This is a genomic window from Escherichia marmotae, assembly GCF_002900365.1.
GTDB lineage: Bacteria > Pseudomonadota > Gammaproteobacteria > Enterobacterales > Enterobacteriaceae > Escherichia > Escherichia marmotae.
Genome location: NZ_CP025979.1, coordinates 855626 through 913296, shown reverse-complemented (window position 1 = coordinate 913296; position 57671 = coordinate 855626). Strand labels below are relative to the sequence as shown.

At 48.4% G+C, this 57671-nt stretch carries 34 protein-coding genes and 7 pseudogenes (2 of these 41 running past the window's edge); 31 read left to right on the top strand and 10 right to left on the bottom strand.

Annotation, left to right across the window (positions count from 1 at the left end; translation table 11 throughout):
* Nucleotides 1-1170, top strand: the 3' portion of a protein-coding gene (uxaB, locus tag C1192_RS04895) for a tagaturonate reductase (RefSeq protein ID WP_016248689.1). Its footprint begins 282 nt before the window's first position; 1170 of the gene's 1452 nt are visible here — the last part of the coding sequence; its start codon lies off the left edge, out of view; it ends in the stop codon at nt 1168-1170.
* A gap of 325 nt (nt 1171-1495) precedes the next feature.
* Nucleotides 1496-2410, top strand: coding sequence for a bestrophin family protein (locus C1192_RS04885; RefSeq protein WP_001516366.1), 915 nt, complete (start codon nt 1496-1498; stop codon nt 2408-2410).
* A gap of 3 nt (nt 2411-2413) precedes the next feature.
* Here the strand turns inward: C1192_RS04885 and tam are convergent, their stop codons facing one another.
* The gene (tam, locus tag C1192_RS04880; protein ID WP_016262005.1) at nt 2414-3172 is read right to left on the bottom strand and encodes a trans-aconitate 2-methyltransferase; all 759 of its coding nucleotides are present in this window, start codon (nt 3170-3172) and stop codon (nt 2414-2416) included.
* 503 nt (nt 3173-3675) lie between these two features.
* On the opposite strand from tam, the gene C1192_RS04875 reads away from it, so the two are divergent.
* From C1192_RS04875 to C1192_RS04865, 3 genes and pseudogenes are all read left to right on the top strand, one after another.
* Nucleotides 3676-4011: a hypothetical protein gene (locus C1192_RS04875; RefSeq protein ID WP_241482940.1), complete on the top strand. Its 336-nt coding sequence runs from the start codon at nt 3676-3678 to the stop codon at nt 4009-4011.
* A 298-nt stretch (nt 4012-4309) separates the two neighbouring features.
* Nucleotides 4310-5152 (top strand): annotated as a pseudogene (locus C1192_RS04870) (type II toxin-antitoxin system HipA family toxin); the annotation flags it as partial.
* A 407-nt stretch (nt 5153-5559) separates the two neighbouring features.
* Nucleotides 5560-5976 (top strand): annotated as a pseudogene (locus C1192_RS04865) (helix-turn-helix domain-containing protein); the annotation flags it as partial.
* Here the strand turns inward: C1192_RS04865 and C1192_RS04860 are convergent.
* Nucleotides 5973-9403 (bottom strand): annotated as a pseudogene (locus tag C1192_RS04860) (inverse autotransporter beta domain-containing protein); the annotation flags it as partial. The pseudogenes C1192_RS04865 and C1192_RS04860 overlap by 4 nt on opposite strands.
* A gap of 784 nt (nt 9404-10187) precedes the next feature.
* Here C1192_RS04860 and C1192_RS04850 point away from each other — a divergent pair.
* From C1192_RS04850 to dosP, 10 genes and pseudogenes are all read left to right on the top strand, one after another.
* Complete coding sequence (locus tag C1192_RS04850; protein WP_001516373.1) at nt 10188-11870, top strand: sulfatase-like hydrolase/transferase; 1683 nt, start codon at nt 10188-10190, stop codon at nt 11868-11870.
* 52 nt (nt 11871-11922) lie between these two features.
* Nucleotides 11923-13083, top strand: a complete 1161-nt coding sequence (locus C1192_RS04845) for an anaerobic sulfatase maturase (RefSeq protein ID WP_038354564.1) — start codon at nt 11923-11925, stop codon at nt 13081-13083.
* A gap of 276 nt (nt 13084-13359) precedes the next feature.
* A pseudogene (locus C1192_RS04840) lies at nt 13360-15044 on the top strand (ABC transporter ATP-binding protein/permease).
* Between the two features lie 37 nt (nt 15045-15081).
* Complete coding sequence (locus C1192_RS04835) at nt 15082-17460, top strand: TonB-dependent receptor plug domain-containing protein (RefSeq protein WP_038354563.1); 2379 nt, start codon at nt 15082-15084, stop codon at nt 17458-17460.
* A 56-nt stretch (nt 17461-17516) separates the two neighbouring features.
* Nucleotides 17517-20289, top strand: a pseudogene (locus C1192_RS04830) (M16 family metallopeptidase).
* Between the two features lie 360 nt (nt 20290-20649).
* Nucleotides 20650-22050: a glutamate decarboxylase gene (gene gad / locus C1192_RS04825; protein WP_103194778.1), complete on the top strand. Its 1401-nt coding sequence runs from the start codon at nt 20650-20652 to the stop codon at nt 22048-22050.
* 156 nt (nt 22051-22206) lie between these two features.
* On the top strand, nt 22207-23742 hold the full coding sequence (gene gadC / locus C1192_RS04820) for an acid resistance gamma-aminobutyrate antiporter GadC (protein ID WP_001516379.1): 1536 nt from the start codon (nt 22207-22209) through the stop codon (nt 23740-23742).
* 131 nt (nt 23743-23873) lie between these two features.
* Nucleotides 23874-25193, top strand: coding sequence for a family 10 glycosylhydrolase (locus C1192_RS04815; RefSeq protein ID WP_077784594.1), 1320 nt, complete (start codon nt 23874-23876; stop codon nt 25191-25193).
* Between the two features lie 352 nt (nt 25194-25545).
* Nucleotides 25546-26691 (top strand): annotated as a pseudogene (locus tag C1192_RS04810) (diguanylate cyclase); the annotation flags it as partial.
* Nucleotides 26679-28322 (top strand): annotated as a pseudogene (dosP, locus tag C1192_RS04805) (oxygen-sensing cyclic-di-GMP phosphodiesterase DosP); the annotation flags it as partial. The pseudogenes C1192_RS04810 and dosP, both read left to right, overlap by 13 nt.
* Before the next feature lie 67 nt (nt 28323-28389).
* On the opposite strand, the gene C1192_RS04800 reads toward dosP, so the two are convergent.
* Both C1192_RS04800 and osmC read right to left on the bottom strand, forming a co-directional pair.
* Nucleotides 28390-29313, bottom strand: a complete 924-nt coding sequence (locus tag C1192_RS04800) for an omptin family outer membrane protease (RefSeq protein WP_038355864.1) — start codon at nt 29311-29313, stop codon at nt 28390-28392.
* A 320-nt stretch (nt 29314-29633) separates the two neighbouring features.
* Nucleotides 29634-30065, bottom strand: a complete 432-nt coding sequence (gene osmC, locus C1192_RS04795; protein WP_038355863.1) for a peroxiredoxin OsmC — start codon at nt 30063-30065, stop codon at nt 29634-29636.
* 322 nt (nt 30066-30387) lie between these two features.
* On the opposite strand from osmC, the gene bdm reads away from it, so the two are divergent.
* The 6 genes from bdm to C1192_RS04760 all read left to right on the top strand — a co-directional run bounded on the left by bdm (nt 30388) and on the right by C1192_RS04760 (nt 34576).
* The gene (gene bdm, locus C1192_RS04790) at nt 30388-30603 is read left to right on the top strand and encodes a biofilm-dependent modulation protein (RefSeq protein WP_000495761.1); all 216 of its coding nucleotides are present in this window, start codon (nt 30388-30390) and stop codon (nt 30601-30603) included.
* A gap of 90 nt (nt 30604-30693) precedes the next feature.
* Nucleotides 30694-30831, top strand: a complete 138-nt coding sequence (gene sra / locus C1192_RS04785; RefSeq protein WP_000841554.1) for a stationary-phase-induced ribosome-associated protein — start codon at nt 30694-30696, stop codon at nt 30829-30831.
* Between the two features lie 155 nt (nt 30832-30986).
* On the top strand, nt 30987-32684 hold the full coding sequence (maeA, locus tag C1192_RS04780) for a malate dehydrogenase (protein WP_001516384.1): 1698 nt from the start codon (nt 30987-30989) through the stop codon (nt 32682-32684).
* Nucleotides 32685-32817: 133 nt separating this feature from the next.
* Entirely contained in the window at nt 32818-33828 is a 1011-nt protein-coding gene (gene adhP / locus C1192_RS04775; RefSeq protein WP_000642389.1) for an alcohol dehydrogenase AdhP, read from the top strand.
* Nucleotides 33829-34013: 185 nt separating this feature from the next.
* The gene (locus tag C1192_RS04765) at nt 34014-34292 is read left to right on the top strand and encodes a type II toxin-antitoxin system RelE/ParE family toxin (protein ID WP_016248700.1); all 279 of its coding nucleotides are present in this window, start codon (nt 34014-34016) and stop codon (nt 34290-34292) included.
* The gene (locus C1192_RS04760; protein WP_000781370.1) at nt 34292-34576 is read left to right on the top strand and encodes a HigA family addiction module antitoxin; all 285 of its coding nucleotides are present in this window, start codon (nt 34292-34294) and stop codon (nt 34574-34576) included. Before C1192_RS04765 ends, C1192_RS04760 begins: the two co-directional genes overlap by 1 nt.
* Nucleotides 34577-34803: 227 nt before the next feature.
* Here the strand turns inward: C1192_RS04760 and fdnI are convergent, their stop codons facing one another.
* From fdnI to fdnG, 3 genes are read right to left on the bottom strand one after another with little or no spacing between them, the layout of a single operon-like run.
* On the bottom strand, nt 34804-35457 hold the full coding sequence (gene fdnI, locus C1192_RS04755; protein WP_000045637.1) for a formate dehydrogenase-N subunit gamma: 654 nt from the start codon (nt 35455-35457) through the stop codon (nt 34804-34806).
* Nucleotides 35450-36334 carry a formate dehydrogenase N subunit beta gene (gene fdnH, locus C1192_RS04750; RefSeq protein ID WP_001240589.1) on the bottom strand — a complete coding sequence of 295 codons (885 nt, stop codon included), beginning with the start codon at nt 36332-36334 and terminating at the stop codon, nt 35450-35452. The genes fdnI and fdnH overlap by 8 nt, the downstream gene beginning before the upstream one ends.
* A 12-nt stretch (nt 36335-36346) precedes the next feature.
* Nucleotides 36347-39394 carry a formate dehydrogenase-N subunit alpha gene (gene fdnG, locus C1192_RS04745; RefSeq protein WP_158650411.1) on the bottom strand — a complete coding sequence of 1016 codons (3048 nt, stop codon included), beginning with the start codon at nt 39392-39394 and terminating at the stop codon, nt 36347-36349.
* A 231-nt stretch (nt 39395-39625) separates the two neighbouring features.
* Between fdnG and yddG the strand changes: the two genes are divergently transcribed.
* From yddG to C1192_RS04705, 7 genes are all read left to right on the top strand, one after another.
* A complete protein-coding gene (gene yddG, locus C1192_RS04735; protein WP_000166096.1) occupies nt 39626-40507 on the top strand; it encodes an aromatic amino acid efflux DMT transporter YddG in 882 nt (293 codons plus the stop codon).
* Between the two features lie 280 nt (nt 40508-40787).
* On the top strand, nt 40788-42176 hold the full coding sequence (narU, locus tag C1192_RS04730; protein ID WP_038355860.1) for a nitrate/nitrite transporter NarU: 1389 nt from the start codon (nt 40788-40790) through the stop codon (nt 42174-42176).
* Nucleotides 42177-42319: 143 nt separating this feature from the next.
* On the top strand, nt 42320-46060 hold the full coding sequence (gene narZ, locus C1192_RS04725; protein WP_038355859.1) for a nitrate reductase Z subunit alpha: 3741 nt from the start codon (nt 42320-42322) through the stop codon (nt 46058-46060).
* Nucleotides 46057-47601 carry a nitrate reductase subunit beta gene (narH, locus tag C1192_RS04720; RefSeq protein WP_000702537.1) on the top strand — a complete coding sequence of 515 codons (1545 nt, stop codon included), beginning with the start codon at nt 46057-46059 and terminating at the stop codon, nt 47599-47601. Before narZ ends, narH begins: the two co-directional genes overlap by 4 nt.
* A complete protein-coding gene (gene narW / locus C1192_RS04715; protein WP_038355858.1) occupies nt 47601-48296 on the top strand; it encodes a nitrate reductase molybdenum cofactor assembly chaperone in 696 nt (231 codons plus the stop codon). Before narH ends, narW begins: the two co-directional genes overlap by 1 nt.
* Nucleotides 48293-48973: a respiratory nitrate reductase subunit gamma gene (gene narI / locus C1192_RS04710; RefSeq protein ID WP_000617141.1), complete on the top strand. Its 681-nt coding sequence runs from the start codon at nt 48293-48295 to the stop codon at nt 48971-48973. The genes narW and narI overlap by 4 nt, the downstream gene beginning before the upstream one ends.
* 80 nt (nt 48974-49053) lie before the next feature.
* Nucleotides 49054-49947 (top strand): PhzF family isomerase, encoded by an 894-nt coding sequence (locus C1192_RS04705; RefSeq protein ID WP_000804361.1) that lies wholly within the window; start codon nt 49054-49056, stop codon nt 49945-49947.
* 143 nt (nt 49948-50090) lie between these two features.
* Here the strand turns inward: C1192_RS04705 and nhoA are convergent, their stop codons facing one another.
* Nucleotides 50091-50936, bottom strand: a complete 846-nt coding sequence (nhoA, locus tag C1192_RS04700) for an N-hydroxyarylamine O-acetyltransferase (protein WP_038355857.1) — start codon at nt 50934-50936, stop codon at nt 50091-50093.
* A gap of 174 nt (nt 50937-51110) precedes the next feature.
* On the opposite strand from nhoA, the gene C1192_RS04695 reads away from it, so the two are divergent.
* Complete coding sequence (locus C1192_RS04695) at nt 51111-51680, top strand: flavin reductase family protein (RefSeq protein WP_000085920.1); 570 nt, start codon at nt 51111-51113, stop codon at nt 51678-51680.
* A gap of 4 nt (nt 51681-51684) precedes the next feature.
* Here C1192_RS04695 and pptA read toward each other — a convergent pair whose 3' ends face one another.
* Nucleotides 51685-51912, bottom strand: coding sequence for a tautomerase PptA (gene pptA / locus C1192_RS04690; protein WP_001120151.1), 228 nt, complete (start codon nt 51910-51912; stop codon nt 51685-51687).
* Between the two features lie 322 nt (nt 51913-52234).
* On the opposite strand from pptA, the gene C1192_RS04685 reads away from it, so the two are divergent.
* Nucleotides 52235-54211 carry an alkyl/aryl-sulfatase gene (locus C1192_RS04685; protein WP_038355856.1) on the top strand — a complete coding sequence of 659 codons (1977 nt, stop codon included), beginning with the start codon at nt 52235-52237 and terminating at the stop codon, nt 54209-54211.
* 193 nt (nt 54212-54404) lie between these two features.
* Entirely contained in the window at nt 54405-55613 is a 1209-nt protein-coding gene (locus tag C1192_RS04680) for an IS256-like element IS1414 family transposase (RefSeq protein WP_103194764.1), read from the top strand.
* Between the two features lie 130 nt (nt 55614-55743).
* On the opposite strand, the gene gpJ is transcribed toward C1192_RS04680, so the two are convergent.
* Nucleotides 55744-57671, bottom strand: partial view of a phage attachment tail tip protein J gene (gene gpJ, locus C1192_RS04675; protein ID WP_038355907.1) — the 3' portion only. 1486 nt of this gene lie beyond the right edge of the window; the window shows 1928 of its 3414 coding nt (coding positions 1487-3414); the start codon falls outside the window, past its right edge; it ends in the stop codon at nt 55744-55746.

Below are 57671 nucleotides of genomic sequence, written 5' to 3'. Positions count from 1 at the left end.
GAAATTAGCGTCTACGGTGACTACGATGAATTCCTGAAGCTGGCGCACAATCCGGAAATGCGTTTCGTCTTCTCTAACACCACCGAAGCGGGCATCAGCTATCATGCAGGCGACAAATTTGATGATGCGCCAGCGGTAAGCTATCCGGCAAAACTGACGCGTTTGCTGTTCGAACGTTTTAGCCATTTCAACGGTGCGCTGGATAAAGGTTGGATCATCATTCCGTGTGAACTGATTGATTATAATGGTGATGCGCTGCGTGAACTGGTGCTGCGTTATGCGCAAGAGTGGCAGCTACCGGAAGCGTTTGTTCAATGGCTGGATAAAGCTAACAGCTTCTGTTCTACGCTGGTGGACCGTATCGTTACCGGTTATCCGCGTGATGAAGTAGCGAAACTGGAAGAAGAACTCGGTTATCACGATGGTTTCCTCGACACCGCTGAACACTTTTACCTGTTTGTGATTCAGGGACCGAAATCCTTAGCGTCTGAATTGCGTCTGGATAAATATCCGCTCAACGTACTGATTGTTGACGATATTAAACCGTATAAAGAGCGCAAAGTAGCAATCCTTAATGGTGCTCACACCGCGCTGGTGCCGGTGGCGTTTCAGGCTGGGTTGGATACTGTAGGCGAAGCGATGAACGATGCAGAAATCTGTGCATTCGTTGAAAAAGCCATTTATGAAGAGATTATTCCGGTACTGGATCTGCCGCGAGATGAGCTGGAATCTTTCGCCAGTGCAGTCACCGGGCGTTTCCGTAACCCGTACATTAAGCATCAGTTGCTGTCCATTGCGCTCAACGGTATGACCAAGTTCCGTACCCGCATCCTGCCGCAGTTGCTGGCAGGGCAGAAGGCGAATGGTAAACTCCCGGCTCGTCTCACTTTCGCGTTAGCGGCACTGATTGCATTCTATCGCGGTGAGCGTAACGGTGAAACCTATCCGGTGCAGGATGATGCTCACTGGCTGGAGTGTTATCAGCAATTGTGGAGTCAGCATCGTGATCGTGTCATCGACACCCAGGCGCTGGTTGCTATTGTGTTGGCAGAAAAAGACCACTGGGAGCAGGATCTGACGCAAGTGCCTGGTCTGGTAGAGCAGGTGGCCAATGATCTGGATGCGATTCTGGAAAAAGGGATGCGCGAAGCTGTACGTCCGTTGTGCTAATAATTGCATTATTTTGTAAGCCGGATAAGGCATTTATGCTGCATCCAGCCGCACTTTTCCAACTAACTGAAATCACATAGCTAGTTGGAGGCGCTGATAAGCGCAGCGCATCAGGCAATTAACGGCACAATCTCTGAACCCGGTTTCGGCCGGGTTTGTTATTATGCATTATTAGTTACAACATCCTATACACCCTTATCATAACCAGGTGCCACATGTCGCATCTGTGATTGTTGTAGTCTTGTAGGTAATTTGTAAATTGATACTTGAGAACGTGATCGCAATCACGTTTAATAGGGCGACTTTTCCATGTTTGAAGATAATCATGATTGTTCGCCCACAACAACACTGGTTGCGCCGTATTTTTGTCTGGCACGGTTCAGTATTATCCAAAATATCCTCGCGCTTGCTACTCAACTTTCTTTTTTCTATCGCGGTTATTTTCATGCTGCCCTGGTATACGCATCTGGGCATCAAATTTACCCTCGCGCCGTTCAGCATTCTCGGTGTTGCTATCGCCATTTTTCTGGGGTTTCGTAATAACGCGGGGTACGCTCGTTATGTTGAAGCGCGCAAACTGTGGGGACAGTTGATGATTGCCTCACGGTCATTATTGCGTGAAGTAAAAACGACGTTGCCCGATTCAGCAAGCGTAAAGGAGTTTGTCCGGCTACAAATTGCCTTTGCTCACTGTTTACGCATGACATTACGCAAACTGCCACAGGCAAAAGTGCTGGCACATTACCTCAATGAAGAAGATCTTCAGCGGGTGCAGGCTACAAACTCCCCAGCTAATCATATTTTGCTGATGATGGGGAAGTGGTTAGCTGTTCAGCGCCGGAATGGGCAACTTTCTGACATTCTATTTATTAGTCTGAACGATCGGCTCAATGATATTTCTGCGGTGCTGGCAGGATGTGAGCGCATCGCATATACACCAATTCCTTTTGCTTACACACTCATTTTGCATCGTACCGTTTACCTGTTTTGCATCATGCTACCGTTCGCGCTGGTCGTGGATCTGCATTACATGACGCCTTTTATCTCAGTACTGATTTCCTACACCTTCATTTCGCTTGATTGTCTGGCGGAAGAGTTAGAAGACCCGTTCGGTACAGAAAACAATGATTTACCGCTTGATGCCATCTGCAACGCTATTGAAATTGACCTGTTGCAGATGAACGATGAAACGGAGATCCCGCCGAAGATTCTTCCCGACCGCCATTACCAGTTGACGTAACAATTACTCTGTTCGCCGGGCAACAATGAACAAGCGCGGAAATGCCAGCAGTATTTGACCATCCTCCTGCAGTGGATACTGCTCTTCCAGCATCTGATGGTAGCGCGTAAGAAAATGCTGCTGTTCACTCTCAGTCAGATCCTGCAACCACGGGCGTAATCCGGTGGCGGTCACCCAGTCAATAATCGCCTGGTGAGATGGCATCTGGTGATAGTAGGTAGTTCGCCAGATATCAACCTCACATGCGGTTTCACTCAGAATATCGTAGTAAGCATGAACGCCTGCCAGTGGTTCGCGTCCACGATCCGGATAATGCTGCTCCCAGGCGACTTCGCGCATTAATACATGTGTCGGCTCCAGCCAGTTGTCCGGCATTTGTACCGCCAGTACGCCATGCGGATTGAGTAACGACACAAGATGTGGAAACAGTTCGTAATGATCAGGCAACCATTGCAACGAGGCGTTGGCGAAAATCAGATCGAATGCGTGATCCGGTTGCCAATTGCGGATATCTGCTTCAACAAACTGACATTCTGGCAACACCGCACGCGCTTCAGCAATCATCGCCGGAGACGAATCAATGCCAGTAATTTTTACCGTTGGCCAACGTTGATGTAGCAGGGCGGTGCTGTTGCCTGGGCCGCAGCCGAGATCGGCTATTTGCCGGACGTTTTCCAGAGGAACTCTGGCAAGCAGTTCTACCGCTGGTCGCGACCGTTCGGCGGTGAAGTGCAAATATAAAGAGGGGTTCCAGTCAGCCATTTTTTTACTCCCGTCAGCGCGTTAACCCAAGTGTAGATAAAATTGATGAATTCGCCTCACGTCATCAATCCACCGAACACGCGCATTAAATCAAGGATACCCAAAAGTGATTGACTATGTGCTGGTCAAGATTCATCAGAGATATTTATTAATCAATAAAATATTAGAGCCTAACGGGGTAGGGAAGAGTAAATTTCGCATAAAATTAATTTAAAACAAATAAATCCTCCTTCTTGTTGTTTTTATTCATTTCATATAAATATATTAACATGCAATATATTCAAAATTAATATCTATCTGTGGATAGTGAATAATCACAAAGTGACTTTTTTTTGATATCCTTAGGACAGGAACTAGGTTTGAAGTTTTTTGTGTGAAACTCTTGGCATTTTATTAGCAGGTTTAAGGATTTTTACCGTTATATCTTTATATATAACGATTTCGATGGGGCTTGTGATCTTTTAGGTTCCGATTTTTCTATGGTTTTTTCATATGATATCTGTATGCAAAGATTCTTACTTCCGTTAGTTTTAAGTTATTTCGGAGAAGATAAAAAAGAGTTTGTTGAGTATACAATCAACCGCCTAATAGACAATAGGCAGCAGGGGTCTATAGGTGAAATAAGAAAATTAGCAAAATACAGGTTAAAGCATATTGATAAGTATTATGAACGTTCTGGCGTTCAATTTTTACATGGGCAAAGACCGCTTGCATTTACGGAATTAAAACGCATTGCGCTTGATCTTAAGGACAACCTCAGTGACGAGGCTAAATTCAATATCGAACTGAGGAATGCCATTAAATTGAAAAGAAATATAATCATGGGAAAAGGTGCCTGATCCCGAAGTACCAGACTTGCCGCGAGTGTACATCAAGAATGGTGAGATCGCTGTGATGAGGCTTGTAATGCAGCTTAAATCAGCAACCTCAAATGGCACGTCAGCGCCGTTTTTTAAATCCTCCATTTTATCCGCGATCGGGGATATCGCAGTGTTTATCCCGTAGAGCGGATAAAATGCGTTTACAGATTGACTTTATCCTCACTAAAGGATAAAACTGAAAATATCCCCTAAAGCGGATAAAATTCTTGTGGATGTATGGCATGATGAGCTTTCCGATGATCTATAGCCCAACGCAATCAGAATGGGCAATGACTGGTGCATTCCGAAAGGAATAACGCCGACGACGCATATCATTAAATTGCCGATTGGTGAAATCAGACAGCCCAATGCGACGCTCGATCTCAGTCAGAGTGTTGATAATGAGTATTACTGTCTGCTGCTGGCAAAAGAATTCGGGTTGAATGTTCCCGACGCAGAAATCATTAAAGCGGGAAGGGTGCGCGCGTTAGCGGTCGAACGCTTTGACAGACGCTGGAATACTGAACGAACGGTTTTACTTCGCTTGCCGCAGGAGGATATGTGTCAGACGTTCGGTTTACCTTCATCGGTGAAATATGAATCTGACGGAGGCCCAGGCATCGCGCGGATCATGGCTTTTTTGATGGGGTCCAGCGAGGCGCTTCGCGATCGTTATGATTTTATGAAATTCCAGGTATTCCAGTGGTTGATTGGCTCGACAGACGGCCATGCGAAAAATTTCTCAGTGTTTATCCAGGCCGGTGGCAGTTATCGACTCACGCCATTTTACGACATCATTTCAGCATTTCCGGTATTGGGTGGCCCGGGAATACATATCAGCGATCTCAAACTGGCAATGGGGCTTAACGCATCCAAAGGCAGAAAAACGGAAATCGATAAAATATATCCGCGACATTTTTTGGCGACAGCAAAGGCACTGAAATTCCCGGAAGTGCAGATGCATGAAATCCTGAGTGACTTTGCCAGAATGATTCCCGCAGCATTGGATAACGTGAAGGCTTCATTACCGGCAGATTTTCCGGAGAACGTGTTGACGGCAATTGAAACCAATGTGTTGAGGTTGCACGGTCGGTTAAGCCGAGAATATGGAATTAAGTGAGATATGGGGTTTGGCCGGTTTTAGCGAGCAAGACAATCTCGACCGCGAAAAATGAGTCCGGTGAAGTACCGGCAGCATCCTGGGATTACAACATAACAGCCCAGGGAAACCTAGCCGCGCAACATTAGAATATTGCAGTTATAACCTTGGTGCACATAATGTATATTATGTTAAATGAATAGTATCAGAATGCACTCAGCCACTGTGGCCACCTCATAGCGTGATGTTCATGACACCTCCCCCATGTTATTGGCCAAAACCACTTTTATGGCATTCACGATTACCCGGCAAAATGAAGATGCACTATCAATCGTTTGTTTAGCCTCGGGCATTTCTGTTTTTGATATACTCAAAGTCATTGTCGCAAGGAAAATGTGCAAAGTGACTAAAGATAAATGGAGAATGTTATGATCAGGCAGAAGATTTTACAGCAGCTCCTGGAGTGGATTGAGTGCAATCTCGATCACCCTATCTCAATCGAAGATATCGCACAGAAATCTGGCTACAGTAGACGCAATATTCAACTTCTGTTCAGAAACTTCATGCACATGCCCCTGGGATCATACATCCGCAAACGAAGACTTTGTCGGGCAGCCATTCTTGTCAGACTTACAGCTAAATCAATGCTTGATATTGCACTATCTTTGCATTTTGATTCACAGCAGTCATTCAGCCGCGAATTTAAAAAGTTGTTTGGATGTTCTCCCAGAGAATATCGGCTCCGTGACTTTTGGGATCTCACCAACATCTTGCCTCCTTTATTAACGCGTCAGTACCAAAAGACTGATTGCAGATTAATCAATTTACCTGAGACACGTAGATTCACTTTCGCCGTGAGTGTATATGTCGCTGCAATAGTGGTAGAGCCGGTGAAAACAGCCAGTCCCTGTTCATCGGTCTTCACTATGCCATTCGGATCCAGAACTAAATTTTCTGAGTTGGCAGTCAGCGTCACGTCGCTATCTTTCAACAGGTTGTTATTGGCATCAGTCACCTTAACTTTATACGTCTGTTTGGCTTTGCCGTTCGCCAGTGCATAGTTGCCAATCACCTCAATACCGGAGACGGTTGCGGTATCCTTATCGGCCACAAACGTTATAGTCTGCGCTTCCGAAGGCTGGTCATTTCCTGCCGACGCCGTGATCGCATACGTTCCGGCAGTCACGGAAACCACTTTCAGTTCCGCTTTACCCTCCTCGTTGGCGTTTACCATGATATTACCGTCTGCAAGCGGTTTGACGCCCCGAGGCAGATTAAAGACGACCAGAGCTCCAGGAGCAAGGTTGCCGTATTGATCCTTAACCGTTGCCGTCAGCGTAAAGGCATCATTGCCGTTTGCCACTTTTGGAGCAGAGGCATCAACCTGCAGGCTCGCCTGACCGGTACTGAAATCCGCGGTGAATTTCACCGTGACCGTCTTCTGGGCACCATTCACCGAAGCGGTAATATTGTGTTCCCCGGCAACCGTTGACATCAGCTCAATATCGGCTTTACCTGCCGTATTGGTTGTTACCGTATTCCCTGTCTTGCTGGTCACACCCTGCGGTAAAGTCAGCGTTACATTTTGCCCCTGTAACGGGTTGCCATAGTTATCCACGACAGTCAGGGTTACCTGGTTAGCAGACTGTCCATTAGCCAGTTGGTTATTAACCTTCACTGCCATATCACTGATCACTGCCTGGGAAGCGTCGCCTGCAACATTCAGCACCAGTGGCTGAGCAACGGCATTTTGGCCATTCACTCGTGGCATCACAGACAACTTACCAGCGGCAGATCCCAGAGTTAAGGTCGCCACGTAGACCCCATTACTTTTCTCTGTCCAGTTTCCTGCTGAAGGACGCTCTGTCCCCGTGCTGGCGGCACCGCTAAACAGTGGTGCATCGAGCTTCAGGTCACTAACAGGGTTCCCATACGCATCCTTCGCGGTGAAGGTGAGTTCTGTCGTCGCCTTGACCGTTGGGGTCTCATTACCTGCAACAAGCGTGTTGTTGGCTACTGACATATCCCCCGCAACAACGGTCAACTGCGCAGCGTCGGTGGCTGCTGGCTGGCCGTTGAATAGCGGCATGATGTGAAGATCACCCGTCTTTCCGCCGGTAGTCAGCGTAGCAACATAGGAACCGTCGCCTTTCTCAGTCCAACTGGAAACGGTCGCTCCTTCAGACGCGGCACCCGTCAGACTTGCTGACAGGGAAAGACCGCTGATAGCGTTACCATGCGCATCTTTTGCCACAAGCGTCACTGTCGTGCTTTCCCCTGCTTTAATGCGATCCGCTGCAACGGATACTTTCGACTGGCCTGAAGATAAAGCATCAGCTACCATAGTCACTTTAGCCGCATTAGCTGCTGCATCCTGACCGTTGATCTTCGGCATAACAATTAATTCACCCGCCGTAGTACCCAGAGAAATTTGCGCGATCCACGTCCCGTCGCCATTATCCGTCCAGCCTGAGACTGAAGAACCCGCAGCGGCTGCACCCGTTAATGACGGTGTATCTGGAGTAAGGCCGGTCACTGGGTTGTCATAGGCATCTTTTGCCGCCCAGGTTACCGTAAGCGTGCCGCCAACCACCAGTTTATCCGGGTTGAGAGTGATGGTTGAGCGCGCTGCATCAAGCGGTCCGGCAACAAACTTCAGCGTTTGTTGTAACGTGCCCAACTGATACTGCTCGCTAAAGGCACGCACAACAATAAGACAGACTTGTACACCCCGGCTTCTGTTTCGGTGATCTCACCCAGTGTTGGCTGTGCCTGTGATTTAGCGGACTTAAGGGCCCGCGTTACGATGTTTCCGGCAGGTTTAAACGTCAGTTCAGTTTTGATCTGATCTTTCATGCCCGTGATTGGCTGTCCCTCGGCGTCTCGCAGAGACAGAACCAGCGGCTTTTGCGCACTCCCGTTAGCAAGCATTTGGATACGGCTCTGGCCATCAAGCGTTAACGTAGTACGATCAGCGCTCATACCCGCTCCGGTAATGACCACCGCTGTCTGCACGCGTTTCGAGGCATTGCCTTTGTTATCGTATGCGACCGCAGAGATCGCGTAATAATTGTCTTTGCCTGCACGATAAGCCGGGAGCGTCACTTGCCACTGGTTACCCTGACCAGTAATTTTACCGCCTGCGGCCAGCAAAGACGGCGCTTCCCATTGCACATTTTTCAGGCCGTGAGTTGCTTTGCTGACCACGAGGCCAAGAGACACCGTCTGCCCGCCCTTACCTTCAATACGGTCTGGCAAGGCAATACGGATCACCTCAGCTTTGCGATACTCAAGAACGATATTGTTATTACGTTCAACCAGATCATAGCGGCTGCCTGCCAGTACCCGACGCTCGCGAATGCTATCCGTATCGAGTTGTTTCTCCAGAGGTTCGCCAATCCGGTAGTTAACTTCCAGGCCAAAGCGAGTGTCATTCTGACCGCTCTTGCCCTGTTTGTGCTCTGCACTCAGTGTCAGAAGAGGCACTGGCGTATAGTTCACCTCAGCAGAAATGGCATGTGGATCTTTCTGGCGTTTATCTTTACCAAACAGACCTACCTCATCGCCATAATACTGTTCATACATCAGGCTTGCGCCAAGCTGCGGCCAGGCCGGTAAATAGCCCTCGGCGCGGATATCCCAACCATTAGCCGGACGCTCCTGATAATCCTCAATATCCGGCGATTTTTTCCAGCCAGATGCCCGGATATAACCGTTGGCGCTCAGTTTCAGATAATCGCGCCAGTATTCCGCACCAACACCAATGCGGGTATGGCTACGGGATAAATCATGATCGATAAATGTGTTCAGCCCCGCCATCCAGTCATTGCCTGAAAAATGACGCCAGCCGAAACCAATATTTGACTGAGTACGATCGTCGGTACGATGTATTGCCCCCTGAGTGAACAGCATATCTGTCGGGGTATCATAAATTGGATAAAGCATTTCCAGCGAAGAGTCCTTCAGCGAGAAATCTTTATCGGCATTCAATTTGACTCGAGCCGTACCATATTTGCCAAGCCACTCCTGGATTTCCTGAGTCGCGGCAAACGACGCGATGTTTTTGTCTGCATTATTGTCAGTAGCAACCGCAGTATTTTCCGTACTTAGACGTGGCAGAGCCGCATTATGCGCTCGCGCCGTCATTGTCGGTGTAAAGGTAACAGCCAGTGGGAAAAGAACCTGAATAGAGATGTTTGCCCACGCCACGCAGTGGGCCAGGGCTGAATAACGAAAACGTGGTTGTTTATAAGCCTTTTTTAAACGTGACATTGAGATAATTTCCTGATGAACGAATTAACGAACATAAGCAAACACAAATAAAACGTTTGCTTGTCAGAAAAACCGGGTATTTCCCGATTTCCTTTTCCGCAGAAAAGGAAATACCTTTATGAAAGAAAGCGCATCGTCACCCTGAATATTCAGTGGTTGCGACTACTCGCCGGATGACAGGGCCGGGATTATATTTTTGTTTGTGAGTGCAAATTTAGCTTTTTGTGCAAGCCGTAAAATAGATTCTTCCGTTCTATTTTTTGCTAAAAAATCGCAGCAACTTCATTATTTAAACAGCGTGAGATGAAATATTTTTTTGTGGTAGAGCTAATTTTGCTTTTATTGATAGAAATATATTTTACAGTGATAAGGAGATAAAATAGCAAGAACATTTAAATTATAAAATAAAAGCATGCATTAGAACGCTTAATTAATAAAGTATCTATAAGCGCCCCTCTTTTTATCTTCCCGACGCATCAGTTTATATTGTGATGAACATCACAACTTTATGTACCGGAGTAGAAAGTTGCAATAAAAAATATGAAGCAATAATGTTTGTATTGCGCTCAATACCAAAAAATATCTAATCTTTTCAAGATGATAGTTATTTGGTAATCAGAATTTACTTAGTTAACATCTTTCATTTGTCAACCAATTATGGCCTTTAGTTTGCTTATTTTTAGTCAAATCTACTGTCCCTTAATGTGACTTACTTCACTTACATTCACTTATTTTTCTTCGTAAAATTACTTTGGAATTAAGTACAATAAAAAGAGGAAATTTTATGACGTCTGCACTAAAAAAAAGTGTTGTGAGCACATCCATATCCTTAATACTGGCATCAGGTATGGCCGGATTCGCGGCTCATGCAGCAGAAGATGTAAAACTGAAAGCAACAAAAACTAACGTGGCTTTTTCGGATTTTACGCCGACTGAATACAGTACCGAAGGAAAGCCGAATATTATCGTACTGACCATGGATGATCTTGGGTATGGGCAACTACCGTTTGATAAAGGGTCTTTTGATCCAAAAACAATGGAAAACAGGGAAGTTGTCAATACCTACAAAATAGGTATTGATAAAGCCATCGAAGCGGCTCAAAAATCAACGCCAACTCTTCTTTCTTTAATGGATGAAGGTGTACGTTTTACTAATGGTTATGTCGCTCACGGTGTTTCTGGTCCATCCCGTGCTGCAATTATGACGGGCCGAGCGCCTGCCCGTTTTGGTGTTTACTCCAATACCGATGCTCAGGATGGTATTCCCCTGACAGAAACTTTCCTGCCCGAATTATTCCAGAATCATGGCTATTACACCGCGGCTGTGGGTAAATGGCATCTGTCTAAAATCAGTAATGTCCCGGTTCCGGAAGATAAACAAACCCGTGACTATCATGACAACTTCACCACATTCTCCGCGGAAGAATGGCAACCACAAAACCGCGGCTTCGATTACTTTATGGGGTTCCATGCAGCGGGAACAGCCTATTACAACTCACCTTCGCTGTTCAAAAATCGTGAACGCGTACCTGCAAAGGGTTATATCAGCGATCAGTTAACGGACGAAGCAATTGGTGTTGTTGACCGGGCTAAAGCACTCGACCAACCATTTATGCTTTATCTGGCTTATAACGCGCCGCATCTGCCGAATGACAATCCAGCACCGGAGCAATATCAGAAGCAATTCAATACCGGTAGCCAAACTGCAGATAATTACTACGCATCGGTTTACTCCGTCGATCAAGGTGTAAAACGGATTCTCGAACAGTTGAAGAAAAATGGTCAGTACGACAACACCATTATTCTCTTTACGTCTGATAATGGTGCGGTCATCGATGGCCCACTACCGCTAAATGGTGCGCAAAAAGGCTATAAGAGTCAGACTTATCCTGGCGGAACGCATACGCCGATGTTCATGTGGTGGAAAGGAAAACTTCAGCCAGGAAATTATGACAAGTTAATTTCTGCTATGGATTTCTACCCTACTGCTCTGGATGCTGCCGATATCAACATTCCAAAAGATCTTAAACTGGACGGCGTTTCATTACTCCCGTGGTTGCAAGATAAGAAGCAAGGCGAACCCCATAAAAACCTGACCTGGGTAACGTCCTACTCTCACTGGTTTGATGAGGAAAATATTCCATTCTGGGATAATTACCATAAATTTGTCCGCCATGAGTCAGATGATTATCCTCACAATCCGAATACCGAGGACTTAAGCCAGTTCTCTTATACGGTGAGAAATAATGATTACTCTCTTGTCTATACCGTGGAAAATAACCAGTTAGGTTTGTACAAACTCACCGATCTACAACAAAAAGAGAATCTCGCTGCTGCTAAACCACAAGTTGTTAAAGAGATGCAAGGTGTGGTAAGCGAGTTTATCAACAGCAGCCAACCGCCGCTTAGTCAGGTGAATCAGGAGAAGTTTAACAATATCAAGAAAGCACTTAGCGATGCCAAATAACTAACCCCTTATGCGGCGGAGATTTTCCGCCGCCTTATTGAGTGAGATAGCAATGCACGTGACAGCCAAGCCCTCCAGTTTTCAATGTAATCTCAAATGTGATTACTGTTTTTATCTTGAAAAAGAGTCGCAATTTAGTCATGAAAAATGGATGGATGACAGCACTCTGAAAGAGTTCATTAAACAATACATTGCTGCCTCAGGTGATCAGGTCTATTTTACCTGGCAAGGCGGCGAACCTACTCTCGCGGGTCTTGATTTTTTTCGTAAGGTTATTCACTACCAACAACGCTATGCTGGGGGAAAAGGTATTCATAATGCGTTACAAACCAATGGTATTTTATTGAATAATGAATGGTGCGCCTTTCTCAAAGAGCATAAGTTTCTGGTCGGTATTTCAATTGATGGCCCGCAAGAATTACATGATCGTTACAGACGCAGTAATTCGGGTAATGGGACATTTGAAAAAGTCATGACGGCAATTGATCGTCTGAAGAAGTATAAGGTTGAGTTTAATACGCTAACTGTCATTAACAATATTAACGTCCAACATCCTCTTGAGGTTTATAACTTTTTAAAATCTATCGGTAGTAAGCATATGCAGTTTATAGAACTACTGGAGACGGGGACACCGAATGTAGATTTTACGGGCAATGGTGAGAATACGTTCAGTATCATCGATTTTTCTGTTCCACCCACCGCCTATGGCAAGTTTATGTCAGCTATTTTTATGCAGTGGGTTAAAAATGATGTTGGTGAAATATTCATCCGCCAGTTTGAAAGTTTTGTCAGCCGTTTTCTGGGAAATGGGCATACTAGCTGTATTTTCCAGGAGTCATGTAAAGACAATCTGGTAGTGGAAAGTAATGGTGATATTTATGAATGCGATCATTTTGTCTACCCGCAGTATAAAATTGGCAACATCAATAACGCTGCACTAAAAACGATGAAAAGCGTGCAGTTGACTGCACAAAAAAATTTGATATCAAAAAAATGCCAGCAATGTGTTTACAAGCCAATTTGTAATGGTGGTTGTCCTAAACATCGCATCACAAAAGTGAATAATGAGGTAGTATCGTACTTCTGTGAAGGTTATAAAATCCTATTTACAACTATGGTGCCATATATGAATGCAATGGTTGAACTCGCTAAAAATAAAGTCCCCCTTTATCACATTATGGATGTCGCAAAACGAATGGAGAGTAATAAATAATACTCCTGCATTCACTCCGGTCATATCATCCTTCTTACGACTTCAGCAGAACACCCGGCACAGACTCAGGCCGGGGGGGTCAGCCATCATTATCTGTTGTTCTGGAGGAGCGTCTTCAGACATGCTTTTGCAATACTCTTGATAATCAAGGGCATGAAAGTAACCAGTACAACAATAATTATCAATATATATCATATGGTTACAGACACTTAAGTAAATTTCATCAGTAAATCATTGCTATAGCCAATCATTGGGTGGCACAATCAAATTTCGTTAATGATAATTGTTCCCATTACCATTTGTATGCTAATTGCAAAGTACCTCTGCTTGCTGAAGCCTTTTTGGCTACGTAAGAATAATAAAACTTCAGTATTATTAATCATTATTATCCTCGCCATGATCCTTGGCGTGGTTAAAATTCAGGTCTGGTTGAATGACTGGAACAATGATTTTTTCAATGCGCTAAGCCAGAAAGAAACCGATAAACTTTGGCAGCTTGTCCTGTGGTTTCCTGCTCTGCTGGGGATCTTCGTATTAATATCCGTTAACAAAACATGGTTAATTAAACTACTGACTATTCGCTGGCGCGAATGGTTACAGATTACTACCTCAATCGTTGGTTTACAGATAAAAACTACTACTTCACACAGATCTACGGCGAGGATAAGAATACCGATAATCCTGACCAACGTATCGCTGAAGATATCCTTCTATTGATCAGCAAAACACTTAGCCTTTCATTCGGATTCATTCAGTCACTGAGTATGCTGATTACCTTCACCGTTATTCTGTGGCAAAGCGCGGGGACACTCTCATTCACGGTTGGTGGAACGGAGTGGAATATCCAGGGTTATATGGTTTATACCGTCGTGCTCATTGTTATTGGTGGCACGTTGTTTACCCATAAAGTGGGTAAACGTATCCGCCCGCTTAATGTGGAGAAGCAACGTAGCGAAGCGACTTTTCGAACTAACCTTGTGCAGCATAATAAGCAAGCGGAGTTAATTGCATTAAGCAATGCTGAAACGCTGCAACGTCAGGAGTTGAGCGACAATTTTCATACAATAAAAGACAACTGGCACCGTTTAATGAATCGTCAGCGTTGGCTTGACTATTGGCAGAATGTTTATTCACGCTCGCTTAGTGTTCTCCCCTACTTTCTATTGCTACCGCAGTTTATCAGCGGGCAGATCGATTTAGGTGGGCTGATGAAATCACGTCAGGCATTTATGTTGGTATCCAACAATCTGAGTTGGTTTATTTATAAATACGATGAACTTGCAGAGCTGGCAGCGGTTATCGACCGGTTGTATGAATTTCATCAACTTACTGAACAGCGCCCGACAAATAAACCCAAAAATTGCGATCATGCCGTTCAGGTTGCTGATGCCAGTATCCGTACCCCCGATAATAAAGTCATATTAGAAAACCTGAACTTTCATGTTTCTCCAGGTAAATGGCTACTGCTGAAAGGATACTCTGGTGCGGGAAAAACAACGCTGCTTAAAACATTATCCCACTGCTGGCCGTGGTTTAAAGGTGATATTTCTTCTCCTGCAGACAGTTGGTATGTGTCACAAACGCCGTTAATCAAAACCGGCTTACTGAAAGAGAACATTTGTAAAGCACTTCCGCACCCTATAGACGATGAGCCGTTGAGCGAGGTGTTGCATCAGGTTGGGCTGGGTAAATTGGCTACGCGCATTAATAACCACGATCGTTGGGGAGATATTCTTTCCAGCGGCGAAAAACAACGTATTGCGCTGGCTCGGTTAATTTTACGACGTCCGAAATGGATATTTCTCGACGAAACAACGTCACATCTGGAGGAGCAAGAGGCTATCCGTTTACTGCGTTTAGTGCGCGAAAAATTACCTGAAAGCGGTGTGATTATGGTGACCCATCAGCCTGGTGTTTGGGATCTGGCGGATGATATTTGTGACATTAGCGCGGTTTTATAAAAACGATAAATGCCCTGCTATACGGAGATAAAAATAAATGAAGCGAGTTCTTATTTCTGGCGTCATTTTATGTGGCGCTGGCGCTGATATGGCGCAGGCCGTCGACGACAAAGACAAGTATATGCCTGTTTTTGAAGAGATGACAGTCTATGCCCCTGTCCCTGTGCCCGTAAACGGTAACACGCATTACACCAGTGAAAGCATCAAGCGTTTACCGACAGGTAATGGCAATATCAGCGATTTATTAAAAACAAACCCAGCGGTGCGTATGGATTCAACGCAAAGCACCTCGTTGAATCAGGGGGAGATCCGCCCGGAGAAAATATCCATTCACGGTGCATCGCCCTACCAGAATGCCTATTTGATTGATGGTATTAGCGCCACCAATAACCTGAACCCGGCGAATGAATCGGATGCCAGCAGTGCAACCAATATTAGCGGGATGTCACAGGGTTATTATCTTGATGTCAGCTTACTGGACAATGTCACGCTTTATGACAGTTTTGTTCCGGTTGAATTTGGTCACTTTAATGGTGGGGTGATAGATGCAAAGATCAAACGTTTTAATGCTGATGATGACAGCGTAAAGCTGAGTTATCGCACAACGCGTTCGGACTGGTTAACGTCTCATATCGATGAGAATAACAAGAATGCATTTAACCAGGGGTCTTCAGGAAGTACTTATTATTCTCCCGACTTTAAAAAGAACTTTTACACCTTGTCATTTAATCAGGAACTCACTGATAACTTTGGCGTGACTGCTGGTTTCTCTCGCCGCCAGTCTGACATTATCCGCGCAGATTATGTTTCGAATGACGGTATTGTTGCAGGTCGGGCGCAGTATAAAAACGTTATCGATACAGCATTAAGTAAATTTACCTGGTTTGCCAGTGAGCGCTTTACCCACGATTTAACCTTTAAATATACCGGTTCTCGCCGGGATTATAATACCAGCACCTTCCCCGAGTCTGACCGCGAAATGGGCAACAAATCTTATGGCCTGGCATGGGATATGGACACACAACTCGTATGGGCCAAACTGCATACCACTGTCGGCTGGGATCATATCAGTGACTATACCCGTCACGACCATGACATTTGGTACACCGAACTCTCATGCACATATGGTGATATTACAGGACGTTGCACCCGTGGCGGGCTGGGGCATATTTCGCAGGCTGTTGATAATTACACCTTCAAAACACGACTTGACTGGCAAAAAGTTGAAGTGGGCAATTTCTCGCATCAGCCTTACTTCGGTGCGGAATACATCTATTCCGATGCATGGACTGAACGTCATAATCAGTCTGAATCTTATGTAATTAATGCCGCAGGAAAGAAAACTAACCATACCATTTACCATAAAGGTAAAGGTAGCCTTGGAATTGACAACTACACGCTGTACATCGCGGATCGTATTAGCTGGCGCAATGTGTCGCTGATGCCAGGCGTGCGTTATGACTATGACAACTACCTGTCAAACCACAATATCTCTCCCCGCTTTATGACGGAATGGGATATTTTCGCTGATCAAACCTCAATAATTACCGCCGGATATAACCGCTATTATGGCGGAAATATTCTCGATATGGGGTTACGAGACATCCGTAATAGTTGGACAGAATCAATTTCAGGCAATAAAACGCTCACCCGTTATCAGGATTTGAAAACACCCTATAAAGACGAACTGGCAATAGGTTTGCAGCAAAAGATCGGTAATAACGTTATTGCGCGGGCAAACTATGTTTACCGTGAGGCGCATGATCAAATCAGTAAAAGTAGTCGTACCGACAGCGCAACGAAAACAACGATTACTGAGTATAACAATGACGGTAAAACTAAAACCCATTCGTTCAACGTGAGTTTTGAACTGACAGAACCTCTGCATGTCAGCCAGGTGGCTATTAATCCGCAAATTGTCTTCAGCTATATCAAGAGCAAAGGCAATTTGTCATTGAATAATGGTTATGAAGAGAGCAATACCGATGATAACAAGGTAGTTTACAACGGTAAACTTGTCTCTTATGACAGCGTCCCGGTGGCGGATTTTAATAACCCGTTAAAGATTTCCTTAAATATGGATTTCACTCATCAACCAAGCGGACTGGTGTGGGCGAATACACTGGCCTGGCAAGAAGCACGCAAAGCTCGCATCATTCTGAGTAAGACGAACGCGCAATACATCAGCGAATATTCAGATTACAAGCAGTACGTTGACGAGAAACTGGATAACAGCCTGACCTGGGATACCCGTTTATCCTGGACACCCCAATTTCTTAAGCAGCAAAACCTGACGATTAGCGCCGACATTCTGAATGTGCTGGATAGCAAAACCGCTGTTGATACAACAACCGCCGGTGTGGCGACTTACGCCAGCGGTCGTACTTTCTGGCTTGATGTCAGCATGAAATTTTAAAACTTCGAATTTTACTTTACCGGGTAAATTCACCTGGTTTTCGCATGGAGATGATTATGAGAAACCTCTGTTTCTTACTGACTTTAGTGGCAACACTGTTGTTGCTTCCTGGACGACTTATTGCCGCGGCATTACCACAGGATGACAAGTTAATTACCGGGCAACTGGAAAATGGCTTGCGATATATGATCTATCCACATTCACACCCTAAGGATCAAGTGAATTTGTGGCTGCAAATTCATACCGGTTCATTGCAGGAAGAGGACAACGAGCGCGGCGTGGCGCATTTTGTTGAGCATATGATGTTTAACGGTACAAAAAGCTGGCCTGGTAATAAAGTCATCGAAACTTTTGAATCGATGGGGCTGCGTTTTGGCCGCGATGTTAATGCCTATACCAGCTATGACGAAACGGTGTATCAGGTAAGTTTGCCAACAACGCAGAAACAAAATTTGCAAAAAGTGATGGCAATCTTCAGTGAATGGAGCAATGCCGCCACCTTTGAAAAACACGAAGTAGACGCTGAACGTGGCGTAATTACCGAGGAATGGCGCGCGCATCAGGATGTTAAATGGCGCACATCTCAGGCACGTCGCCCTTTCCTGTTGGCAAATACACGCAATTTAGACCGTGAACCGATCGGTTTGATGGATATTGTCGCAACGGTCGCGCCGGAACAACTGCGCCAATTTTATCAACGCTGGTATCAGCCGAATAATATGACCTTTATCGTCGTTGGTGATATCGACAGTAAAGAAGCGCTGGCGTTGATAAAGGAAAATTTAGGTAAACTTCCGGCAAACAAAGCGGCTGAAAATCGCGTATGGCCAACGGAAGCAGAAAACCGCCGGCGCTTTAATATCATTAATGATAAAGAAAATCGGGTGAACGGTATCGCACTCTATTATCGCATGCCAATGGTTCAGGTGACCGATGAACAAAGCTTTGTCGAACAGGCAGAATGGAGCATGTTGGTTCCGATTGCTGGAACGGATCCAGTCCGGTGAGTTGAAGACTATTTCCGGTGGCACCGCGCGCAGTATTAAAATTGCGCCTGATTATCAGTCGCTGTTTTTCCGTGTAAATGCGCGGGACGATAATATGCAGGATGCTGCGAATGCATTAATGGCAGAACTGGCAACTATCGACCAACATGGTTTTTCCGTTGCAGAGCTTGATGATGTAAAAGCCACCCGTCTGACCTGGCTGAAAAATGCGGCTGAGCAACAGGCTGAACGCGATCTGCGGATGCTGACCAGCCGCCTGGCATCCAGCTCGTTAAATAATACGCCATTCCTTTCACCGGAAGAGACATACCAGCTTTCTAAACGCCTGTGGCCACAAATTACCGTGCAAAGCCTGGCGAAAAAATGGCAGCAATTAAGAAAGAACCAGGACACATTTTGGGAACAAATGGTCAACAATGATACTGCAGCCCAAAATGCATTATCTCCTTCAGCCATTACGGCGCTGGAAAATGAATATGCCAACAAGAAACTGGCGGCTTATGTCTTCCCTGGCAGAAATTTATCTTTAACGGTAAACGCTGATCCGCAAGCAAAAATAACCAGCCAAAAAAGACTGGCTGAAAATCTGACGTCACTGACCCTTTCTAATGGCGCAAACGTCATTCTGGCAAAATCTACGGGCGAAGAAGAAAAGCTGCAAATTATTGCCGTCTCTGATAAAGGCGATTTGAGTTTCCCTGCGGGACAAAAATCACTTATTGCGCTGGCAAATAAAGCCGTTAGCGGTAGCGGAGTTGGCGATCTCTCCTCTTCCAGCCTGAAACGCTGGAGCGCAGAAAACTCAGTGACCATGAGCAGTAAAGTCAGTGGCTTGAATACACTACTGTCTGTTAGCGCACGGGCTAATAATCCTGAACCCGGTTTTCAGTTAATTAACCAGCGGATCACCCGCAGCACAATTAACGACAACATTTGGTCATCGTTACAAAATGCTCAAATTCAAGCGTTGAGAACGCTCGATCAACGCCCGGCAGAGAAATTCGCTCAGCAGATGTACGAAACACGCTATGCCGATGAGCGCACGAAATTACTGCAAGAAAAACAGATTGCACAGTTTTCTGCCGCAGACGCATTGGCTGCCGATCGTCAGTTGTTTTCTTCCCCAGCAGATATCACTTTTGTGATTGTCGGTAATGTGGCAGAAGACAAACTCCTGCCGTTAATTACGCGTTACTTAGGATCAATCAAACGTTCTGATTCAGCATTGGCAGCAGGTAAACCATTAACCCGCGCGACGGATAACGCGGCTGTTACTGTAAAAGAACAAAATGAACCTGTAGCACAAGTTTCACAGTGGACGCGGTATGATCCCCGGACACCTATTAACCTGGCGACACGCATGGCACTGGATGCATTCAACGTCGCATTGGCAAAAGATCTGCGGATAAATATTCGTGAACAGGCATCCGGAGCATACAGCGTTTCTTCTCGTCTCTCGGTTGATCCTAAGGCCAAAGATATCAGCCATTTGCTGGCTTTCACCTGTCAACCTGAACGTCATAGCGAACTGTTAACATTGGCGAATGAGGTAATGACTAAACGTCTGACTAAAGGGATCAGTCAGCAAGAGCTGGACGAATATCAGCAAAATATTCAACGCAGCCTCGATATTCAGCAAAATAGCGTTCAGCAATTAGCGAACACTATTGTGAATAGTATTATTCAATATGATGATCCTGCTGTGTGGATGACGCAGGAGAAAGTGTTAAAGAATATGACTGTGGAAAATGTTAATGCTACAGTTAAAGAATATCTGAGTAAACCCGCGAATTCCCACACTGGAGTATTGCTGCCAAAATAATAACTTACCCCCGCCAACTTTGTTGGCGGGGTATTCTGTATAATTAACGTGTTTGTTTGACAACCTTTGAAAGTTTTTCAAAAAATTAACCGCGAACTAATAATGATATTTTAAAGGCCAATTTTTATGTGATAATTTCGGAGGGTAATAGAACGGACTAAAATAACAATAAAAAGAGTGATATTATCATTGATTATCTTCCTATCTTATTGTTTTTACTTGTCAAAATAAAAAACCCATTTTCAAACAACAAAATAAAATTAGGATTTTGTTATTTGAAACCGAGGCCTTTACGCTTGCTTACTTTATCAATAAATCCTACTTTTTTTAATGCGTTCCAATCATTTTAAGGAGTTTGAAATGGATAAGAAGCAAGTAACGGATTTAAGGTCTGAACTACTCGATTCACGTTTTGGCGCGAAATCTATTTCCACTATCGCGGAATCGAAACGTTTTCCGCTGCATGAAATGCGCGATGATATCGCCTTCCAGATTATCAATGATGAATTATACCTGGATGGCAATGCCCGACAAAACCTCGCCACATTTTGTCAGACCTGGGACGATGAAAATGTTCATAAGTTGATGGATCTGTCGATCAATAAAAACTGGATCGATAAAGAAGAATATCCGCAGTCCGCAGCAATTGATCTGCGTTGCGTAAACATGGTTGCTGATCTGTGGCACGCGCCTGCGCCGAAAAACGGTCAGGCCGTTGGCACCAACACCATTGGTTCTTCCGAGGCCTGTATGCTCGGCGGGATGGCGATGAAATGGCGTTGGCGCAAGCGTATGGAAGCCGCAGGTAAACCGACCGATAAACCAAACCTGGTGTGCGGTCCGGTGCAAATCTGTTGGCATAAATTCGCCCGCTACTGGGATGTGGAATTGCGCGAGATCCCTATGCGCCCCGGTCAGTTGTTTATGGATCCGAAACGGATGATTGAGGCCTGCGACGAAAACACCATCGGCGTGGTGCCGACTTTCGGCGTGACCTACACCGGTAACTATGAGTTTCCGCAACCGCTGCACGATGCGCTGGATAAGTTCCAGGCCGACACCGGTATCGACATCGATATGCATATCGACGCTGCCAGCGGTGGCTTCCTGGCACCGTTCGTCGCCCCGGATATCGTCTGGGACTTCCGCCTGCCACGCGTGAAATCGATCAGTGCTTCTGGTCATAAATTTGGTCTGGCTCCGCTGGGCTGCGGCTGGGTTATCTGGCGTGACGAAGAAGCACTGCCGAAAGAGCTGGTGTTTAACGTTGACTATCTCGGTGGGCAAATCGGGACTTTTGCCATCAACTTCTCGCGTCCGGCGGGTCAGGTGATTGCCCAGTACTATGAATTCCTGCGCCTCGGTCGTGAAGGCTACACCAAAGTGCAGAACGCCTCTTATCAGGTCGCCACTTACCTGGCGGATGAAATCGCTAAACTGGGACCGTATGAGTTCATCTGCACCGGTCGCCCGGACGAAGGTATCCCGGCGGTTTGCTTCAAACTGAAAGACGGGGAAGATCCGGGATACACCCTGTATGACCTCTCTGAACGTCTGCGCCTGTGCGGCTGGCAGGTTCCAGCCTTCACCCTTGGCGGTGAAGCCACTGACATCGTGGTGATGCGTATTATGTGTCGTCGTGGCTTCGAAATGGACTTCGCTGAACTGTTGCTGGAAGACTACAAAGCCTCCCTGAAATACCTCAGCGATCACCCGAAACTGCAGGGTATTGCCCAGCAGAACAGCTTTAAACATACCTGATAACGTTTAAGTGGTAATGCTGTCCCGGAACGCTCCTGTTTCGGGACAAATTCCAAAGTCTGTTCACTGGCATTAGCAACGGAAAATATTGCTCTGAACACGCTTCAGAACAAGACAGGTGCGGTTCCGACAGGAATACCGTTTTAGGGGGATAATATGGCTACATCGGTACAGACAGGTAAAGCTAAGCAGCTAACATTACTTGGATTCTTCGCCATTACGGCGTCGATGGTAATGGCTGTTTATGAATACCCGACATTCGCAACATCTGGTTTTTCATTAGTCTTCTTCCTGCTATTAGGCGGGATTTTATGGTTTATTCCCGTGGGCCTCTGTGCTGCGGAAATGGCTACCGTGGACGGCTGGGAGGAAGGTGGTGTTTTCGCCTGGGTATCGAATACCCTGGGGTTGAAATGGGGATTTGCAGCTATCTCATTTGGCTATCTGCAAATCGCTATCGGCTTTATTCCAATGCTCTATTTCGTGTTAGGAGCGCTCTCCTACATCCTTAAATGGCCTGCACTGAATGAAGACCCGGTAACGAAAACCATTGCAGCACTCATCATTCTTTGGGCACTGGCATTAACGCAGTTCGGCGGCACGAAATATACGGCGCGAATTGCTAAAGTCGGCTTCTTCGCCGGGATCCTGCTGCCTGCATTTATTTTGATCGCATTAGCGGCTATTTACCTGCACTCCGGTGCGCCGGTTGCTATCGAAATGGATGCAAAAACCTTCTTTCCTGATTTCTCAAAAATTGGCACGCTGGTTGTGTTTGTTGCCTTCATCCTGAGTTATATGGGGGTGGAAGCATCCGCAACGCACGTCAATGAAATGAGTAATCCAGGGCGCGATTATCCATTAGCCATGCTGCTATTGATGGTGGCGGCAATCTGCTTAAGCTCGGTTGGTGGTTTGTCCATTGCGATGGTCATTCCGGGTAATGAAATCAACCTCTCCGCAGGGGTGATGCAAACCTTTACCGTTCTGATGTCCCATGTGGCACCGGAAATTGAGTGGACGGTACGCGTGATCTCCGCCCTGCTGCTGTTGGGGGTACTGGCAGAAATAGCATCCTGGATTGTCGGCCCTTCTCGCGGTATGTATGTCACTGCACAGAAAAACCTGCTGCCCGCCAGCTTCGCCAAAATGAACAAAAATGGCGTGCCGGTAACGCTGGTGATTTCCCAATTGGTGATCACTTCAATTGCGTTGATTATCCTCACCAATACCGGTGGTGGTAACAACATGTCCTTCCTGATTGCACTGGCACTGACAGTGGTGATTTATCTGTGTGCTTATTTCATGCTGTTTATTGGCTACATTGTATTAGTCCTTAAACATCCTGATTTAAAACGCACATTTAATATCCCTGGCGGTAAAGGCGTAAAACTGGTGGTAGCTATTGTCGGTCTGCTGACCTCAATTATGGCGTTTATCGTCTCCTTCCTGCCGCCGGATAATATCCAGGGTGACTCTACCGATATGTATGTTGAATTACTGGTGGTGAGTTTCCTGGTAGTACTCGCCCTGCCCTTTATTCTCTATGCCATCCATGATCGTAGAGGCAAAGCGAATACCGGTGTAACACTGGAGCCAATTAACAGCCAGAACGCGCCGAAAGGCCACTTCTTCCTGCATCCACGTGCACGTTCACCGCACTATATTGTGATAAACGACAAGAAACACTAACCCTATCTGAGTGGTAACAGTATAAGGGAGCGATAGTTAATCGCTCCCTTTTTCGTACCAGTTATCGTATTGACTTGCCCCAGATAAGTACGAGAATGAGCAACACATCTGTTTACCGGAAACCAGCATATATGGATATCTGCTCCCGAAACGTGAAATTCGCGCTCAAAAGGCCAGCGGCGCTCGTTGCACTGGCTCTTGTACCGTGTAGTTGTAAGACAACACCGCCAACCACAATAGTTACACCACCAGCAGGCTTAAAACCACCAGCAACAGCGCAACAATCGTCGCAACCCATGCGTGGTATCTGGCTGGCCACTGTGTCTCGCCTCGACTGGCCCCCGGTTTCCTCGGTTAACATTAGTAACCCCACCACCCGAGCCAGCGTGCAACAACAGGCGATGATCGACAAGCTGGATCATCTGCAACGTCTCGGCATAAATACGGTCTTTTTCCAGGTAAAGCCCGATGGCACTGCCCTTTGGCCATCAAAAATTTTGCCGTGGTCAGATCTTATGACCGGCAAGATGGGTGAAGACCCCGGTTACGATCCGCTGCAATTTATACTCGATGAAGCCCACAAGCGTGGGATGAAAGTACACGCCTGGTTTAACCCCTATCGCGTGTCGGTTAATACTAAACCCGGAACAATCAGGGAATTGAATAACACCCTGTCGCAGCAACCTGCCAGCGTCTATGTGCAGCATCGCGACTGGATCAGGACATCGGGCGACCGTTTTGTTCTCGACCCGGGCATCCCTGAAGTTCAGGACTGGATCACATCGATAGTTGCAGAAGTCGTTTCCCGTTATCCGGTTGATGGTGTGCAGTTCGACGACTATTTCTACACCGAATCACCAGGTTCACTGCTTAACGATAACGAGACGTACCGCAAATATGGGGGCGCTTTTGCCTCGAAAGCAGACTGGCGACGCAACAATACCCAGCAGTTAATCGCGAAAGTATCGCATACCATAAAAAGCCTGAAGCCTGAGGTCGAATTTGGCGTTAGCCCGGCAGGCGTCTGGCGTAATCGCTCACATGATCCACTCGGTTCAGATACCCGTGGAGCTGCTGCCTATGATGAATCCTATGCGGATACCCGCCGTTGGGTCGAACAAGGTTTACTGGATTATATTGCCCCACAAATTTACTGGCCTTTCTCTCGTAGCGCCGCACGCTATGACGTATTGGCTAAATGGTGGGCAGATGTCGTCAAACCGACCAAAACCCGTCTCTATATCGGTGTCGCCTTCTATAAAGTTGGAGAACCCTCGAAGATAGAACCTGACTGGACAGTTAACGGCGGCGTGCCAGAACTGAAAAAGCAGCTCGATCTTAACGACGCTGTTCCAGAAATTAGCGGTACTATTTTGTTCCGCGAAGATTACCTGAATAAACCACAGACCCAGCAAGCCGTTAGTTATCTGCAAAGTCGCTGGGGAAGCTAATCCCCTTTTTTACTGTGCCATCGCCGGTGATTAAAGCACCGGCCTGTTACCTTTCAAAAAAGTCACATTCTCTTAATGTTAAATTATTTGCGTATAAGCAAATGGCCATAATCTCCTGATTAATTAGTATTAATATGAAAAACAAAGTGATGTTCGTCGCCACCGAAAAATAATCACGATGGGCTATACTCTTCAGAAGAACAGTAGCGTAGATTAAAACTGTCTAACTCGTTTATTTCTCTTCATTACATCTTCATATTTCAGGAGAATATGGTGCAATAAGCCTGTCCAGTGTGTTGCATTTCGTTTTTTCGATCTCATTTGCCTTTCCAGTCGTATAAGGGGCTGAATTATGGAGATGTACTTTAAAAGAATGAAAGATGAGTGGACCGGATTAGTTGCCCAGGCCGCTCCCATCATTCGCACAAAAGCCGCAGAAATTGCCGTTACCCATGCCCATTACCTGAGCAATGAGTTTTATCGTATTGTACGCACTGACCCGCACGCCGAAGAGTTTTTGAGTAACGAACAGGTTGAAAGACTGATACAAATCCAACATACCGTGGCTGAAGTCCATGCTCGTATTGGCATTCCCGTGGAAATTGTCGAGATGGGTTTTCGCGTGCTGAAAAAAATCCTCTATCCAGTGATATTTTCCTCTGATTATTCGCCTGCGGAAAAACTTCAGGTTTATCATTTTTCGATTAGCAGTATCGATATAGCCATGGAAGTTATGACCAGGGCGTTTACCTTTAGCGACAGTAGCGCCGCTAAAGAAGATGAGAACTATCGTATATTCTCATTACTGGAAAATGCTGAAGAAGAAAAAGAACGGCAAATAGCCTCATTACTTTCATGGGAAATAGATATTATTTATAAAGTTCTGTTGGATTCTGATTTAGGCAGTAGCCTACCGTTAAGCCAGGCTGATTTTGGCCTGTGGTTTAACCATAAAGGCCGCCATTATTTTAGTGGTATTGCTGAAGTAGGCCATATCTCCCGCCTGGTTCAGGATTTCGACGGAATTTTCAATCAGACAATACTCCATGCCAAAAATCTGAGTAACAAAAGCCTGCGAGTGAAATTTTTATTACAGATACGAAATACCGTATCGCAAATTATCACTTTACTACGAGAACTGTTTGAAGAAGTTTCTCGCCATGAAGTGGGAATGGATGTGTTAACCAAGCTACTCAACCGCCGTTTCCTGCCGACTATCTTCAAACGTGAAATTGCCCATGCCAATAGAACCGGCACGCTGTTGTCTGTGCTAATCATCGATGTTGATAAATTCAAAGAGATCAACGACACATGGGGACATAACACCGGTGACGAGATCTTACGTAAAGTCTCGCAAGCGTTTTACGACAATGTTCGCAGCAGTGATTATGTTTTCCGCTACGGTGGCGATGAATTTATCATTGTACTGACTGAAGCCTCAGAAACTGACACTTTACGTACCGCAGAACGTATACGCAGTCGGGTAGAAAAAACCAAACCAACATCCTCGCTGCCATGTGCAGTAGCCCACCGTTTCACGAAATGGGTGAAATCATTTGCCGTAATATTGAATCCATTCTTCATGAATCACACGTATCGCTGTATGCATTGCGTAATGGGATGCCAGTGCATTGGGCATCGTCCTCTCATGAGGTAGATGTAAAGAATGCACAAAGCTGGGCTGTCACCATTCGCCAGCGTGATGGTGCGCCTGCGGGGATACTGCAAATCAAGACCGCGGCAGGAACAGAAACCAGTGCATTTGTCGAACGTGTGGCAGATATCAGCCAGCATATGGCCGCACTGGCGCTGGAACAGGAGAAAAGCCGCCAGCACATCGAACAGCTAATTCAGTTTGATCCGATGACCGGTCTGCCAAATCGCAATAATCTGCACAATTATCTTGATGACCTGGTCGATAGAGCCGTCTCTCCGGTGGTGTATCTTATTGGCGTCGACCATATTCAGGATGTGATCGACAGCCTCGGCTACGCGTGGGCCGATCAGGCATTGTTAGAGGTCGTTAATCGTTTTCGCGAAAAACTCAAACCCGATCAGTATCTCTGCCGCGTTGAAGGTGCACAGTTTGTCCTCATTAGCCTGGAGGATGAAGTAAGCAACATTACCCAAATCGCTGATGAGCTACGCAACATCATTAGAAAGCCGGTCATCATTGACGATCAACCTTTTCCTTTAACCTTAAGCATTGGTATCAGTTACGACGTTGGCAAAAACCGTGACTACCTGCTTTCTACCGCCCACAATGCGATGGATTTCATTCGCAAAAATGGCGGCAACGGCTGGCAGTTCTTTAGTCCGACAATGAACGAAATGGTTAAAGAGCGGCTGGTATTAGGTGCGGCGCTGAAAGAAGCGATCAGCAACAACCAGTTGAAACTGGTTTACCAGCCGCAGATCTTCGCGGAAACGGGTGAACTGTACGGTCTTGAAGCACTTGCTCGCTGGTACGATCCACAGCATGGTCATGTTCCCCCTTCCCGGTTTATTCCCCTCGCGGAAGAGATTGGTGAAATTGAAAACATTGGTCGCTGGGTCATCGCTGAAGCCTGTCGCCAGTTAGCAGAATGGCATAGCCAGAATATTCACATCCCGGCGTTATCCGTTAACTTGTCTGCGCTGCATTTTCGCAGTAATCAACTACCCAATCAGGTTTCCGACGCGATGGAAGCCTGGGCGATTGACGGCCACCAGCTAACAGTGGAAATCACCGAAAGCATGATGATGGAACACGATACGGAGATCTTTAAACGCATCCAGATCCTGCGGGATATGGGTGTAGGTTTATCCGTCGATGATTTCGGCACCGGCTTTTCTGGTTTATCACGCTTAGTCAGCCTGCCGGTAACAGAAATCAAAATTGATAAAAGTTTTGTCGATCGTTGTCTGACTGAAAAACGCATTCGCGCCTTGTTAGAAGCCATTACCGGCATTGGACAAAGCCTGAACTTAACCGTAGTGGCTGAAGGTGTAGAAACAAAAGAACAGTTTGAGATGTTACGCAAGATCCACTGCCCCGTTATTCAGGGCTATTTCTTCTCACGCCCTTTACCCGCCGAAGAGATCTCTGTCTGGATGTCTACTGCACTACCGCTTCAAATCGACGTTTAGTAAATCTTGCCCGCACTGGCGGGCAAGATTTCATGTATTCGTATTAAGCTATTTGCGCGCCGCTATATTAAAATCTGTACATAATACCCGCACCAATAATGTAATTATAATTCTGCATCCCTGGTGAATCTTTATCTTTTACACGTTCACCATTTTCTTTATGATAAATTGTTGTGTTACCAACATCATTAGAGAATCTACTCCATGATATTTCTGTAAAAATACGCGCCTGTGGATTAATGTTATACCCCACGTTAATAAGACCTGAGTAATATTTTTGGTTAGATACTTTATCTTTAAATGTAATGTTGCTCAAGTAATGCTGATCTGTGCCTTTCCCTTCTCCCCTGGCGCTATATTTAAATTGCGTTATAATATCAAAATCATGGTAGATATATTTACCAGAAAGACCTAAATAGGGAGCGCTGAATTTTTGTTGGTAACCAATAACTTTTTGGTCATGAGGAATATCACTAATGTCGGCACCATTGTCATAACTATAGTAACCGCCTTTCGCCAACCAACTGAAACGCGTCTCCTGATAGCCTAACACAGCGCCTAATTGGTAGTTTTGTTCCTTTAAAAACCAACCTGTTATATTGAGATCAAACTGATTTGCAAAATTTAACCGTGTTGCAGGATGATGTGACCAATCGCTCCAGTGTTGTTGCCCCGGTTCCAGCCAGTCATAATCATCCATTAGCGCACCGGCAGAGGCAAGCGTCGTCCAGCCGTTGGCATTAAGAGTCAGCCATGAGACTGCATCCCAGGTTACGCCCATTTTAACAATGGGCGTATTTTGAATTTTCCAGTCCAGTTGGCTAAGTGTGCCACCATTACTATAGACAAACTCACCTGACTCACCATTCAGAAATGAAAGAGAAGCATCAACAAAAACACTGTCAGGTGAGAAATTAAATTCTGAAGATGCACTTGCATACTGGCTTAGATAAATTAACACAATAAAAAAAGAGACCTTTTTCACCGACATGGCTTCATCCTTATTGAACAATATCAATTAGCAAATTAATTGAATTGAATTAATTTAAATAGATTTGAATTGGTTAAAATTAACTAAGTCTTACAATGGCACATATGATTCGCACCATCAAACAGAAAACATAAATAACCCAATATTTACTGATATTCTGAACGAAGTATAAATTCACAACCTGATGCAATAATGATTTTTTATGAGCAGAGGGGATAATGAGCAGAATAAAGATGCGGTTTAAATACGAGATCTCATTGGGATAAGGACAAAGTATTTGTGTAGATAACTTGCCGGATGACGCATCATCCGGCGAGAATTTATGCTTTCACCTGGTAATCCAGCGTAATTTCCGCTTTCAGTACCTGAGAAACCGGACATCCTGCTTTTGCTTTCTGGATAATACCGTCAAAGGTGGAAGCATCAATGCCCGGAACGGCGACTTCGCTTTTCAGTGCAATTTTAGTAATCGCAAAACCAGCATCCACTTTATCCAGTGATACATCGGCAGTGGTATCAATCGATGTTGGTGTGAATCCCGCTTCCCCCAGCATTAATGAAAGCGCCATCGAGAAACAAGCGGCATGTGCTGCACCAATCAGCTCTTCCGGGTTGGTTCCTTTTGCGCCTTCAAAACGCGTGTTAAACCCATACGGTTGTTGGTTCAGCACACCGCTCTCGGTAGATACTGTTCCCTTCCCGCGTTTGATATCGCCTTCCCAGTGTGCCTGACCTTTCTTATGGATTGTCATTGTTGCTCTCCTGTGGGCTTAAAAAGGAAATTATAGACTACGGGAGAAACAGCAAGAGGATAAGCAGGATATTCCGAATTAAACCGGCTAAAAAAATCACCTGCGCATTTAAATGGAATGACCGCACCGGATGTCTGGAAATATAGGATTAAAACGATACCCCAACAAATAAAAACCAATAACATCATGCATTTAAAATATAAAAATCACCAACCAGGATTATTCCTGGTAACGAGACAATAAATATTTGCCATGCTGAATGTGCTTTATAAATCTGCGAGGCGTAGCAGACACCATAAATACACAGACAAGGAGGATCACTATGTTTACTTATTATCAGGCAGCAAATTCCACCGCAGAACCCGCTCTGGTTAACGCCATTGAGCAAGGCCTTCGGGCAGAGCACGGTGTTGTCACTGAAGATGATATTCTCATGGAGCTGACCAAATGGCTGGAAGCTTCTGATAACGACATCCTCAGTGATATCTACCAGCAAACTATTAATTATGTGGTCAGTGGCCAGCACCCTACACTTTAAGCTGCTATGCTTGATCCGCAACCTTAGGGGTTACGTTTCTTCGCTTTGGCGAATTGTCCTTAAAACTAGTAACAGGATTGAGGAGTTAAAATGAAATCGAACCGTCAGGCCCGTCATATTCTTGGACTGGATCATAAAATATCTAACCAGCGCAAAATAGTTACCGAAGGTGACAAATCCAGCGTGGTAAATAACCCAACAGGCAGAAAACGCCCCGCTGAAAAGTAAGTTTTAACAATCCGTCCTCAATGACGATTAAACACCATTGCCAGCGCAATGGTGTTTTTGTTTTTATCTGCTTTATACTTGGGCCGACGCCCTGGCGGTAAAGCAAAGACGATAAAAGCGCCCCAGGGATGGATATTCAAAAAAGAGTGAGTGACATGGAACCAAAAACAAAAAAACAGCGTTCGCTTTATATTCCTTACGCTGGCCCTGTACTGCTGGAATTTCCGTTGTTGAATAAAGGCAGTGCCTTCAGCATGGAAGAACGCCGTAACTTCAACCTGCTGGGGTTACTGCCGGAAGTGGTCGAAACCATCGAAGAACAAGCGGAACGTGCGTGGATCCAGTATCAGGGATTCAAAACCGAAATCGACAAACACATCTACCTGCGTAACATCCAGGACACCAACGAAACCCTCTTCTACCGCCTGGTGAACAATCATCTTGATGAGATGATGCCCGTCATTTATACCCCAACCGTCGGCGCGGCCTGTGAACGTTTCTCCGAGATCTACCGTCGTTCGCGCGGCGTGTTTATCTCTTACCAGAACCGCCACAATATGGACGACATCCTGCAAAACGTGCCGAATCACAACATTAAAGTGATTGTGGTGACGGATGGCGAACGTATCCTGGGCCTGGGTGATCAGGGTATCGGCGGGATGGGCATTCCAATCGGTAAACTGTCGCTCTATACCGCCTGTGGCGGCATCAGCCCGGCGTATACGCTGCCGGTAGTATTGGACGTTGGCACCAACAATCAGCAACTGCTTAACGACCCGCTGTATATGGGCTGGCGGAACCCGCGTATCACCGACGACGAATACTATGAATTTGTTGATGAATTTATCCAGGCCGTGAAGCAACGCTGGCCTGACGTGTTGCTGCAGTTTGAAGATTTCGCACAGAAAAACGCGATGCCGCTGCTGAACCGTTATCGCAATGAAATATGTTCCTTTAATGATGACATTCAGGGGACCGCCGCGGTAACGGTCGGAACGCTGATAGCAGCCAGTCGCGCGGCGGGTGGTCAGTTAAGCGAGAAAAAAATCGTCTTCCTCGGCGCTGGCTCTGCGGGATGCGGCATTGCGGAGATGATCATCGCCCAGACCCAGCGCGAAGGATTAAGCGAGGAAGCGGCGCGGCAGAAAGTGTTTATGGTCGATCGCTTTGGCCTGCTGACCGACAAGATGCCAAATCTGCTGCCTTTCCAGACCAAACTGGTGCAGAAGCGGGACAATCTCAGCGGCTGGGATACCGACAGCGATGTGCTGTCACTGCTCGATGTGGTGCGCAATGTCAAACCGGATATTCTGATTGGCGTCTCCGGACAGGCCGGGCTGTTTACGGAAGAGATCATCCGCGAAATGCACAAGCATTGCCCACGCCCAATCGTGATGCCTCTCTCTAACCCGACATCACGCGTCGAAGCCACGCCGCAGGACATTATTGCCTGGACCGAAGGTAATGCGCTGGTCGCCACTGGCAGCCCGTTTAATCCCGTGGTATGGAAAGATAAAATCTACCCTATCGCCCAGTGTAACAACGCCTTTATCTTCCCGGGGATCGGGCTGGGCGTTATTGCTTCCGGCGCGTCACGCATCACCGATGAGATGTTGATGTCGGCAAGTGAAACCCTGGCGCAGTATTCTCCTCTGGTGCTGAACGGCGAAGGTCTGGTATTGCCGGAACTAAAAGATATTCAGAAAGTCTCCCGGGCTATAGCTTTTGCGGTCGGCAAAATGGCTCAGCAACAAGGCGTGGCGGTGAAAACCTCCGCTGAAGCTTTGCAACAAGCCATTGACGATAATTTCTGGCAAGCCGAATACCGCGACTACCGTCGTACTTCCATCTAAGTCTCTGCCCGGTAGTGAACACTGCCGGGCAATTTTTCTCTCCCTTTTTCAGATCTCATCCATACTGGGTAGTGGCGAATAAATCTCATTTGCCTCACCTGCTATGCAGAACATCATCCGAAAAGGAGGAACTATGAAGGCTGCGGTTGTTACGAAGGATCATCATGTTGACGTTACGGATAAAACGCTGCGCTCACTGAAACACGGTGAAGCTCTGTTAAAAATGGAGTGTTGTGGTGTATGTCATACCGATCTTCATGTTAAGAATGGCGATTTTGGTGATAAGACCGGCGTAATTCTGGGGCACGAAGGCATTGGTGTGGTGGCGGAAGTTGGCCCTGGAGTAACTTCATTGAAACCAGGCGATCGCGCAAGCGTAGCATGGTTCTTTGAAGGATGCGGTCATTGCGAATACTGTAACAGCGGCAACGAAACCCTCTGCCGTTCAGTTAAAAATGCCGGATACAGCGTTGATGGCGGGATGGCTGAAGAGTGCATCGTGGTCGCTGATTACGCGGTCAAAGTGCCGGATGGCCTGGACTCGGCTGCCGCCAGCAGCATTACCTGCGCGGGCGTCACCACCTATAAAGCGGTGAAACTGTCAAAAATTCGCCCCGGGCAGTGGATTGCTATCTACGGTCTTGGCGGTCTGGGCAACCTCGCCCTGCAATATGCGAAGAATGTCTTTAACGCCAAAGTGATCGCCATTGATGTCAATGATGAGCAACTGAAACTGGCGACCGAGATGGGCGCTGATTTAGCAATTAACTCACGCTCTGAAGATGCTGCCAAAATTGTGCAAGAGAAAACCGGTGGCGCTCATGCCGCGGTGGTGACGGCGGTAGCAAAAGCCGCATTTAACTCGGCGGTCGACGCCGTTCGCGCAGGTGGGCGTGTCGTGGCTGTAGGTCTACCGCCGGAATCTATGAGTCTTGATATTCCACGGCTGGTGCTGGATGGCATTGAAGTCGTAGGTTCGCTGGTCGGCACGCGCCAGGATTTAACCGAAGCCTTCCAGTTTGCCGCCGAAGGTAAAGTGGTGCCAAAAGTCGCCCTGCGTCCGTTAGCGGACATCAACACCATCTTTACCGAGATGGAAGAAGGTAAAATCCGTGGCCGTATGGTGATTGATTTCCGTCGCTAAGAGTCCTTTGCTGCGACTGCCATGTTCGGGTCGCAGCCTGTTTTGCGAGACGCTTTCCGCAATTTCACTCTTCTTCTTTTCCTCCCCGATCTTTCCCCTCACAATTCGCGAAAACGTAGCGAAATTTGTTGCGCTGCACGGAACAATAGTGATAGTGTTCCTTCGAAAGGAACAAGGATGAAGTGATGATAATGAATTTCAGACACAAGGGATTGCGTGACTTGTTTCTTCTCGGCAAAACCTCCGGCGTTATACCGACGCAAGTCAAACGATTACGCCACCGACTCGCTGTAATTGATGCAGCAAGCTGTCTTGCTGATATCGATATGCCCGGTTACCGACTACACCCGTTAAGCGGCGATCGCGATGAAATTTGGACGATATCTGTCTCGGGCAACTGGCGAATCACATTTGAATTCGTCAATGGCGATGCATACATACTGGATTACGAGGACTATCACTGATGAAAATGGCCAATCATCCCCGCCCGGGGGACATTATTCAGGAATCACTGGACGAACTTAATGTCAGCCTGCGCGAGTTTGCCAGAGCAATGGAAATTGCGCCCTCAACGGCAAGCCGATTGCTGACCGGAAAAGCAGCTTTGACACCAGAAATGGCGATTAAACTTTCCGTGGTGATCGGCAGTTCGCCGCAAATGTGGCTGAATCTGCAAAACGCCTGGAGCCTGGCAGAGGCTGAAAAAACGGTGGATGTGTCGCGACTGCGCCGTCTGGTTACGCAATAAAAAAATGGCACCTTATAAAGCGCCATTTGAAACTGATGACAAACGCAACATTGCCCGATGCGCTACGCTTATCAGGCCTACACTTTCACTGCAATCTATTGGATTTGAACGGTTTGTAGGCCGGATAAGGCGTTCACGCCGCATCCGGCATGAACAAAGTGCACGTTATCTACAATAAAAAATGGCGCCTTTTACAGCGCCATTTTCAGCTTAAAGCTCAAAAGAGATTATATCCCTTCTTCACTCTCTTTTTTCGCTTCGGCCTTCTCGATTTCACGATACCAGCGCGGATGGTGTTTCTTCGCCCAACGACGGCTCACCTTTCCTTCGACCATCCCTTTAATCGACCCTTTCACCCAGAATGCCATATACATATGGATCAGGATGGCGTGGATCAGGATGATACCCGCGGCTGCGTGGATCAGCAGACTGTAGCGGACAACCTGAATCGGGAAGTACTGCGCAAAGTACGGACGCCAGATAATCACCCCGGTCACCAGCAGCACGAAAATCATGCTCATGATCGACCAGAACATCATCTTCTGCCCGGCGTTGTACTTACCGACATCCGCCACTTTGTGCTCATTGCCTTTCAATACTTCGACAATGTTCAACAGCCACGGAATATCTTTCTTATCCGGGATGTTGTGATGCACAAAGCGGAAGAACATAAACATCAGCGCAACAAAAATCGCAATGCCGAAGAATGGGTGCAAAATGCGTCCCATCTGCGGCGTACCGAAGGTTTGCGTCAGCCATTGCAGCGTCGGGAAGAAGAACGAAATCCCGGAAAGTGCCACCAGGAAGAAGCAAATCACCACGGTCCAGTGACAGGCGCGATCAATAAACTTGGTGCGCACAATCATTTTCGACTTACTCATGATTTCCCTCCTCGTCATCGTCCACTTCCTTATTCGGGCCAATACCGATGTAGTGGAAAATCAACCCGGCAAAGGTGGCGATAAAGCCAGCGGCTGCCAGCGGTTTCAACGCGCCTTTCCACAAGTTCACCGAAGTATCAATCTTCGGCTCCTTCGGTAGACCGTGATACAGCTCCGGCTGATCGGCGTGATGCAACACATACATGACGTGCGTGCCACCAACCCCTTCCGGGTTGTAGACGCCAGCATGTTCGTAGCCACGCGCTTTCAGTTTCGCCACCCGCTGTTCCGCCAGCTCCAGCATCTCCTTCTTGGTGCCGAAGTGGATCGCCCCGGTCGGACAGGTTTTCACACAAGCCGGTTCCTGGCCGACGCTGACGCGATCGACGCAGAGGGTGCATTTATATACCCGGTTATCCTCTTTGTTGAGGCGCGGAATATTAAACGGACACCCGGCAATGCAGTAACCACAGCCGATGCAGTTTTCCGACTGGAAATCGACAATGCCGTTAGCGTACTGAATGATTGCACCGGCAGACGGACACGCCTTCAGGCAGCCCGGATCTTCACAGTGCATACAGCCGTCTTTACGGATCAGCCACTCCAGCTTACCGTTCTGTTCGGTTTCGCTAAAGCGCATCACCGTCCAGGATTTGGCGCTCAGATCGGCGGGGTTATCGTAGACCCCGACGCAGTGCCCCACTTCATCACGGATGTCGTTCCACTCCGAACATGCCACCTGGCAGGCTTTACAGCCGATACAGGTGGAAACGTCGATAAGTTTCGCGACTTCTGCTTTGTAATCACGCACCTGCGAAGGCGGCGTGATGGAGTTAGTTGCGGACCTTTTGATAATGTCCTGCGTTTCCATAGCCATCTGTTCGCCCCCTTACGCCTTCTCGATGTTGACTAAGAACGCTTTATATTCCGGCGTTTGCGAGTTTGCATCACCGACATTCGGCGTCAGAGTGTTAGCGATATAGCCTTTACGCGCGACACCCTCAAAGCCCCAGTGGATTGGAATACCCACCGTTTCTACCTGTTGACCGTTAACGTTCAGCGGCTTCAGACGGCGCGTTACCACGGCCACCGCGCGGATAAAGCCACGCTTACTGGAGACAGTGACACGATCGCCATTGGCAATGCCTTTCGCCGCCGCCAGCGTTTCGCTGATTTCCACAAACTGTTCCGGCTGGGCGATTGCGTTGAGCAATGCGTGCTTGGTCCAGGTGTGGAAGTGCTCGGTCAGACGGTAGGTCGTACCCACGTAAGGGAACTGCTCTTTTTTACCCATCCGCAGCGCATCTTGTTCATACAGACGCACGACCGGGTTAGACACCACGTTTGGATGCAGCGGGTTCGTACCCAGCGGCGTTTCAATCGGCTCGTAGTGTTCCGGGAATGGACCTTCTGCCATTTTGTTGATGGCAAACAAGCGTCCCATCCCTTCCGGCTGCATGATAAACGGCCCGGTTGGCGTACCCGGTGCGGCATTGCCGAAGTCCGGAATATCATTGCCCGTCCACTTGCTGCCGTTCCACTGGATCAGCATCCGTTTCGGATCCCACGGTTTACCGTTGATATCCGCTGAAGCACGGTTGTACAGCACGCGACGGTTGAGCGGCCACGCCCATGCCCATCCCAGCGTATTCCCCAGACCTGACGGGTCGGAGTTATCGCGGTTGGCCATCTGGTTGCCCTGCTCGGTCCAGCTACCGGTGTAGATCCAGCAAGAAGATGCAGTCGTACCGTCATCACGCAGATGCGCAAAGCTACTCAGCAACTGACCTTTCTTCGCAATCAGCACGCCATTGGCATCATAGAGATCTTCCAGCGCATAGCCGTTGTTCTCTTTTGCCACTTCGTCAGATTGCGGCTCGTGCGGCTGCTTGTAGTTCCAGCTCATCTTCATCAGCGGTTCTACGCCTTTACCACCTTCGGCTTTATACAGCTCGCGCAGATGGTGGTAGATACCCGCCAGAATTTCACCGTCGTTACGCGCTTCGCCCGGAGCGTCCTGACCTTTCCAGTGCCACTGCAACCAGCGACCGGAGTTGGCGATAGAGCCATCTTCTTCAGCAAAGCAGGTCGAAGGCAGACGGAATACCTCGGTCTGGATAGACGCCTGATCGACATCGTTCGACTCGCCGTGGTTCTGCCAGAAGGTGGAGGTTTCAGTCACCAGCGGATCGATAACCACCATGTATTTCAGCTTACTCAGGCAGCTAACTACTTTGTTTTTGTCCGGGAAGGACGCAACCGGGTTAAAGCCCTGGCAGAAATAACCGCTGACCTTGCCTTCGTCCATCATGTTGAAATACTTGATGACGTCGTAGGTCTGATCCCACTTCGGCAGCCAGTCGTAACCCCAGTTGTTTTCTTTCTGTGCGGCATCGCCGTAGAAAGATTTCATCAGGCTAACGAAGAACTTCGGATAATTGCTCCAGTAGTTCACCTGATCAGCCAGCGTCGCTTTCGGCGTATTCGCTTCCAGATACGACTGCAGATCAACCTGTTTTTCTGACGGCAGCGTCAGATAACCCGGTAAGCTGGTAGAGAGCAGACCTAAGTCGGTCAGACCCTGAATGTTGGAGTGGCCGCGCAGCGCGTTCACGCCACCACCAGCCATACCCATGTTGCCGAGCAGCAACTGGATCATCGCCATAGTACGAATGTTCTGCGCACCGACAGTGTGCTGCGTCCAGCCCAGGGCGTACAGGAAGGTGGTTGTGCGATCCGGCGCGCTGGTGGAGGCCAGCACTTCACACACTTTCAGGAAGTCGGCTTTTGGCGTACCACAGATGTTTTCTACAACATCCGGCGTGTAGCGGGAAACGTGCTCTTTCAGCAGGTTCCACACGCAGCGCGGATGAGTCAGCGTATCATCGCGTTTCGCATAGCCATTTTCATCGAACTGATAGTTCCAGGACGACTTATCGTACTGGCGTTTTTCAGCGTCATAGCCGCTGAACAGGCCGTCTTCGAAAGCAAAATCATCACGCACCAGCAAGCTGGCGTTGGTGTAATGCTTAACGTATTCAGCGTTGATTTTGTTGTTTTCGATCAGGTAGCGCAAAACGCCAGACAGGAACGTAATGTCCGTACCGGAACGAATAGGCGCGTAGATATCCGCGACAGAAGCGGTACGCGTAAAACGGGGATCGACAACGATCAAGGTTGCATCGTTGTTGTTTTTCGCTTCCATCGCCCAGCGGAAACCGACGGGATGCGCTTCAGCAGCGTTACCGCCCATCACCATCACGACGTTAGCGTTTTTGATATCCACCCAGTGGTTGGTCATCGCACCGCGACCAAATGTTGGAGCAAGACTTGCTACCGTTGGTCCGTGTCAGACGCGTGCCTGGTTGTCTACCGCCAGCATCCCGAGGGAGCGAGCAAATTTTTGGGTCAGCATCCCGGTTTCGTTGCTGGCACCGGAAGCACACAGCATACCGGTAGAAAGCCAACGGTTAACCGTTACGCCCTGCTCGTTCTTCTCAATAAAGTTGGCATCACGGTCAGCTTTCATCAGCTTCGCAATACGGGAAAATGCTTCATCCCAGCTAATACGCTGCCATTTATCTGAACCTGGAGCGCGATATTCCGGGTAACGCAGACGGTTTTCACTGTTCACGTAGTCCAGCAAACCGGCCCCTTTCGGGCACAGCGCACCGCGGCTTACCGGATGATCCGGATCACCCTCAATGTGATAAATCGCTTCTCTGGCGTTTTTAGCTCCATCACCCAGGCTATACATCAATAGCCCGCAACCTACGGAACAGTATGTGCAGGTGTTACGGATCTCTTTTGCGCGTAATAATTTATAGTTTCGCGCCTGAGCCAGTGCTTGCTTCGGGGCAAAGCCCAATGCTGCTACTGTTGTTCCAGCCATACCGCCCGCGTAGATTTTAAAAAATTGTCTGCGACTGACGTCCATTGCTTTCCTCTTTTTACACGGGTGTAACTGCGCGAGGAAACTAACAGTAAAATTCCGAATCTTTTTGCGCCAAATCAAAAAGAACGCCTGTTTGCCACAAAATAGTTCGCCTTTACAAATTGACCTACCTCAATAGCGGTAGAAAAAGTCACCACGTCCTGACAGGCAGGTTAAAAAAATGCTATAAATTTCAGCGCGATTTTTAATGGCAAGAGAGAAAAAAGAGCAAATATGACAAAACAAAAAGCAACACTCATTGGCCTGATTGCGATCATCTTGTGGAGCACGATGGTTGGGTTGATTCGTGGGGTCAGTGAGGGGCTCGGTCCGGTAGGAGGAGCGGCGGCGATCTATTCATTAAGCGGACTACTATTAATATTCACTGTTGGATTCCCACGTCTTCGGCAGATCCCAAAAGGCTATTTACTTGCTGGCAGCGTATTGTTTGTCAGCTATGAAATTTGCCTCGCGCTTTCTTTGGGATACGCGGCCACCCGCCATCAGGCCATTGAAGTCGGTATGGTGAACTATCTATGGCCCAGCCTGACGATTCTTTTTGCCATTCTTTTTAACGGACAAAAAACAAATTGGCTGATTATTCCAGGATTGCTTTTCGCGTTGATGGGTGTTTGTTGGGTGCTGGGCGGTGAGAATGGCCTGAAATATAATGAAATAATCAATAATATCACTACCAGCCCATTAAGTTATTTTCTGGCGTTTATTGGTGCCTTTATCTGGGCGGCTTATTGCACGGTAACCAATAAATATGCCCGTGGATTTAACGGCATTACCGTTTTCGTTCTTCTGACGGGTGCAAGCCTATGGGTTTACTATTTTCTGTCGCCACAACCAGAGATGGTTTTTAGCACCCCTGTCATCGTCAAACTCATTTCTGCGGCTTTTACTTTAGGATTTGCTTATGCCGCCTGGAATGTCGGTATTTTACATGGCAATGTCACTATTATGGCAGTAGGGTCTTATTTTACCCCCGTACTTTCGTCAGCGCTTGCTGCCGTGCTGCTCAGCGCACCGCTGTCGCTCTCATTCTGGCAAGGCGCACTGATGGTCTGTGGCGGTTCTCTGCTCTGCTGGCTGGCGACACGTCACCGATAAATAAAGATGACAAGATGAGGCCAACGCTTCATACAGCAACAAAACACGTTCAGGGATATGCGGATTTAAAAATTAGTGAAGGCAATGATATATTTTTGTTACATTCAGTAACACATAAGCCTTCAGATAATCCGCTTTCTCACCGCGCGGCTGTGCTTTCTTATCTATTCTTTCATTCAGCACTTCACTCTATTCATCCTTAATTCTAAAAACGGGCGGTTGCGCCCAACGTCCTGTCTTTTCTTTTTTTCATTAACAATGTGTGCATGCGAGGAAGAATATGGCACTGCAAAATGAGAAAAACAATCGTTATCTTTTGCGCGACTGGAAGCCAGAAAATCCGGCATTCTGGGAAAATAAAGGAAAGCATATAGCACGAAGAAATCTCTGGATATCAGTCAGTTGTTTACTTCTTGCGTTCTGTGTCTGGATGTTATTTAGCGCTGTCGCCGTTAATCTCAACAAAATCGGCTTTAATTTTACTACCGATCAACTTTTTTTATTAACCGCATTACCCTCCGTTTCGGGCGCATTATTACGTGTTCCCTACTCCTTTATGGTGCCAATATTTGGTGGACGTCGCTGGACCGTTTTTAGTACCGCTATCCTGATTATTCCCTGCATCTGGCTCGGTTTTGCCGTGCAAAATACAGCTACTCCCTTCGGTGTATTTATTGTAATTGCTCTGCTGTGCGGTTTTGCGGGCGCAAACTTTGCTTCAAGTATGGGAAATATCAGTTTTTTCTTCCCGAAAGCCAAACAAGGTAGCGCACTTGGCATTAATGGCGGACTGGGTAATTTAGGCGTCAGCGTGATGCAACTGGTTGCGCCGCTGGTGATTTTTGTTCCGGTATTTGCCTTTCTTGGTGTTAATGGCGTACCGCAGGCCGATGGTTCTGAGATGTCACTGGCTAATGCTGCCTGGATTTGGGTGCCATTGTTGGTCATTGCCACCATTGCGGCCTGGTCAGGGATGAATGATATTGCCAGTTCACGTGCATCAATTGCCGACCAGTTACCTGTGTTACAACGCCTGCATCTCTGGCTGTTGAGTCTGCTCTACCTCGCCACTTTTGGCTCGTTCATCGGCTTTTCCGCGGGTTTTGCCATGCTGGCAAAAACGCAGTTCCCGGATGTGAATATTCTGCAACTGGCGTTTTTTGGCCCGTTTATCGGTGCCATTGCGCGATCGGTTGGCGGCGCTATCTCCGATAAGTTCGGCGGCGTTCGCGTTACGCTTATCAACTTTATTTTTATGGCTCTGTTCAGTGCGTTGCTGTTTCTGACGTTACCCGGCACGGGTTCAGGTAATTTCATTGCGTTTTACGCCGTATTTATGGGGTTGTTCCTGACGGCGGGTCTGGGAAGTGGCTCTACTTTCCAGATGATTGCCGTCATCTTCCGCCAGATAACCATTTATCGGGTGAAGATGAAAGGCGGTAGCGATGAAGAAGCACAGCGAGAAGCAATCACCGAAACCGCCGCCGCACTTGGCTTTATCTCGGCAATTGGTGCAGTTGGCGGCTTTTTTATTCCACAGGCGTTTGGCATGTCGCTGAATATGACCGGCTCGCCGGTTGGCGCGATGAAAGTGTTTTTAATCTTTTACATCATCTGTGTGCTGCTGACCTGGCTGGTCTATGGTCGGCGGCAGTTTAGCCAAAAATAAGAGATCGATGCCTGATGCAACACTGACGCGTCTTATCAGTCCTACAACCGTGTCGCACCCGTAGGTCGGGGTCGGATAAGACGTTTACGCCGCATCCGACAGGGCATCAGATCCCAAATCATTCCTGGAGCAGGAGTCATGTCATGAGTAAACTTTTGGATCGCTTTCGCTACTTCAAACAAAAGGGCGAAACCTTTGCCGATGGCCACGGACAGGTGATGCATAGCAACCGCGACTGGGAGGACAGCTATCGACAACGTTGGCAATTCGACAAAATCGTGCGCTCCACCCACGGCGTTAACTGTACTGGCTCCTGTAGCTGGAAAATCTATGTCAAAAACGGCCTGGTAACGTGGGAAATCCAGCAGACCGACTACCCGCGTACCCGCCCTGACCTGCCTAATCATGAACCCCGCGGCTGCCCACGCGGCGCAAGCTACTCATGGTATCTCTACAGCGCCAATCGCCTGAAATACCCACTAATTCGTAAGCGGTTAATCGAATTGTGGCGCGAAGCACTTAAACAGCACAGCGATCCGGTGCTGGCGTGGGAATCAATTATGCATGACCCGCAAAAGTGCTTAAGCTACAAACAGGTGCGCGGACGCGGCGGGTTTATCCGCTCTAACTGGCAGGAGCTGAATCAACTGATTGCCGCTGCTAACGTCTGGACTATCAAAACTTACGGGCCGGATCGTGTTGCCGGATTCTCTCCGATTCCGGCAATGTCGATGGTCTCTTACGCCGCAGGAACACGCTATCTGTCACTACTCGGCGGCACCTGCTTAAGTTTCTATGACTGGTATTGCGACCTGCCACCCGCCTCACCGATGACCTGGGGCGAGCAAACCGACGTCCCTGAATCTGCCGACTGGTATAACTCCAGCTATATCATCGCCTGGGGGTCTAACGTACCGCAGACACGCACGCCAGACGCCCACTTCTTTACTGAAGTACGCTACAAAGGCACCAAAACTATCGCCATTACTCCTGACTACTCGGAGGTGGCGAAACTGTGCGACCAGTGGCTGGCTCCGAAGCAAGGCACCGATAGCGCGCTGGCGATGGCGATGGGGCATGTGATTTTAAAAGAGTTTCATCTCGATAATCCCAGCGATTACTTTATCAACTACTGCCGCCGCTACAGCGATATGCCGATGCTGGTGATGCTGGAACCGCGTGACGATGGCAGCTACGTTCCCGGACGAATGATTCGCGCGTCCGATCTGGTGGATGGACTGGGTGAAAGCAATAACCCGCAGTGGAAAACTGTGGCATTTAATACCGCAGGTGAACTGGTCGTGCCCAACGGTTCGATTGGCTTTCGCTGGGGCGAAAAAGGCAAATGGAATCTGGAATCCATTGCCGCAGGTGCAGAAACCGATTTGTCATTAACCCTGCTCGGCCAACACGACGCTGTCGCTGGCGTGGCTTTCCCCTACTTTGGCGGCATTGAAAATCCGCATTTTCGCAGCGTAAAACACGAACCCGTCCTGGTGCGTCAGTTACCTGTTAAAAACCTGACATTAGCCGATGGCAACACCTGTCCGGTCGTCAGCGTTTATGATCTGGTGCTGGCAAACTACGGCCTCGATCGCGGGCTGGAGGACGAAAACAGCGCGAAAGATTACGATGAAATCAAAGCCTACACCCCGGCCTGGGGTGAGCAAATTACCGGTGTACCGCGCCAGTATATTGAAACCATAGCCCGTGAATTTGCCGATACCGCCCATAAAACCCACGGGCGCTCGATGATTATCCTCGGTGCTGGCGTTAACCACTGGTATCACATGGATATGAACTACCGTGGGATGATCAATATGTTGATTTTCTGCGGTTGTGTCGGGCAAAGCGGCGGCGGCTGGGCGCATTACGTTGGTCAGGAAAAACTGCGCCCGCAAACCGGCTGGCTGCCGCTGGCATTTGCGCTGGACTGGAACCGGCCACCGCGCCAGATGAACAGCACTTCGTTTTTCTACAATCACTCCAGCCAATGGCGCTATGAAAAAGTCACCGCCCAGGAACTGCTCTCACCGCTGGCCGATGCCAGTAAATACAGCGGTCATCTGATTGATTTCAACGTTCGCGCTGAACGCATGGGTTGGCTACCTTCCGCGCCGCAACTGGGGCGTAACCCGCTCGGGCTGAAAGCCGAAGCCGATAAGGCCGGATTATCACCCGCCGAATTTACCGCTCAGGCGTTGAAGTCAGGCGAGTTACGCATGGCCTGCGAACAGTCGGACAACGGCAGCAATCATCCGCGTAACCTGTTTGTCTGGCGCTCTAACCTGCTTGGCTCCTCCGGCAAGGGTCACGAGTATATGCAGAAATATCTGCTGGGTACGGAAAGTGGCATTCAGGGGCAAGAACTTGGGCCGACGGAGGGAATTCAACCGGAAGAAGTAGAGTGGCAAACCGCCGCGATAGAGGGAAAGCTCGACCTGCTGGTAACGCTCGATTTCCGTATGTCCAGCACCTGCCTGTTTTCCGATATCGTCCTGCCTACCGCCACGTGGTATGAGAAAGACGATATGAATACCTCGGATATGCATCCGTTTATTCATCCACTTTCTGCAGCGGTCGATCCCGCCTGGGAATCACGCAGCGACTGGGAAATCTACAAGGGTATCGCCAAAGCGTTCTCGCAAGTGTGCGTGGGCCATCTCGGCAAAGAAACTGACGTGGTACTTCAGCCATTGTTACACGACTCTCCGGCAGAGCTATCCCAACCTTGCGAAGTGCTCGACTGGCGCAAAGGTGAATGCGATCTGATCCCCGGCAAGACTGCGCCTAATATTGTGGCGGTGGAGCGCGACTACCCTGCTACCTACGAACGCTTTACCTCGCTGGGGCCGTTGATGGACAAACTCGGCAACGGTGGTAAAGGTATTTCATGGAATACCCAGGATGAAATCGATTTCCTCGGCAAACTCAATTACACCAAACGCGATGGCCCGGCTCAGGGGCGTCCGCTGATTGATACCGCCATTGATGCATCGGAAGTGATTCTGGCGCTGGCACCGGAAACCAACGGCCATGTTGCGGTAAAAGCCTGGCAGGCGCTGGGTGAGATCACCGGACGCGAACATACTCATCTGGCGCGGCATAAAGAAGATGAAAAGATTCGCTTCCGCGATATTCAGGCGCAGCCGCGTAAAATCATCTCCAGCCCGACCTGGTCTGGCCTGGAAAGCGATCACGTCTCCTACAATGCGGGATACACCAACGTTCACGAGTTAATTCCGTGGCGCACGTTATCTGGCCGTCAGCAGCTCTATCAGGATCACCCGTGGATGCGTGCCTTTGGCGAAAGTCTGGTGGCTTATCGCCCACCTATCGACACCCGTAGCGTTAGCGAAATGCGCCAGATCCCACCAAACGGCTTTCCGGAAAAAGCCCTTAACTTCCTGACACCGCATCAGAAATGGGGCATTCACTCCACTTATAGTGAAAACCTGTTGATGCTGACGCTCTCACGCGGTGGACCGATTATCTGGATCAGCGAAACCGATGCCCGTGAACTGACTATTGTTGATAACGACTGGGTGGAGGTCTTTAACGCCAACGGTGCGCTGACTGCCCGCGCGGTAGTCAGCCAGCGTGTACCGCCGGGCATGACCATGATGTATCACGCTCAGGAACGGATTATGAATATCCCCGGCTCGGAAGTGACCGGAATGCGCGGCGGTATTCACAACTCGGTCACCCGCGTTTGTCCGAAACCGACGCATATGATTGGCGGTTACGCGCAACTGGCCTGGGGCTTTAACTACTACGGCACCGTCGGCTCGAACCGCGACGAGTTCATCATGATCCGCAAGATGAAGAACGTGAACTGGCTGGATGATGAAGGTCGCGATCAGGTACAGGAGGCGAAAAAATGAAAATACGTTCGCAAGTCGGCATGGTGCTTAACCTCGATAAATGTATCGGCTGTCACACCTGTTCGGTGACCTGTAAAAACGTCTGGACTGGACGCGAAGGTATGGAGTACGCGTGGTTTAATAACGTCGAAACCAAACCGGGCATTGGTTACCCGAAAAACTGGGAAGATCAGGAAGAGTGGCAAGGCGGCTGGGTTCGCGATGTCAATGGCAAGATCCGCCCGCGGCTGGGCAGCAAAATGGGCGTGATAACCAAAATCTTTGCCAATCCGGTGATACCGCAGATCGACGACTACTACGAACCTTTTACCTTCGACTATGAACATTTGCATAGCGCGCCGGAAGGTAAACACATTCCCACTGCGCGTCCACGTTCGCTGATCGACGGCAAACGGATGGACAAAGTGATCTGGGGGCCAAACTGGGAAGAACTGCTGGGCGGAGAGTTCGAAAAACGCGCCCGCGACCGCAACTTCGACGCCATGCAAAAGGAGATGTACGGTCAGTTTGAAAATACCTTCATGATGTATTTGCCGCGCTTGTGCGAACACTGCCTTAACCCAAGCTGTGTGGCGACCTGCCCCAGCGGCGCTATCTATAAACGCGAAGAAGACGGCATTGTGCTGATCGACCAGGACAAATGTCGTGGCTGGCGCTTATGCATCAGCGGTTGTCCGTACAAAAAAATCTACTTTAACTGGAAAAGCGGCAAGTCAGAAAAATGCATCTTCTGTTATCCGCGAATTGAGTCCGGACAGCCAACGGTCTGCTCCGAGACCTGCGTAGGTCGCATTCGATATCTTGGTGTGCTGCTCTACGACGCCGACCGCATCGAAGAAGCGGCGAGCACGGAACGTGAAGTTGATCTCTATGAGCGCCAGTGCGAAGTGTTCCTCGATCCGCACGATCCCTCGGTGATCGAAGAAGCCCTGAAGCAAGGTATCCCACACAACGTGATTGACGCCGCCCAGCGTTCGCCGGTTTACAAAATGGCAATGGACTGGAAACTGGCGCTGCCGCTGCACCCTGAATATCGCACCCTGCCGATGGTCTGGTATGTGCCACCGCTGTCACCCATTCAGTCTTACGCCGACGCGGGCGGACTGCCCAAAAGCGAAGGCGTGCTGCCGGCCATCGAAAGCCTGCGTATTCCGGTGCAATACCTCGCCAATATGTTAAGTGCGGGTGATACCGGCCCTGTACTACGGGCACTGAAACGGATGATGGCGATGCGCCACTATATGCGTTCGCAAACCGTAGAAGGCGTAACTGATACCCGCGCAATTGACGAAGTGGGTTTGAGCGTCGCCCAGGTCGAAGATATGTATCGCTATCTCGCTATCGCCAACTATGAAGATCGGTTTGTCATCCCAACCAGTCATCGGGAAATGGCGGGTGATGCGTTTGGAGAGCGTAACGGCTGTGGCTTTACCTTTGGCGACGGTTGCCACGGCTCTGATACCAAATTCAACCTGTTCAACAGTAGCCGGATCGATGCCATCGACATTACCGAAGTACGCAATAAAGCGGAGGGGGAATAATGCAAATCCTCAAAGTGATCGGCTTGTTGATGGAGTATCCGGACGAGCTGCTATGGGAGAACAAAGACGACGCACTGGCGCTGATTCACCGTAACGCGCCGATGCTCACCGATTTCACCTGCGACCTGCTCAATGCACCGCTGTTGGATAAACAGGCTGAATGGTGTGAAGTGTTTGACCGTGGACGTACCACTTCGCTGCTGCTATTCGAACATGTTCATGCCGAGTCCCGCAATCGCGGTCAGGCAATGGTAGATCTGCTGGCGGAGTATGAAAAAGTCGGCCTGCAACTAAATTGTCGCGAGCTGCCTGATTATCTGCCGCTGTATCTGGAGTATTTAAGTGTGCTGCCGGATGACCAGGCTAAAGAAGGTTTGCTCAACGTTGCGCCAATCCTCGCCCTGCTTGGCGGACGCTTAAAACAACGCGAGGCACCGTGGTATCCGTTGTTTGACGCCCTGCTGCATCTGGCGGGAAGTACTCTTTCAAGTGACAGTGTCACAAAACAGATACGCAGCGAGGAGCGCGACGACACCCGTCAGGCGCTGGATGCAGTGTGGGAAGAGGAACAGGTGAAGTTTATTGAAGATAACGCCACGGCGTGTGACAGCTCGCCGCTTAATCAATATCAGCGACGCTTTAGCCAGGATGTCGCACCGCAGTATGTCGACATCAGTGCGGGAGGTGGGAAATGATTCAGTATCTGAACGTCTTTTTTTACGATATCTACCCGTACTTGTGTGGCACGGTTTTTATCCTCGGAAGCTGGCTGCGCTACGATTACGGACAGTACACCTGGCGTGCCTCCTCCAGCCAGATGTTGGATAAACGTGGAATGGTGCTGTGGTCGAACTTGTTCCATATCGGCATTCTGGGGATCTTCTTCGGCCATTTGTTTGGCATGCTAACGCCACACTGGATGTACGCATGGTTTCTGCCAGTGGCGGTAAAACAGCAGATGGCGATGATCCTCGGTGGTATTTGCGGTGTGCTGACACTGATTGGCGGAGCGGGGTTGCTGGTACGCCGTTTAACGAATCCGCGTATCAGGGCGACGTCTTCTGGTGCGGATATCCTGATCCTCGCCATTTTGTTAATTCAGTGCATTCTGGGGTTAACCACCATTCCCTTTTCAGCACAACATCCGGACGGCAGCGAAATGATGAAGCTGGTGGGCTGGGCGCAAAGCATCGTCACTTTCCAGGGCGGTGCATCGACACATCTTGATGGTGTGGCTTATATCTTCCGCGTTCATCTGGTGTTAGGAATGACCATCTTCCTGCTCTTCCCGTTCACCCGACTGGTGCATGTGTGGAGTGCGCCGTTTGAGTACTTTACCCGTCGGTATCAGATTGTGCGCTCGCGGCGTTGATTCTCACGTTGGCCGGATTAGCCCTTCGCTCTCCGGCCACTTGCAGGCTATGCTAGTTCTCCAGCCACAGGAGAACGTTAATGAAACCGCAGGTTTACCACGTCGATGCTTTTACCTCTCAACCGTTTCGCGGCAATTCTGCCGGTGTTGTTTTCCCTGCCGATGATCTCAGCGAAGCGCAAATGCAGCTTATCGCCCGCGAATTAGGCCATTCTGAAACCGCTTTTCTGCTGCACAGCGACGACAGCGATGTGCGCATTCGCTACTTTACGCCAACGGTTGAAGTGCCGATTTGCGGTCACGCGACCGTGGCGGCGCACTATGTGCGTTCGAAGGTATCAGGTTTGGGGAATTGCACCGTCTGGCAAACGTCACTGGCGGGAAAGCACCGCGTGACTATCGAAAAACATAACGATGATTATCGTATTTCGCTGGAACAAGGTTCCCCTGGCTTTGAGCCACCGCTGGAAGGCGAAACACGTGCGGCGATTATCAACGCGCTTCATCTCACTGAAGACGACATTCTGCCCGGTTTGCCGATCCAGGTGGCGACTACCGGACACTCAAAAGTGATGATCCCGTTGAAGCCGGAAGTGGATATCGATGCCCTTTCACCAGACCTTGCTGCGCTGACTGCCATCAGTAAACAGATTGGCTGTAATGGTTTTTTCCCCTTCCAGATCCGCCCTGGTAAAAATGAAACCGATGGACGCATGTTCTCGCCTGCAATTGGCATTGTGGAAGATCCGGTTACCGGCAATGCCAACGGCCCGATGGGCGCATGGCTGGTGCATCACAACGTGTTACCCCACGATGGCAATGTATTGCGTGTTAAAGGCCATCAGGGGCGCGCATTGGGTCGTGATGGAGTGATTGATGTGACGGTGACAATTCGCGATAACCAGCCGGAGAAAGTGACTATTTCTGGTACGGCGGTGATTTTATTTCATGCCGAGTGGGCAATTGATCTTTAAAACCGTTGCCATAAATGGCAGAAAAACAAATTGCCTGATGTGCTTCGCTTATCAGGCCTACAACCGCATCATAATTTATTGAATCTGTTGGCTAATGTAGGCCGGATAAGACGTTTACGCCGCATCCGGCACTCTGACACAAACTATTTACCTGCCTCCGGATGCGTATCAAATGCTGCCATCACCTGCGCCAGCTCATCCTCAGTGAAACCATGTTTTGCATCATCCACGCCCAGACCAAACTGCTCCTGCATCACGGCATATAACGACGCTACATCTGGCAAATTCTGCTGCTCTGCTACGTGACCATTTTCATAACGGGTAAAATGGAAATTGGTCAACGTCAGCTTGCCGCCATCTGGCAAATGACGGCACATCAGCAAATGATGGCGAAAATGCGATTGCGGCCAGTGCGCCGACCAGAAGTTGCCCATCACATAATCGCTTTGCTGCTGTTCACAGAGATCAAAACGGTACATCGACTGCCAGTGCTGATGATGATTAAACTGCAAAATCCAGTCGTCATTTTCCTGTCGCAGGCGATACTCTCCGTGCGGCGTGGCTTGCACGATGTCAGGCACTAAACGAATCGGCGCGGTTAACGTCTGCCCACCAAAACCGACATCGGCAATCCAGCGTTCATCTTCCAGCTCCACCAACAGCAAACGGTGCGTGCGCGGCGGCAACGATGGTGGATTAGATAACACCACGCGTCCTAACAGACTACGAACGTTGAAACCTAACTCGCGTAACACCCGCTCAAACACGCCATTCTGCTCAAAGCAGTAACCACCACGACGGGCGATGACCAGCTTATCTTCCAGCGATTGATCATCCAACTGCATTTCCCTCGGCAGCAAGACGTCGAGGTTTTCAAACGGAATGGTGCAATTGTGTTTCAGGTGTAATGCGCGCAGCGTGTCGATGTTGACCGCAACGGCTCCCGACCAGTTAATGCGGGCAAAATAGTGATTCAGAATGGGCGTCATCAGGCGTTTCCCTAAGTGGTTTTATCAACTTATAACCTGGATTAGACGTAGCACCGGCTATTTTGTGCGTTCGTGGACATCCATCACGTTCGTAAATCGCCAATCCCGTTAATTTCGTTGCTTATTGCGTTACGAGCTACGCTTTTAAAACCCCCTTCATAGCGAGGCGATACCGTGAGCCGATTTATTCCCGTCGAGTTGCATCATGCCAGCCGTCTGTTAAACCACGGCCCGACTATTTTGATTACCAGTCACGATAAACTGTCCCAGTTACGAAACGTAATGGCCGCAGCCTGGTCGATGCCTGTAGAATTTGAGCCGCCGCGGGTGGCAATTGTGGTGGATAAATCCACCTGGTCACGGGAGTTGATAGAACGTAGCGGCATGTTTGGCATTGTGATCCCCGGCGTAGCGGCAACTAACTGGACCTGGGCGGTAGGTAGCGTTTCAGGGCGCGATGAAGATAAGTTTAACTGTTACGGCATTCCTGTCGTGAAAGGTCCGGTGCTGGGTTTACCGTTGGTCGAAGAGAAATGTCTGGCGTGGATGGAATGCCGCCTGCTGCCCGCGACTTCTGCGCAAGAAAAATACGATACTCTATTTGGCGAAGTTGTGTCGGCAGCGGCAGACGCGCGGGTATTTGTCGAAGGTCGCTGGCAATTTGATGATGATAAACTCAACACCCTTCACCATTTAGGCGCTGGCACTTTCGTTACCAGCGGTAAACGCGTCACGGCAGGATAGCGCGCTACATGCTGTAACCCGGTTTTTTGATCAATGTCGCCATCTGGGGCGCGATTTCGCTGTCCCAGACAGCTTGCCATGCTTCCGGTTGGATCTGCTGTAGTGCGATGCTGATCGAACTCTCTTTACTGTTCAGATGGCGAATAATGACGTCGGTAATCTCCGCGGCCAGTTCCGCTTTTTGTTGCTCGTCCAGTTCACGGGGAAAACACTTAATATCAATATGTGGCATTGTTATGCTCCTTTTTAAAGACTGCCAGCAAAATTAGCACAAGCCGAAAACGTCATGTGTTCTTTGATGCGAAATGATGTGCAAAGAGATAGCGATATTTACGTCGCCATTTTAATAACGCATATATACTATTAGCTTCCACAATAATAAACACCTGCCTTGTAATATACAGAATCTATTCTTTATTTCTTATCATATTAAGAAAATTCACGACATCCAGCTTGCTGATTTATTAATGCCAATTATAGTTATTCTTGCCCTCACTAAGAATTTTCGCTCGGAATATCCTTTCTTTTATAAAGTCTTTCTGGAGACACTTGCGATGCAGCTTAATCATATTGCTAAAAGTCTGCTAGTCATGGGATTATTCACCACCAGTTCACTTCCTCTCATTGCCGCGGAAGCACCAAAAGAGGCCACCTCAGCCACCCAACAAGCGAATAATGCACTTTATAGTCAATTACCTTTTTCCGATAACACCGATTTCACTGATGCTCATAAAGGATTCATTGCCCCCATACCTCAGGAGGTGATTAAGGGTGAACAAGGGAACGTCATCTGGAATCCACAGCAATATACTTTTATAAAAGAAGGCGATAAAGCACCTGATACGGTTAACCCAAGTTTATGGCGTCAGGCGCAACTGATAAATATCAGTGGTTTATTTGAAGTAACCGACGGCGTCTATCAAATTCGCAATCTCGATTTATCAAATATGACCATCATCGAAGGTAAAGAAGGTATTACCGTCGTTGACCCACTGGTTTCTGCAGAAACAGCCAAAGTGGGTATGGATCTTTATTACAAAAATCGTGGTCAAAAACCGGTAGTGGCAGTTATCTACACGCACAGCCATGTCGATCACTACGGTGGCGTTCGCGGCGTGGTTGATGAAGCTGACGTTAAATCAGGTAAAACAAAAATTTATGCACCAGCCGGTTTTTTAGAGGAGGCCGTTTCAGAAAATATTATGGCTGGCAATGTGATGAGCCGAAGAGCCAGTTATATGTACGGCAACTTATTGAAACCTGATGCTAAAGGCCAGGTTGGAGCCGGGCTGGGAACAACAACGTCAGCAGGAACAGTTACATTGATTGCCCCTACCAACTACATCACCAAAACCGGGCAAAAAGAGACGATCGATGGGTTGACCTACGATTTTCTGATGGCGCCCGGTTCCGAAGCACCTTCTGAAATGTTGTGGTTTATCGAAGAAAAGAAACTGATCGAAACTGCAGAAGATGTCACGCACACCCTCCACAACACCTATTCACTGCGTGGTGCCAAAATTCGTCAACCTCTTCCCTGGTCCAAATACATCAACGAGGCACTCAATTTGTGGGGTGATAAAGCGGAGATAATTCTCGCTCAGCATCACTGGCCAACCTGGGGCAATGACAACGTCGTTAAACTGCTAAAAACCCAACGCGATTTGTATCGTTACATCAACGATCAAACGCTGCGCATGGCGAATCAGGGGCAGACCCGCGATGAGATCGCCGCAAACTTTAAATTACCCTCCTCGCTTGCTAACACCTGGGCGAATCGCGGGTATTACGGTTCGGTGAGTCATGATGTGAAAGCAACTTATGTGCTTTATCTCGGTTGGTTTGATGGTAACCCGGCAACGCTTGATGAATTGCCGCCAGAAGACGCTGCGAAGAAATTTGTCGAATATATGGGCGGTGCTGATGCCATTTTACAAAAAGCCAAACAGGATTATGACCAGGGTAATTTCCGCTGGGTTGCCCAGGTTGTCAGCAAGGTGGTATTTGCCGATCCAAATAACCAGGCTGCGAGAAATCTGGAAGCCGATGCGCTTGAACAGTTAGGCTACCAGGCAGAATCCGGGCCGTGGCGTAATTTCTATCTTACTGGCGCACAGGAATTACGTAACAGCGTGCAAAAACTGCCAACGCCAAATACTGCCAGCCCTGACACTGTACGCGCAATGACGCCGGAAATGTTCTTTGATTATCTTGCGGTGCACATTAATGGCGAGAAAGCAGCAGACGCTAAAACTGTATTGAATTTTGATTTCGGTGAAGATGGCGGCACTTATAAAGTAGAGCTTGAAAATGGTGTGCTCAATCACACTGCAGGTACGCAAGCATCTGATGCTGACGCGACAATCACTCTCTCCCGCGATGTCTTGAATAAAATCGTTCTGAAGGAAGAGACATTGAAAGAAGCGATAGATAAAGGCGAAGTCAAAATCAGTGGCAATGCAGAGAAACTCAACGAAATGTTAGGCTATATGGATAATTTTGAATTCTGGTTCAATATTGTGACGCCATAAGTTCAGCATAAATTGGGCAGGCTTCCTGCCCTTTTCTGGTTATAAGAAATGATTTTTGATAAAAGAAAACACTCTCATTATTCGTGGAAAAAACGACAGGATATGGTTATTCGTGGAATGTGAGCCTGTACATAGATTTGTGTAATTGCCTGATTTTGATATGTTCAATCCAGCATCAAATGAAGGTTAATTTATGGACGAAAAACAGTTACAGGCTCTGGCTAACGAACTGGCCAAAAACCTCAAAACCCCTGAAGACCTCAGTCAGTTTGATCGGCTGCTGAAAAAGCTCAGCGTTGAAGCCGCTCTCAATGCAGAGATGACACACCATCCTGGGTATGAGAAAAATCAGTCCAGACCAGGAGCTAACTCCCGCAACGGTTTTTCCACAAAGACCGTTATCACAGGCGACGGTCCACTGGAACTGCGTACTCCGCGCGATCGTGACGGTACCTTCGAACCACAACTGGTAAAGAAAAATCAGACCCGTATTACCGGGATGGATAACCAGATCCTCTCGTTGTATGCCAAAGGGATGACCACCCGTGAGATAGCTGCTGCGTTCAAAGAACTGTATGACGCAGATGTTTCACCGGCACTGATATCAAAGGTTACCGATGCCGTGATGGAGCAGGTTGTAGAATGGCAAAACCGACCACTGGATGCTGTTTACCCCATTGTTTATCTTGACTGTATCGTCCTGAAAGTTCGGCAGGACAGTCGCGTCATCAACAAATCGGTGTTCCTGGCACTGGGCATCAATATCGAAGGTCAGAAAGAACTGCTGGGTATGTGGCTGGCCGAAAATGAAGGGGCGAAGTTCTGGCTCAATGTGCTGACTGAACTGAAAAACCGCGGTCTGAACGATATCCTCATCGCCTGTGTGGATGGCCTGAAAGGCTTCCCGGATGCCATCAACACAGTATATCCGAAGGCCCGCATCCAGTTATGCATCGTGCATATGGTGCGCAACAGCCTGCGCTTCGTGTCATGGAAGGACTACAAAGCCGTCACTCGCGACCTGAAAGCGATTTATCAGGCTCCCACGGAAGAGGCAGGCCAGCAGGCACTGGAAGCGTTCGCTGCGGCCTGGGACTGTCGCTATCCTCAGATAAGCCGAAGCTGGCAGGCTAACTGGCCGAATCTTGCCACGTTCTTCGCTTATCCAACGGACATCCGCAAAGTGATCTATACGACGAATGCCATCGAGTCGCTAAACAGCGTGATCCGCCATGCGCTCAAAAAGCGTAAAGTGTTCCCGACAGACGACTCGGTGAAAAAAGTGGTGTGGCTGGCAATCCAGTCTGCGTCCCAGAAATGGACGATGCCGTTGAAGGACTGGCGAATGGCAATGAGCCGCTTTATTATCGAGTTCGGTGACCGCCTGGACGGTCACTTCTGAGAAAAGGCATTTACACAGAATCTTAAACAGGCTCTTTCCGGATTCTTACACAGCCACTGGATCGGTCAACTGATCCTTAACTGATCGGCATTACACCATTTCTGGTGCCCTTATATGGGTTATAACAATTTCAACGAATACTGATGCAGGAAGCGGCTTTTTTGGTCACAATCACCGTACAGTCGGTGATATTACCTGCCCACTGATTGCCTTTATGGAAAACCTTAAACTCCAGAGTGACGCTTCCCCTGCCACTCGGCATATCAATAACCGCACTGTAGCTACCGGGAATGGCCCCTTTAGTTTCTCTGGATGCGATTAATACACCGTTTTTGCGAACTTCAAAACCATAACCCGTGTATCTTGTACCTCCCGGGTTATTACCACTTCCCGGATCGCTATACGCTATTCCGTTAAAGATAATGGGCGGAATAATGATTTGACGGTCAAAGTTATGATCATCGCTGATGGTGACTGTAACCGTCCCGTTTGGTGTTTCCGTGTTACCCCACGTACCAGCCTGTTTCGGAAATGATTTGGATACAGCTTTAACGAAGTCACCTCTGACCTGAGTCGCCTCCAGCATGCCCTTAATCGTACAGTTTTCATTTACCGTGACATTGTTGAGCGTCCCGGCGTTCGCATTCACACTGCCACTGATATCCGCATTTTTAGCGGTCAGCTTTCCGTCTGATGTCAGGGAAAATACCGGAGGACTGCCACCACTGGTAATGGTGGGGGCCGTCAGGCGCTTCAGGAACACGTCGTTCATGAATATCTGATTGCCCTGCGCCACAAACATCGGCGTTTCATTCCCGTTTGCCGGGTCAATAAATGCGATACGGTTAGCGGCAACCAGAAACTGACTCAGTTTGCCTTCCTCCGTGTCCTCCATGCTGAGGCCAATACCCGCGACATAATGTTTGCCGTCTTTGGTCTGCTCAATTTTGACAGCCCACATGGCATTCCACTTATCGTTGGCGTCCTTCCACTCTTTCGAAAACTCCTCCAGTCTGCTGGCGTTATCCTCCGTCAGCTCGACTTTTTCCAGCAGCTCCTTGCCGAGATGGGATTCGGTTATCTTGCCTTTGAAAAAATCCAGGTAACCTTCCGCATCATCGCTCGCCCGACCGACGGCCTCCACGAATGCCGATTTGCCAACGGTGTTCACACTGCGGATATAAAAGTAATAATCATGGCCCGGTTTGATATTGATACTGGCGGCTATCCAGTACAGCGCCGTACCAAGATAGCGGGCTGTGGTTTCAACCTGCCTGATATCGGTAATCCGCTTTTCCGAGAACCAGAACTCAAACTGTACCGTCGGGTCATAAACGGCAAGATGCGGCGTGGCGGTTATCTGAAAATAGCCCGGCGTCAGCTCAATCCTCGACGGTGCTGCCGGTGCGGCAATCAGGAACGATACCGACGCCGGATCGCCCTGCTGCCCCCACGCATTTACCGCCCGGACTGTCAGCCTGTAGTTCCCCAGCGCCAGTTGCGTGAAGCGGTATGTGGTTTCCGTCGTCCGGGCCGTGCTGACCAGCCGCTCACTGCCGTCGTCCGCTGTTACGGTCAGACGGAGCAGGAAGCTCACGCCCTTCACCACCTTCGGTGTGTCCCAGCGCGCCAGCACCTGATATTCCCCGCTGTCTGCAGTGACTTCGGCGGTCAGGTGCTGCACCGCTGGCGGCGTGACACCGTTCACCGTGCCACTCTGTTCGCCGTCAAAGTGCGCCCCGTTATCCACGATGGCCTCTTTTTCCGGCACATGCTGCACGGCGGTGATGGCATACGTGCCGTCATCGTTCTCACGGATACTCACGCAGCGGAACAGTCGCTGGCGCAGCGTCGGCAGCTTCAGCCCCCATACGCTGTATTCAGCAACACCGTCAGGAACACGGCTCACTTTTACCTTCACGCCGTCGGTGACGGACTGAACCTCCACGCTGACCGGATTGCCACTTCCGTCAACCAGGCTTATCAGCGTGGTACCGGAGGATGGCAGCGTGATTTCACGGTCGAGCGTCAGCGTCCGGGTCTGGCTGTTCACTGCCA

Excerpts from the sequence above, each read along its gene's own strand:
- nhoA (WP_038355857.1), bottom strand. The coding sequence starts at position 50,936 with ATGACGCCCATTCTGAATCACTATTTTGCCCGCATTAACTGGTCGGGA.
- osmC (WP_038355863.1), bottom strand. The coding sequence starts at position 30,065 with ATGACAATCCATAAGAAAGGTCAGGCACACTGGGAAGGCGATATCAAA.
- fdnI (WP_000045637.1), bottom strand. The coding sequence starts at position 35,457 with ATGAGTAAGTCGAAAATGATTGTGCGCACCAAGTTTATTGATCGCGCC.
- C1192_RS04875 (WP_241482940.1), top strand. The coding sequence starts at position 3,676 with ATGCAAAGATTCTTACTTCCGTTAGTTTTAAGTTATTTCGGAGAAGAT.
- C1192_RS04850 (WP_001516373.1), top strand. The coding sequence starts at position 10,188 with ATGACGTCTGCACTAAAAAAAAGTGTTGTGAGCACATCCATATCCTTA.
- narZ (WP_038355859.1), top strand. The coding sequence starts at position 42,320 with ATGAGTAAACTTTTGGATCGCTTTCGCTACTTCAAACAAAAGGGCGAA.
- gadC (WP_001516379.1), top strand. The coding sequence starts at position 22,207 with ATGGCTACATCGGTACAGACAGGTAAAGCTAAGCAGCTAACATTACTT.
- C1192_RS04815 (WP_077784594.1), top strand. The coding sequence starts at position 23,874 with ATGGATATCTGCTCCCGAAACGTGAAATTCGCGCTCAAAAGGCCAGCG.
- narW (WP_038355858.1), top strand. The coding sequence starts at position 47,601 with ATGCAAATCCTCAAAGTGATCGGCTTGTTGATGGAGTATCCGGACGAG.
- adhP (WP_000642389.1), top strand. The coding sequence starts at position 32,818 with ATGAAGGCTGCGGTTGTTACGAAGGATCATCATGTTGACGTTACGGAT.
- bdm (WP_000495761.1), top strand. The coding sequence starts at position 30,388 with ATGTTTACTTATTATCAGGCAGCAAATTCCACCGCAGAACCCGCTCTG.
- narU (WP_038355860.1), top strand. The coding sequence starts at position 40,788 with ATGGCACTGCAAAATGAGAAAAACAATCGTTATCTTTTGCGCGACTGG.
- tam (WP_016262005.1), bottom strand. The coding sequence starts at position 3,172 with ATGGCTGACTGGAACCCCTCTTTATATTTGCACTTCACCGCCGAACGG.
- maeA (WP_001516384.1), top strand. The coding sequence starts at position 30,987 with ATGGAACCAAAAACAAAAAAACAGCGTTCGCTTTATATTCCTTACGCT.
- pptA (WP_001120151.1), bottom strand. The coding sequence starts at position 51,912 with ATGCCACATATTGATATTAAGTGTTTTCCCCGTGAACTGGACGAGCAA.
- C1192_RS04835 (WP_038354563.1), top strand. The coding sequence starts at position 15,082 with ATGAAGCGAGTTCTTATTTCTGGCGTCATTTTATGTGGCGCTGGCGCT.
- C1192_RS04765 (WP_016248700.1), top strand. The coding sequence starts at position 34,014 with ATGATAATGAATTTCAGACACAAGGGATTGCGTGACTTGTTTCTTCTC.
- C1192_RS04845 (WP_038354564.1), top strand. The coding sequence starts at position 11,923 with ATGCACGTGACAGCCAAGCCCTCCAGTTTTCAATGTAATCTCAAATGT.
- C1192_RS04685 (WP_038355856.1), top strand. The coding sequence starts at position 52,235 with ATGCAGCTTAATCATATTGCTAAAAGTCTGCTAGTCATGGGATTATTC.
- C1192_RS04760 (WP_000781370.1), top strand. The coding sequence starts at position 34,292 with ATGAAAATGGCCAATCATCCCCGCCCGGGGGACATTATTCAGGAATCA.
- fdnH (WP_001240589.1), bottom strand. The coding sequence starts at position 36,334 with ATGGCTATGGAAACGCAGGACATTATCAAAAGGTCCGCAACTAACTCC.
- C1192_RS04800 (WP_038355864.1), bottom strand. The coding sequence starts at position 29,313 with ATGTCGGTGAAAAAGGTCTCTTTTTTTATTGTGTTAATTTATCTAAGC.
- C1192_RS04680 (WP_103194764.1), top strand. The coding sequence starts at position 54,405 with ATGGACGAAAAACAGTTACAGGCTCTGGCTAACGAACTGGCCAAAAAC.
- sra (WP_000841554.1), top strand. The coding sequence starts at position 30,694 with ATGAAATCGAACCGTCAGGCCCGTCATATTCTTGGACTGGATCATAAA.
- narI (WP_000617141.1), top strand. The coding sequence starts at position 48,293 with ATGATTCAGTATCTGAACGTCTTTTTTTACGATATCTACCCGTACTTG.
- narH (WP_000702537.1), top strand. The coding sequence starts at position 46,057 with ATGAAAATACGTTCGCAAGTCGGCATGGTGCTTAACCTCGATAAATGT.
- C1192_RS04705 (WP_000804361.1), top strand. The coding sequence starts at position 49,054 with ATGAAACCGCAGGTTTACCACGTCGATGCTTTTACCTCTCAACCGTTT.
- gad (WP_103194778.1), top strand. The coding sequence starts at position 20,650 with ATGGATAAGAAGCAAGTAACGGATTTAAGGTCTGAACTACTCGATTCA.
- yddG (WP_000166096.1), top strand. The coding sequence starts at position 39,626 with ATGACAAAACAAAAAGCAACACTCATTGGCCTGATTGCGATCATCTTG.
- C1192_RS04885 (WP_001516366.1), top strand. The coding sequence starts at position 1,496 with ATGATTGTTCGCCCACAACAACACTGGTTGCGCCGTATTTTTGTCTGG.